Origin of the sequence: Bacillus silvicola, from assembly GCF_050524305.1 — a bacterium.
GTDB classification, from domain to species: Bacteria; Bacillota; Bacilli; order Bacillales; family Bacillaceae_G; genus Bacillus_A; species Bacillus_A cereus_AT.
Genome location: NZ_JBNGVC010000013.1, coordinates 818,014 through 873,022, shown reverse-complemented (window position 1 = coordinate 873,022; position 55,009 = coordinate 818,014). Strand labels below are relative to the sequence as shown.

Genomic DNA, 55,009 nt, shown 5'->3' with positions numbered 1-55,009 from the left:
AGAATACGGTTTAACAGGAGCAGTTGTTACTAACAACCGTGACCATATTGAAAAAGCACGTGAAGATTTCCACGTTGGTAACTTATACTTCAACCGTGGATGTACTGGTGCAATCGTAGGTTATCAACCATTCGGTGGCTTTAATATGTCTGGTACAGACTCTAAAGCTGGTGGCCCTGATTACTTAGCGCTTCACATGCAAGCAAAAACTACTTCTGAAACTTTATAAGAAATAGTAGGAAAGATCTTCACAGACTGTGAAGATCTTTTCTTTTTGAGAAATTCTCTATAATAGAAGCTAGTTAATTTCAATTAAGAAAAGGTTACCGGATATTACCATTTGTTCTTTGGAATTAGTTAAACCCTATTAATAGTGGGATAAACATGTAAATAGAAATAAAATAGCGAGAAAAATTGACTTATTAGTCATATTTTTTAGTATTCATTTTGAGAATTTCCTGTATAATACAATTTGAAAGAAAATCTATGGTTAGACAAGAGAACACTCCTTTCGGTTTTGCTCACTGAAAGGAGTGTTTTTTTTTAGGTCGCTAAAAACTCTGCTGTACTCCTTACATTTGCGTATACTCCATTTAAACTAGCCAAAATTGTATTATGAATATAAACAGCTGGTATAGTAGCATTCTTAAATGAAAGATCTTTTGTAGCACAAGCATCGTGTATTAGGGTACAGTGAAGGCCAAAATCAAAAGCAGCCCTTACCGTAGCATCAATACACATATGGGTCATCATCCCGCATATTACGACGTGCTCAATTCCTGAACGTTGTAATCGTTCTAGAAGATCGGTTTCTCGGAAGCTATTTGGATAATGTTTAAGGATAACGGTTTCCTCTCTAAGTGGACGGACATTTTCGTGAATATGGACACCTTCTGTATTGGGTAGGAAAAAAGTAGCGTTATCTTTTATAGCTACATGCTGGATATGAAAAATAGGTTCGTTTCTTATTCTAAAATGTTGCAGTAGCTGTTCAGCATATTCACTTGCTTCTACTGGATTACGTAATTCCATCTTTCCATTTGGAAAATAATCATTTTGAATATCGACGAGCAAAAGGGCTGTTTTCATATATTCATCTTCCTCCGAGTTTCATATTCAAATAATGTTATTCAATTCATAGAGAGGATTCTCCTTTTAAAAAGTATGAGGGAGGAGAATTTAACATAACATTGTATTGTGATTTTTATTTAAAAATTTTAATAGAGAAATAATTAATGTTTTTCTGAAAAATGTATTGACTCTTATTATTCTGAGTTCTATAATGGGAATTAATTAAATGACAATTAAATCGATACACTCTTATCCAGAGAGGTGGAGGGACTGGCCCTACGATACCTCAGCAACGGGTTTTTAAATACCGTGCTAATTCCAGCAAGCTTAAAATAAGCTTGGAAGATGAGAAGATGTGAACGAGTACATATAAGTGCTCTCCTTCTTATCTTTTATAGGTGATAAGAAGGAGAGCACTTTTTATTTTACCTCGAAATCTCTACTTCAAGTTTTACAGCATATAGGAGGGAAGAAAATGATTTCTTTTAACAATGTAAGTAAAGTCTATGAATCAGGTGGGCAATCTGTTCATGCAGTGGAGGATGTAACGCTATCAGTTGAAAAGGGCGAAATTTTTGGCATTATCGGATTTAGTGGTGCTGGAAAGAGTACGTTATTACGTCTAGTAAACATGCTAGAGAGACCAACTGCGGGAACGATTTCAATAGATGATAAAGATATTACATCATTATCGACGAAAGAATTACGGAAATTAAGACAAAGAATCGGAATGATTTTTCAAAGCTTTAATTTATTTAATTCAAGAACAGTGTTTGGAAATATTGCGTATCCATTAAAGTTAGCGAAATTGCCAAAGAATGAAATAAAAGAAAGAGTAACTGAATTACTAAAATTTGTTGGTCTAGAAGATAAAGCAAACTATTATCCAGAGCAGTTATCAGGTGGACAAAAGCAGCGCGTTGGGATTGCAAGAGCACTGGCGACATCCCCGGATATTCTCATATGTGATGAGGCAACATCAGCTTTAGATCCAGAAACAACGACAGAAATTCTGAACTTATTAAAGAAAGTAAATAGGGAATATAATGTAACAATCCTACTCATTACACATGAAATGCACGTAGTGAAAGAAATTTGTCACCGTGTAGCTGTAATGGAGAAGGGAAAGGTTATTGAAGAAGGGAAACTGTTTGACGTTTTCACACAACCAAAAACAAAGACAACTCAAAACTTTGTACGTTCTGTTATTAATGATCATTTACCGGAAAGTGTTCTAGGGAAAATTCAAAATGGTGGACAGATTTATCGCTTAACATTTACTGGTGAAGAGACAGGGCAGCCAGTACTATCATATATCGCAAAAAACTATAACGTCGATGTAAACGTACTGTACGGAAATATTATTGAACTTCAAAATGTGCTATTTGGAAATCTACTTGTAGAATTGCAAGGTGAGCAGACAGAAATTCAAAAAGCATTACAGCATCTAAGACTGCAAGTGCAGCTGAAGGAGGTAGAAGCTCATGCGAGTTGATTGGAGTATATTTTGGCCCCGCATATTAGATGCGACGGGGGATACCCTCTTAATGGTAATTGTAACCCTTATATTTGCTATAATTCTTGGTATAACTCTAGGTTTACTATTGTATGTAACGAGAAAAGGAAACTTTTTAGAAAATAAATGGGTCTTTTCTATTCTTAATATCATTATTAATACAATTCGTCCGGTTCCATTCATCATCTTCTTAGTAGCTTTAAGCCCACTAACAAGAAGTGTTATCGGAACGACGATTGGAACAGCAGCAGCAATCTTTCCAATGACGTTAGTTGCATCAATCGGTATTGCTAGAATGGTTGAAACAAATCTTGTTTCTGTTCCGAAAGGGATAATTGAAGCAGCGCAAGCAATGGGAGCTTCCCCAATTAGAATTGTTTTTGAAATTCTTGTGCCAGAAGCGTTAGCGCCATTAATCTTAGGTGTTACGTTTATGACAGTTGGTTTAATTGAATTTTCTGCAGTTGCTGGGCTTGTCGGTGGTGGCGGTCTTGGTGACTTAGCAATGACATATGGTTATCAACGTTTTGATACGTCAGTTATGTTCGTAACGGTTGTTTTACTTATTATTCTCGTACAAATAGCTCAAAATTTAGGAAACTACTTTGCAAAAGTCTTTTTACGTAGATCATAAAAAGGAAGAGGGGAAAAGAAAATGAAGAAAATTTTAGCATTTGCATTATCAGCGATCGTAGGAATTACAGCTTTAAGCGGCTGCTCAGGTGGAGATACAGGTGCAGGAGCGAAAGAGAAAGTAGTTCGCGTCGGTGTAACTGGAACAGATGGAGACGCTTGGGAAATTTTGAAGAAAAAAGCTGAAAAAGAAGGGATTAAAATTAAACTAGTTGAGTTCTCTGATTACACAACGCCAAATAAAGCGTTAGCTGATGGAGATATTGAACTAAACTCATTCCAGCATATCGCTTTCTTAGAGCAATTTAAAAAGGAGCATAAGTTAGATATTACAGCTGTTGGTACAACGCAAATTGCACCGATGGGCTTATACTCTGAAAAATATAAGAAAGCAAATGAAATCCCAGATGGTTCAGAAATTGCTATTCCAAATGATCCAACGAACCAGGCGCGTGCATTAAAACTTCTTGATGCAGCCGGATTATTAAAGCTTAAGAAAGATTTCGGCCTATTTGGGGATCCAAGTGGTATCGCTGAAAATCCGAAGAAGTTAAAAATTACACCGGTTATCGCACAGCAAACACCTCGTGTATTAAAAGATGTAGCAGCTTCAGTTATTAATAACGGTGTTGCTGGTCAAGCTGGATTAGATCCAGCGAAGGATCCTATTTTCTTAGAAGATCCAAAGAATGAAAATGCGAAACCTTATATTAATATTTTCGCAGCTCGTACGAAAGACAAAGATGATCCAACGCTGAAAAAAGTAATTGAATTGTATCATTCAAAAGAAGTAACAGATGCAATTAAGAAAGAAACGAATGATGGTTCAATTTCAGTAGATCTTTCACTTGAGGAGCTTGAAAAAATCGTAAAATAATTATTGGGTTTAACGACTAACAGTAGGAACCCCTCCGCTGTTAGCTCGTTCAACATAGAATCTACTTAACAAACAAAACCCTAATTCTGTGCCTTCCAATTTTGTATAACGTAGAATCCAATGTTTGTTAAGTAGAGTGATGGACCAGGAGTTTTCCTGGTCTTTTTTTATTAATGAAAATAGCTAGCAAATAGTAAGGTAATCCAAATTATAACGGGATAAGAAAATAAGCTGAAAAGGAGTGTAATTACGAATTGCTTTTTATGAATGAAGTGTTTTTCGGATAACAAGAAGAAAATAGAAAAGATGACAATGAAAACTGCTGATATTGCGCCAGGATTATAGGAACGATAAATGAAAAACAAAATAAGATGTTGAACAGAGTTGAAGAAGATAGCTCCTTGAATAAAAATAATCCAGTAAATAGAAGATATGATGTTTAACTGATATAGAATAATTATGAGTAAGACAAAGATTGTTAATATAGTAATTGCAATGAAAAATTGTGTGTTAGTTATAAAGTGAATCGAAAATTGATTAGCAAGGTATTGTGGCATTTGAAAGGCCTCTTCAAGGTTGTGAATGAAAAATAAAAAGGGGATTAGCCAAATTGTATTAGCGGTGAAATGTCTTGTTGAAGATGTTTTTATCAATTTACATCAGCTCCAATAAAGATATAGAAAGCCTATAAAAAAACAGGCCTTCTATACGGATATGGTTATTCAATTATGATACTTTTTAAATGCTCCTCGGGATGTGGTTGTGCTTCTGTATAAGAAGATAGCTCTTCCTGTAAAATGTTTAGTGCTTGCTTAGCTGATTGCTGAATCGGATTCGGTAGCTCTTCTAATATACGCATACCAACTTTTATTTTTGTACGAATTACCTTTCTTAGTAGTTCATCATGCATGTACTACACCTCCAAACCGAATGTTTAGTACATCATCTTCAAACTTAGCTCCTTGAATAGAAAGGTGCGTTAATGTTTTTGGTAATGTGATATTTCGCTTCGCAGAACCAGCTCGAATAATAAGTTCATCACCTTTTTGATTTAATGAAAGTTCACTTTTGTTTGAGAAGGGAATGGACAGAACGAAAATATACTCATCGCCATCTTTTTTTACATATTGTGTGCGACCGTTAAATTTCACTTCCGTAGGAGAAGAGTCAGATTTAAATAAAGCGTCTCCTACACGTTCTAACATAGACAAGCCAACAACTTCTTGTTCAAACATCGGAGCTTCGTAAATAGGAAGTGGCTGAAAACTATCTTGAATTAATGTTTTATATTTCTTTTGCGTATCTTTCCATGCCTGAAAATAAGGATCGGTGACAGTGTTAGGGATGACGCGGTTAATCATAATGGCATCTACGTTATAATCGTATAAGTTTAAATAAGTAAAGCTGCGCTGAGCTTCTTTAATGACCATTTTTTCAGGATTTACAACGATGCGGATACTTGTTATTTCTCGGTTTGATAAAATATCTCTCATTTCTCCAAGCTGTTCAAGTGTATTTGTTAATTCGTCCATAATATCATCGGTTGGAAGGGGGACACCAAGAAGTGGTTGAGCTACAGGACGAACGACTTTTAAAACTTTTCTTTTAATAGGAAATAATTTTTCCATCCACCAGCCGAGCATGTCTGGAAAGCTGAGCATTGCTAATGTTTCTCCAGTTGGTGCACAATCAATGATGATAACATCATATGTGTTTTGTTTATAATAATCGAGTACGCGAAGTAAGCTAATTAAATCTTCCATACCAGGAAACATTGTTAATTCTTCTGTTGTAATATCATCGGCTGCTTTGGAAGTGAAGAGTAGTGTAATATATTTCTGCAATTTCCCCCAGCCTTTTTCCATTTCATAAATCGTATTAATTTCTTGTGCCCATAAATTTTCTCGAATTTCTAATGGTTCAGAAGATAGCTTTATGCCAAATGAATCTCCTAAACTATGAGCAGGATCTGTACTCATTACTAATGTTTTTAATCCTTTTTTTGCGCTTTGGAGTGCTGTTGCTGCTGAAATGCTAGTTTTTCCTACGCCGCCTTTACCCGTATACAAAATAATTCTCATCATTCTATCCCCTTTGTTTCGAGTTTCGAATATTACGAGTACCGAAGTATTTAATTGAATAAAAACCCAGCTAGGGTTTTATTCAATCGGAATGTTTTTCATTTTAGGTGTAGAAACCTTTTCTTCTGTTTTTTGCTGTGACGTAGCGATGTGATTCATGATCTTTTGGAATATTTGTAGTAAGAAAGCTGTTTCTTCTTCTGACAAAGCTTCTGTCACTAGGTTAAAGTAATGGGCCGCATTTTGTTTCACTTCTTGAACGAGCATTACGCCGTTTTCTGTTAAACGAATTAATACAATACGTCGATCGTTTTCATCACGGTATCGTTCAATATACCCCTTTTTTACAAGACGATTTACAACGCCTGTCGTTGTACTCATCGGTATATCAAGAAGTTCAGCGATTTTTGTCATTGTAATATCTGTATTTCGCTCCATCCAAAGTAAACAAAATACTTCTGTTTTAGAAAGTGTTAAATCTAGGCTTACCCATTCTTCAGGATAGAAAAGTTTCTTGGCATTATCTAGCAGTAAGTCTAAAAAATGTTCATATTGCAACAATTATTTCCACTCCCGTATATTTCGAGGTTCGTAATATTTATTTTTATTTTATGTAGAATTGAAATAAATGTCAATCATTTTAATTGTTTTTTCAGATTAGACAGAAAACTACCTTTAAAATAATATTTTTTTATGATAGATTTATAAATAGCAAAATAGAATTTACATAAAAATCCATCGTGATAAATATATTTGTCTATAATGGGTGTACAGCCAACGAGGGGGAGAACGATGAGAAGACGAAATACGCAAGCGTTCACGTTTTTAGCATGGACTTCATTTGTTTGCGCGCTTTCAGGTATGCTAATTGGGATTTATACGTTAGATGAAACGCTTAGTGTAAAAGGATACTATTTAATTGGAACATTATTTTTAACAATGTCTTGTTTTGTATTACAAAAAACAATTCGTGATAATGAAGAGGATAACGAGAGATTTCCGAAAAATAAACCGTTAGATAAAGAGTAAATCGTAAAGAAAGGCATTTGCCTTTCTTTTTTTATGTAAAAATACCGTAAGTACCGTGTGTTGACTTGCTTGAAGTACTGAAAATTTGGTATCATCAATAGTATTGTAGATTGAACGATATATTATGGAGGTGGCCTAGCCGTGTCAAGAATTTCCGTTGAGAATGTAAAGCACGTAGCACATTTAGCACGTCTTGCAATTACTAATCAAGAAGCAGAAAAATTTCAAAAACAACTAGATGCAATTGTTACATTTGCAGAACAGTTAAATGAATTAGATACAACTGATGTAAAACCAACAACTCACGTATTAACTATGAAAAATGTTATGCGTGAAGATGTACCAGAAAAAGGTTTACCAGTAGAAGAAGTATTAAAAAATGCACCGGATCACAAAGATAATCAAATCCGTGTTCCAGCAGTATTAGAATAGAGGAGGGAATTTCGATGTCATTATTTGATCATTCGGTATCAGAGTTACATAAGAAGTTAAACAACAAAGAAATTTCCGTTACGGATTTAGTAGAAGAATCTTACAAACGTATTGCGGATGTTGAAGATAACGTAAAAGCTTTTCTTACATTAGATGAAGAAAATGCACGCGCGAAAGCGAAAGAATTAGATGCAAAGATTGGTGCTGAAGATAATGGTTTATTATTCGGTATGCCAATCGGTGTAAAAGATAACATTGTAACTAACGGTCTTCGTACAACTTGTGCGAGCAAAATGTTAGCAAACTTCGATCCAATTTACGATGCGACAGTTGTACAAAAGCTAAAAGCTGCTGACACAGTTACAATCGGTAAATTAAATATGGACGAGTTCGCAATGGGTTCTTCAAATGAAAACTCAGGTTTCTATGCTACGAAAAACCCCTGGAACTTAGATTATGTTCCAGGCGGATCTAGTGGTGGTTCTGCGGCAGCTGTAGCAGCAGGAGAAGTATTATTCTCTCTAGGTTCTGATACGGGTGGCTCTATCCGCCAACCAGCTGCATATTGCGGTGTTGTAGGTTTAAAACCTACTTACGGACGCGTATCTCGTTACGGATTAGTAGCATTCGCATCTTCACTTGACCAAATTGGACCGATTACACGTACAGTAGAAGACAATGCATACTTATTACAAGCTATTTCAGGTATTGACCGTATGGATGCAACTTCTGCAAATGTTGAAGTTGGAAACTATTTAGCTGGCTTAACAGGCGACGTTAAAGGTTTACGCATTGCTGTACCAAAAGAATACTTAGGCGAAGGTGTTGGCGAGGAAGCTCGTGAGTCAGTATTAGCTGCTTTAAAAGTATTAGAAGGTATGGGCGCAACTTGGGAAGAAGTATCTCTTCCGCACTCTAAATACGCTCTAGCAACGTATTACTTACTATCTTCTTCTGAAGCATCTGCTAACCTTTCACGCTTTGATGGCGTGCGTTACGGTGTTCGTTCTGATAATGTAAATAATTTATTAGATCTTTACAAAAACACACGTAGCGAAGGTTTCGGTGATGAAGTAAAACGTCGTATTATGCTTGGTACATTTGCTCTTAGCTCTGGTTACTATGATGCATATTACAAAAAAGCACAACAAGTACGTACATTAATTAAGAACGACTTTGAAAATGTATTTGCTAACTATGATGTTATTATTGGGCCAACAACGCCAACTCCGGCATTTAAAGTGGGCGAAAAAGTGGACAATCCAATGACAATGTATGCAAATGACATTTTAACAATCCCAGTAAACTTAGCGGGTGTTCCAGCGATTTCTGTTCCATGTGGATTCGGTGCTAACAACATGCCACTTGGTTTACAAATCATTGGTAAACACTTCGATGAAGCGACAATTTACCGCGTTGCACATGCGTTTGAGCAAGCAACAGACTATCATACAAAAAAAGCAAGTCTGTAAGGAGGCGAGCATAGATGAATTTAGAAACAATTATTGGTTTAGAGGTTCACGTTGAGTTAAAAACAAATTCGAAAATTTTCTCTGCGAGTCCAACAGAATTCGGAGCAGAGCCAAATACACAAACAAGTGTAATTGACTTAGGATACCCAGGGGTACTTCCTACTTTAAATAAAGAAGCAGTTAACTTTGCAATGAAGGCTGCAATGGCATTAAACTGTGAAATCGCAACGGAAACGAAGTTCGACCGTAAAAACTATTTCTACCCAGATAATCCGAAAGCTTACCAAATTTCTCAATTCGATAAGCCAATTGGTGAAAATGGTTGGATTGAAATTGAAGTAGACGGTAAAAAGAAACGTATCGGTATTACACGTCTTCATTTAGAAGAGGATGCTGGTAAATCAACGCATACAGCTGATGGTTCATTAGTAGACTACAACCGTCAAGGTATGCCTTTAATCGAGATCGTATCTGAGCCAGATATGCGTACGCCAGAAGAAGCATATGCATACTTAGAGAAGTTAAAATCAATCATTCAATACACTGGCGTATCTGATTGTAAGATGGAAGAAGGTTCTCTACGTTGTGATGCGAACATTTCCCTTCGTCCAGTTGGACAAGAGAAGTTCGGTACAAAAGCGGAACTGAAAAACTTAAACTCATTCACTTACGTACAAAAAGGTCTTGAGCACGAGCAAGTGCGCCAAGAGAAAGAATTGTTATCTGGTGGTATCATCCAACAAGAAACACGTCGTTATGATGAAGCAACGAAGAAAACAATCTTAATGCGTGTGAAAGAGGGGTCTGACGATTACCGTTACTTCCCAGAGCCAGACTTAGTTGAACTTTACATCGATGATGAGTGGAAAGAAGAAATCCGTGCTTCGATCCCAGAACTTCCAGATGCACGTAAAGCTCGCTACGTTGCAGAAATTGGCTTACCAGCTTATGATGCACACGTATTAACATTAACGAAAGAGATGTCTGATTTCTTTGAAGCAGCAATTGAAGATGGAGCAGATGCGAAACTAACATCAAACTGGTTAATGGGTGAAGTGCTTGCATACTTAAACAAACAACAAAAAGAATTAAAAGACGTTGCATTAACGCCTGCTGGTTTATCTAAAATGGTTCAATTAATTGAAAAAGGTACAATTTCTTCTAAAATCGCGAAGAAAGTATTTAACGAATTAATTGAAAAAGGTGGAGACCCAGAAGAAATCGTTAAAGCGAAAGGTCTTGTTCAAATTTCTGACGAAGGTACACTTCGTAAGGTTGTAACAGAAATTCTTGATAATAATGAGCAATCTATCGAAGACTTTAAAAACGGTAAAGACCGTGCAATTGGCTTCTTAGTTGGTCAAATTATGAAAGCGACAAAAGGACAAGCCAATCCACCGCTTGTTAACAAAATCTTACTTGAAGAGATTAATAAGCGATAAAAATAAAAGAGGAATTCTTATTTTTGAGCGCTAAAATAGTATAGATTCTTAAAGATTAAACAGAAAAAACACCCGTATTTGGGTGTTTTTTCTGAGTTAATCAAACGTGAAAAAATGTTTGTATAGCAACTATGGTATGATAGTTGCAAAAAGGTGGGAATAATGATAAATCTAGACATAGAGGTTTTTTTCATCTCATGAAATAATAGATAATTATTATTCGTTATATGTAAATTGATGTGAGGAAATAGATGGACATAAATTTTTTTGTAAAACAAAACCATTGAAATGAATATTTACTTTTGATGGGCTACACGAATCGGGTTCTTACTGCCTGTTTGAGCGGGATAAAAGAAGGATAGGAAGATGAGAGGAGGTAGGCATGGGAATACTGAATAGAAGTTCGGTATGTTCTTTTTCGATACATAAAGAAATTTCCTGTGCTAATAAATGATGAAGCGAGCAAGGATTATTTATAACCCTACTTCTGGACGTGAGCTATTTAAGAAGAGCTTACCAGAAGTATTACAAAAATTAGAACAAGCTGGATATGAAGCATCTTGTCATGCGACAACTGGTCCTGGAGATGCGACTGTGGCAGCGAGGCAAGCTGCGGATCGTAAGTTTGATGTTGTTATCGCAGCTGGTGGTGACGGTACGTTAAATGAAGTGGTGAACGGTTTAGTAGGACATGAACATCGTCCAAAGTTTGGAATTATTCCAGTTGGAACGACAAATGATTTTGCGCGTGCGATTGGTGTACCTCGTGCTATTGAAGAGGCTGCGGATATTATTTGTGAAGGGAAAACAGTTCCGTTAGATCTTGGTAGAGCGAATGATACATATTTCATTAATATTGCTGGTGGCGGCCGTATTACAGAATTAACATATGAAGTGCCAAGTAAGCTGAAAACGGTATTAGGTCAACTTGCTTACTATTTAAAAGGAATCGAAATGTTACCATCATTACATCCAACATATGTTGAAATCGAGTATGATGGGAAGTTACTACAAGAAGAAATTACGATGTTTTTAATTACAAATACTCGTTCAGTTGGTGGATTTGAAAAGGTAGCACCATATGCGTCTATTAACGATGGGTTATTTGATTTATTAGTGCTGAAAAAAGGTTCTATCGCTGATTTAATTAAAGCAGCAACACAAGCGCAGCGAGGGGAACATATTAACAATCCAAAAGTGCTATATACACAAGCGAATCGAATTAAAGTGCATTCACCAGATAAACTAATGATTAATTTAGATGGTGAATATGGTGGAGATGCGCCGATGGAATTCGAAAATATATATCATTGTCTAGAACTATTTGTTCCTGAACATCAAGAAGATGCCCTGTAAAGGCATCTTTTTTTGTTTTTACCTCACTATTTGCGAGTAATAAGACGCCCCGGCTGATTAAAGTTTAGATGAATTGTAAATTGGAAGTTAGTTTGATTTTTATGGTATTTTTACAATCCGTTTATTTTATATCCATATTTTATTGATACACTGGAGGAGATAAGAAACGAGAGGTAGGGTGCTATGGAAAAGGTAAAAGCAATACTATTTGATAAAGATGGGACATTAATGGATTTTCATTCAATTTGGATAAAAGTAGCTGAAGAACTTGTGGCGGAATGTATAAATTTATATCAACTTCCAAAGTCAATGCAGCAGGATTTATTAAAAGAGATCGGTGTGGAGGGGGTATTTGTGAACCCTTGTAGCGCAATAGCGGCAGGAACAAGCCTCGATGTTGCAAAGGGGCTTTGTAAGTATATTACGTCATCTAAGGAAGAAGAGATGCATGAGTGGGTAAGTGAAAAGTTATTTTCTCTTATGTACGAGCATCGTTCCTATATGAGAATGACGGCGGATTTACCGAGAATTTTACAAGGCTTAAAGGATAGAGGATTTATTTTAGGTGTTGTTACAGCTGATGATTTCGCACCGACAGAATTATTTTTAAAACAGTATCAATTAGAGTCTTATTTTGATTATGTTGTAGCTTCAGATACGTTTCCGGCACAAAAACCTGATAAAAGAATTGTAGAATCATTTTGTGAGAGATTTAATTTAGAAACATGTGAAGTAGCGGTCGTCGGGGATACACCGACGGATTTACATTTAGCGAAAAACGGTGGTGACTGCTATGCAATTGGCGTACTATCTGGTACGGGTGATCGTCAAACGTTAGAACCACTTGCAGATTTAGTGTTACAATCTGTTGAAGATTTAATTTCTCATTCAGGTGAGTTTATTTGGAAACAAGGAAAGTCTAATGTATAAACAAATAAGTCTATAAAGACTCTTTATGAGTCTTTATAGACTTATTTTTTATGCCGAGATATTAAGAGAATGGGATGAATACTAGAAAGGGGAAGTTGGCATACATCTTGCAATATAAAGAGAAAACATTGTATAGAAAAGGATGGGGTACACAATGATCACAAAAAAATTTGCTAAAGTAAATGAACAAATTCCAGGACCGAAAGCAGCGTCTTTATTAGAACGCCGCCAAAATATAGTACCAAAAGGAGTAAGTAATGGTATTCCAACATTCGTACAGTCTGCAGATGGAGCTCTTGTAACAGATGTTGATGGTAATCAGTACATTGATTTTGCAGGAGCAATAGGGACAATTAACGTAGGACATTGTCATCCAGCTGTTAAAGAAGCACTTCATAAACAAGTAGATCAATATATTCATACGGGATTTAATGTCATGATGTATGAGCCATATATTGAATTAGCGGAAAAGCTTGCTGCATTAGCGCCAGGAAGTTTTGATAAACAAGTCCTGTTTTTAAACAGTGGTGCAGAAGCAGTTGAGAATGCGGTGAAAATCGCTCGTAAATATACGAAGAGACCTGGGATTATCGCATTTTCTAAAGGGTTTCATGGGCGTACATTAATGACAATGACGATGACAAGTAAAGTAAAACCATATAAATTTGGATTTGGCCCATTTGCTCCAGAAGTATATAAAGCGCCATTCCCATATGAATACCGTCGTCCAGAAGGATTAACAGAAGAGCAGTATGATGATTTTATCATTGAAGAGTTTAAGAACTTCTTCATATCAGAAGTAGCACCAGAAACAATTGCAGCCGTTGTAATGGAACCTGTTCAAGGGGAAGGTGGATTTATCGTTCCAAGTAAGAAATTTGTTCAAGAAGTACGCAGCATTTGTTCAGAGCACGGTATTTTATTTGTAGCGGATGAAATTCAAACAGGCTTTAGTCGTACCGGAAAATACTTTGCAATTGATCATTATGATGTCGTTCCAGATTTAATTACGGTATCTAAATCATTAGGTGCTGGTGTACCGATTAGTGGTGTTATTGGGCGTAAAGAAATTATGAATGAGTCTGCACCGGGAGAACTGGGCGGAACGTATGCAGGAAGTCCACTAGGATGTGCGGCTGCATTAGCTGTGCTTGATATAATTGAAAAAGAGAAATTAAATGATAGAGCGATAGAATTAGGAAAAGTCGTAATGAACCGATTTGAAGAGATGAAAAATAAATATAATTGCATTGGTGATGTGCGCGGCTTAGGGGCAATGTGTGCATTTGAGCTCGTTCAAGATCGTAAGACTAAAGCGCCTGACAAAACATTGGCAGCTAATTTATGTGCGGAAGCAAATAAACGCGGATTACTTCTACTATCAGCAGGAACATATGGAAATGTTATTCGCGTGTTAATGCCATTAGTTATTACAGATGAGCAGCTAGAGGAAGGTTTAACAATAATTGAAGAATCATTGCAAGCTTGTTATGAGCAAGCGAACATCGCTCGTGTTTAAAAACTGAATTATAAATCGCAAACATTCTAGCTTACTCTATATAAAATGCAGAAAATTCGCTTTATAATAAAGGTAGTAAAGTGAATCGATGGATATGAAGTAGGGAGTGGCTAGGATGGTTGCAGAAAAGGAACGAGTGTTGATGGATTTACAAGATGTATTTGAATATGCATTTGACGAAATTTTTGTTACAGATGATAAAGGAATCGTTGTGCGTGTAAATAGTACGTGTGAAAGACATTACCAACTCTCTGCTAAGGAATTAGTAGGAAAGCATGTACAAGAACTACAGAAAGAAGGAATTTTTTATCCGTCTGCAACATTAGAAGTAATTGAAAAGAAAAGGCCAGTTGAACTTGTTCAAACAACAAAATCAGGAGAATATTTACACGTTCGCACGCGTCCAGTATTTGATGAACAAGGTAATTTAAGACGAGTTATTAGTTATTCCCGAGATCTTACAGAACTCTACCAATTACGTAAGAAGGTAGAGGAGATGGATAATCAGTTAAAGACATATAAGAAAGAATTAAGAGAAACATATGAGCATGAAGGGCTTATTTTTAAAAGCATTGCTATGCAAAAAATAGTTGAAACAATCAAAAAAGTTTCTGTGGTGGATAGCACTGTTCTCATATTAGGTGAGACAGGAGTAGGGAAAAGCCGACTAGTACGCCATTTACATGAAGTAAGTCACCGGAAAAATGAAAGTTTTTATGAGATTAATTGTGCGGCATTGCCGACGAATTTAATTGAATCTGAGCTTTTTGGATATTCAGGTGGGTCTTTTACAGGGGCAAATCGTGAAGGGAAGAAGGGACTGTTAGAATCAGCGCATAAAGGAACTCTTTTCTTAGATGAAATCGGTGAAATGCCGCTTGAAATTCAGGCGAAACTTTTGCAAGTATTACAGGAGAAAACATTTCGGCCGGTAGGAGGAAGAGACTTAAAAAAAGTAGACGTTCGTATAGTCGCCGCTACGAATAGAGATTTAAGTAAAATGGTAAAAGAGGGGACATTTAGGAAAGATTTGTATTACCGCCTAAATGTAATCCCAATTTCAATTCCTCCGCTTCGTGAAAGAACAGAAGATATATTACCGTTAGTCTATCATTATTTACAGCATTTCAATAAAAAGTATGGACGTGATGTGAAGCTAGCTCCTAGTACGTTACAAATGTTTGTAGGGTATTCATGGGAGGGAAATAATAGAGAGATAGAAAACGTAATCGAGAGGATTGTTATAACTGCTGACGATGTTGTCACGATAGAAGATTTACCAATATCGATGCAGGAGTCTACAGTTGAGCAATCGGGTCAAAGTCTCTATAAAATGTTAGAAGAAGTGGAACGAAACATTATCTTAAAAACATACAAAACACATGGATCCAGCTATAAAGTCGCAGAATTCTTGAAAATAAGCCAATCTGCTGCTACTAGGAAAATTAAGAAGTTTATAGAGGAGGATTATATAGTTGGAGGAGAAGAAGGAACTTAAAAAAGTGTTATCACGTTTTGATGTTCTTTTCCTTGCGATAGGCGCCATGCTTGGATGGGGTTGGGTTGTACTCTCAGGGGATTGGGTTACATCGGCTGGTTCTATAGGGGCAGTTATTGCTTTCATTATAGGAGGATTACTTGTTATTTTTGTGGGACTAACATATGCTGAACTTGCTTCTGCCATGCCGGAAACAGGTGGTGGTTTATTATATGTAAAAAAAGCATTTGGGAAAAAATCAGCATTTATCGCATCGTGGGCAATGGTACTTGGATATGTATCAGTTGTTACTTTTGAAGCTGTTGCTTTACCAACAGTGGTAGATTATATATTGCCAAATTATCAAAGTATTTATTTATGGACGATAGGAGGCTGGGATGTATACTTGACGTGGGCGATGATTGGAATGGGTGGGGCATTACTTATTACAATCATTAACTACTTTGGTGTCAAAACAGCCGCTGTATTTCAAAGTATATTTACAATATTTATTGTAGCGACGGGGATTATGCTCGTTTTTGGATCTAGTTTTAACGGAGATACAAAAAATTTAGAGCCATTTTTTATAAATGGTGCAGGCGGAGTAATGGCTGTCCTTATAATGGTTCCATTTCTGTTTGTCGGATTTGATGTAATCCCGCAAGTAGCGGAAGAAGTGAATCTTCCATTTAAAGAAATCGGAAAACTTTTAATATTCTCTGTTGTTTGTGCGGTCGTATTCTATCTACTTATTACAGTTGGAGTTTCGATGGCATTAGATCAAAACGCACTCTTGAATACGAAATTGGCAACTGCTGATGCGATGGGAGTAGTTTTTGGATCGAAAATATTTGCGAATATTTTAATCTTTGGCGGGCTAGCTGGAATTGTTACAAGTTGGAATGCTTTTATCATTGGAGGTAGTCGTGTGTTATATGCGATGGCTAAAAATGAAATGATTCCAGCTTGGTTTGGAAAAGTGCATCCGAAATATAAAACACCTACTAATGCGATTATGTTCCTAGGGATGCTATCATTTTTTGCTCCGTTACTTGGAAGACCAGCACTTGTATGGATTGTAAATGCAGGTGGACTTGGGATTGTTGTTTCATATTTATTAGTTAGTTTATCATTTTTAAAGTTACGCAAAACAGAACCTAATATGGCTAGACCGTTTCGCGTGAAGAATGGAAAAGTAGTCGGGAGTATAGCAGTAATATTAAGTATTGGTTTTATTTTATTGTATATGCCAGGTATGCCTGCTGCATTAATTTGGCCGTACGAATGGCTAATGGTGTTAGGGTGGACGATTTTAGGTGGTTATTTCTTTATGAGAATGCTGTTTGATAAGTATAAGAACAATTCTAATGAGAATGAAGATATAGAGGAGGAAGAAAACATTGGATAAAAAAGCGACGTTCGTAAACTTAGAGAAAAAGGCGATGTATATAAATGGTGAGTGGATTACACTGCAAGAACAAATCGAAGTGAATAATCCAGCAACAAAGGAAGTATTTGCAACTGTACCAAAGGGCGGGATTATAGAGGCAAAGCAGGCAGTTGATGCTGCACATGAAGCTTTTAAACCATGGTCAAAATTAACTGCAGCAGATCGTGCAGTAAAGTTAAAAAAATGGTTCACACTCATTGATGAAAATAAAGAAGAAATTGCAGCAATCATGACGAGAGAACAAGGAAAGCCGTTCGCAGAAGCACTTGGTGAAGTAAATTATGCAAATAGTTTTGTTGAATGGTACGCAGAAGAAGGAAAGAGAATATACGGTGAAATGATTCCTGCTTCTCATCCGAATAAACGTATTTTAGTTATGAAGCAACCAGTTGGGGTTATGGCAGCTATTACACCATGGAACTTCCCAGCTGCTATGATTACGAGAAAGGTAGCTCCAGCGCTTGCAGCGGGCTGTACAGCGGTTGTGAAACCAGCGAGTCAAACACCATTAACGGCATTGAAGTTAGTTGAATTAGCACATGAAGCAGACATTCCAAAAGGTGTAATAAATATTGTAACAGGTAGTGCAAAAGCAATTGCTGATACGTGGATGGAAGATGAGCGTGTCCGAAAGGTTTCCTTTACAGGATCAACTGAAATTGGGAAAGAATTAATGGCTAGCGCTGCACAAACGATGAAAAAGGTTTCACTTGAGTTAGGTGGTCATGCTCCATTTATTGTTATGAATGATGCTGATTTAGATAAGGCGGTAGAAGCGGTAATCGGTTCGAAATTCCGTAACGCAGGGCAAACGTGTATATGTACAAACCGCGTCTTCGTTCAAGAAGAAGTGTACGAAGAATTTGCAGGAAAGTTCACAAAAGCTGTAGAGCAGCTTAAAGTTGGAGACGGATTCGGCGAAGGAACAACTGTAGGGCCACTTATTGATGCGAATGCAATTTCGAAAGTACAAGAACATATTGAAGATGCAATTCAAAAGGGTGGAGAAGTTTTATACGGTGGCCATAAATTTACAGAGTTAGATGGATATTTCATTCAGCCGACAGTAATTGGATTGGCAAATGACACGATGCTTTGTATGAATGAAGAAACATTTGGACCGGTTGCACCAGTTGCGAAATTTAAAACGGTTGAAGAAGTAATCGAACGTGCAAATAATACACCATATGGCTTGGCTGCTTATATTTTCACAAAAGATATTAGTCAGGCATTCCAAATTAGCGAAGCATTAGAGTACGGAATTATCGGCTTAAATGATGGACTTCCATCAGTTGCACAAGCACCATTTGGTGGCTTTAAAGAAAGTGGTATCGGCCGTGAAGGAGGCCATTTCGGTATCGAGGAATATTTAGAAATTAAATATATTTCGTTAGGGCTATAAGTAGTATACTAGAATCTCTATAAGGTAACAGAGAAGGAGATTCTAGTATGGTATATTGGCTATTATTACTCGTAACAATTATTTTTGAAGTAGCTGGAACGATTGCGATGAAATTATCGAACGGTTTAACAAAGCCCGTTCCAAGTGTACTTATTTTTGTATTCTATGGAATTTGTTTCAGCGTGTTTGCTATCGTTGTTAAAAAGATTCATTTAAGCATTGCCTATGCAATTTGGTCTGGTGTGGGAACACTACTTATTACGATTATTAGTGTGTATTTCTTTAAAGAGCATATTAACTTATTCCAAGCGTGTTGTATTCTTTTTATTGTTTTAGGAGTAATTGGACTTAAAGTTTCATCAGCATCATGAAAGCTATCTTTTGTAGAAGATAGCTTTTTTCTTTGTCACAATTTATATCAGCGATTTTTGAAATATATTGATGTGCCGGAAAAAACGACATAATAAAAGGAGGCTGCCCATTGGGGGAGCCTCCTTTTATATTAAAACGCCCAGTTACCTTTACGGAAAATCGGCTCATGTCTTCCATCGGCTGTAATACCATCGATATCAAGCTCAGCTGATCCGATCATGAAGTCATTGTGTGTAATACTAGCGTTCGCACCATTTTCAGCAAGTTCGTCTTTAGACATTGTTTTTCCACCAACTAAGTTAAATGCATAAGCATTTCCGATTGCAAGGTGGCAAGATGCGTTTTCATCAAATAGCGTATTGTAGAATAAAATATTTGTGTTCGAAATTGGTGAATCATGAGGCACTAAAGCAACCTCGCCTAAGAAGTGAGAGCCTTCATCTGTTTCTACTAAATGTTTTAAAGCTTCTTCTCCATCTTCTGCTTTGTAGTCTACGATACGTCCGTTTTCAAATGTTAACGTGAAGTTATCGATAATGTTGCCTGCAAATGCTAACGGTTTTGTGCTAGACACTTGGCCGTTTACACCTGTTTTAAGTGGCATTGTAAATACTTCTTCAGTTGGAATGTTAGCCATAAATGGTACGTTCTTTTCATTTAGGCTACCAGCACCAGCCCATATATGCTTTTCTGGAAGTTCGATCGTTAAATCTGTTCCAGGCCCTGTATAGTGAAGAGCTTTATAATGCTTTTCGTTTAAGTAATCAACTTTTGTATGTAGCGTTTCGTCATGTTCTTTCCATGCTTCCACAGGATTTTCTAAATCAGCACGAGTAGCTTTGAAGATAGCATCCCATAGTTTTGCTTCCTGCTCTTCTGGTGCTACGTCAGGGAATACTTTTGCAGCCCATTCTTTTGTTGGAACAGAAATTACACACCAGCTTACTTTATCTGCTTGTACATAATCACGGTATACTTTCATTGCTTCTCCGGCTACTTTATGAGCAGTTGCGATACGCGTTGATTCTACGCCTTTTAATAAATCAGGGTTTTCTGCATAAATAGACATAAATGCAGCGCCTTCTTTTGCTAATTCTTCACGAGCATGTGCTTTCCAAGATGGGAACTCAGCGAAAGCTTCTTCAGGAGCTAGATCGAACTTTAAGCGTGTTAACGTCTCATCATTCCAATCAACATATACGTGTTTTGCACCAGATTTATATGCTTTTTCTGTAACGAGGCGTACAAATTGTACAGCTTCAAGAGGTGCACTAATTGATAAAGTTTGTCCAGGTTGAATATTAACACCAACATTGACTGCAAGGGCAGCATACTTCTCTAACGTTTGTTCAAATGACATATGTATAATCTCCTTTAGTTTGAAAGATTTCTTACTATATATAATACAAGAAAATTCTAAAAATATATATAAATATAAAGTAAAAAGAGAGCTCAAAATGTATTGAGCTCTCACAGTTATTTAATGGAAGAAGCAAACTGTTCAACTGTAGTTGTATGGTGTATGCGAACGCGCTTCATTTTTAACAGCTCATCTGGTTCGCCCTTTGTAATGAACTGTCCAGGCTTCGTTGTCGTTGCAAATTGATAGTATTTCTTCGTTTCTGCGACGACTTTATCATCTACATGACCGAATGGATAAGCAATTGCGATAACAGGCTTACCTGTTATTTTTTCTAGCTTTTCTTTTGATCCTTTTAACTCTTCTTCATAGTTTGTAATTTTCGGCAAGTCAGCGTGTGTTGCTGTGTGAGATTGTACAGAGAAAATGCCGGAACCAACCATTTCTTTTATTTCAGATGTAGAAAGAGCTCCTTCTACATCAACATTATCAACAATCATATATTCTGTTGCCGCTGGTTTAAATGTATCGTCTTTTAGTTTTTGTAAAACATGAAATGCATTCATATTATTTTTCATACCGTCATCAAATGTAACGAAAATCGGCTTGTTTACTTTATTTATATCGCCCCAGCGTTCAAACGTTAACAATGTATAACCATTTTCTTTTAAATATTTCATTTGTGCTTCAAAGTTAGCTGGAGATACGAATAAATCTTTAATACCTTGTCCGTGGTAATCATCAATTGCATGATACATAAGAACAGGAATTTTTTGCTCGAAAGTTATAGTAGACTTTGTAAGCGGAATAGTTTTCCCATCCTCTTTTATCCCTAATGCTTCAATTTGATATTCCCCACGTTTTCCTTCAAATTCCTTTATGTCAAAAGGAATAGTGAATTGTTTCTCCTTTTCCTTAGAAGAAAAAGATTTAGTATTTTCTTTTCCATCAGCAGTGCGCCAAATTTTATATTGTACTTCGGTTAAAGAATCCTTTATGTCCGTAATATGAATATTTACGTTTGTAGATTCGTGCGTAATTGGATTATAAGAAATTTTACCTTGTTCTTGCACGGTCTCTTCTTGTTTCTTAACTTCTTGAACCTTTTTCTCTTTTTTAGGTTCTGGACTTACATTGCTAGTACTACATCCTGCTAGAATGGCAGATGTACATAAAGCAATTGCTGCGTATTTTTTCATGAAATCACCTTCTATTGTATATTATGGTGCATGCTTACATTAAAATCCCCACCGCTATAAGAGTGGTGGGGATATACCCTTGTTCATCATATCATTTGAAGAAAATGAGGGGAATATGATTTTTAGGAGGAGCTATTAGAGCGAAAGATTAGTGACTTTGAATAGAGGTATTCTTTCGTTTCTTATTAGAATTGATAATAATATAACCGACTACAAAAATAAGAGGAATAATGAAGACATAGATCGGCATTCCCCATATATAATAACTTTTCATGCTTAAAACTAGTAAATGTAAGAAGTCGAAAAGAGCGTGGGCTTTCATAGTATCCTCCAATGTGTTTTTTTACAAATTATAACATTGCACATTTGTGATTTGTATATTTTGGTAAATGATTTAAGCTAATTTTAAAGTAAGAGGAAGGTTTATTAATATGCAATTTTGCATATTTAGAGTAGTTTCTATTAAAATATCAGGATTTTAAACTATAATAAGAAACGCTATAAATGAAAGTAATACTGATGTACGGAGTGGAGAACAGAAATGAAATATAAAAAAATAGTATATATTCTGCTCATATCGTTATTCATAGTTGGTTGCCAAAGTGAAGTGAGTAAGGCGAATAGTGTGGAAGAGTATATTCCAAAGCATCTGATGAATGCGGAAGTTACGGCGGATATTATGACGATTGAGATGGATCGCGATACCCGTAAAAAAGTAGAGGCTATTACTAAAAAAATGAGAAATTATGTGGAGAATGATCAAGAATGGTATGTAAACTACATATCGGGGCATATAGATAAGCAGGTGAAGCCTTATCATCCGAATTTTGGTGTTACGGAAGAAGAATATAATTTTTTTAGGAACGCTGTTGAGAATAGTAGTTTATCTAATACAAGTGATGGAAAGCTGCAATTTAAACAAAAAAGTAACCATGAGATAGAAATTGTTTCAAGTGAAAATCTAGAGCTATTTCAAAATATAGTAATTGATACGGAGAAAAATATAGTAAAAACTTCGTTTGGAGAATGTCAGTATGTTGGAGAAGAGAAAACACCTTTGGAACAAAAGATAACGGGGCCCTGGCATGGCAAGCAATGGATGCTAAAAGAACAAAATTTAATTTACTTATTTTCTTTGGGTAAGCTTGAAGGAGAGAATAAATCCATTATTGATATTTCAGTAAAAGGCATACACGAAGGAAAACTTATTAGTAAAGAGGAAGTAGTTGAATTTCGTTCGGTTTCATAAAGAATCAAAAAATCACCTTACTTAAACAAGTAAGGTGATTTTTTATTAAATAAACAATCCAGCAATTGTTGCAGATAAAATAGAAGCAAGTGTTGATGCAAATAGCATTTTCCAACCGAATTTTGATACGATGCTTCCTTGCTTTTCAGAAAGGGCACGGATTGTACCAACGATTGCACCAATTTGGCTAATACTTGCAAAGCTAATTAAGAATACAGTAACGATTCCAACTGTACGTGGATCTAATGTTGCAGCAGCGCCTTTTAAATCAAGGATTGCTACGAATTCATTTAAGACAATCTTTGTACCCATAATACCACCAGCTGGGATAATATCATGAACTGGGATACCCATTAAGAATGCGAATGGAGCAAGTATATAACCGAAGATTTGTTGTAAAGTAACAGCATATCCCATTGCACCTGAAGCTGCGCTGATTACGTAGTTTACAACTTCCATAACACCGATAAAGGCGATCATTAATGCGGCAACGATACCAGCTACTTTTAAACCATCAAGCGCACCGTTAATCATTGCACCGATAAAGCTGTCTCCGAATAGAGTTCTATCAAATTTTTGAATCACTTCATCTTCCTTTTTCGTATCAACTGGTGTTAATAACGAACAAACGATTAAGCTTGAGAATAAGTTTAGTGGAAGAGCTGCTAGTACATATTTCGCATCTAACATCATTACGTACGATGCTGTAACAGAAGCAGAAACTGAGCTCATCGCAGAACAACAAATGATAAACATACGGTTTTTATTGAAATGTTGTAAATCATTTTTAATAACGATTAACGCTTCACTTGAACCGAAGAATACAGAGTTTACTGCGTGGAATGATTCAACGCGTGGTAAACCAGTAATTTTTGAAATTACGCCGCCGACAACGCGAACGATGAATGGTAAAACACCTAAATAACTAAAGATAGAAAGTAGTGCTGAGAAAAATACGATAATTAATAATACATTTAAGAAAAAGACAAAATCTCTTTGAATTCCATTAAAGAGAAAATCGACACCTGTCGTACCAAGTTTAATTAGTTTGTTGAAAACTTTACCAATGAAAACAATGATTTGTTGACCAATCTTTGTGCCAAACATAAACCAACCGATTAAAATTTGAAAACCAATCATAATAGCAATTGCACGGAAGTTGATTTTACTTTTGTTGTTTGACAAAGCAAAGCATAAACCTAAAACGACAAGAATGCCGATAATGCTCATTACGTATTGCATGTAGTTGCCCCTTTCAGAAGTTCGTATAAAGTTTGTACATAAAACGCTCGTTATATTACTAAAAATAAAATGAAGAGGTTTTATGTCATACGTAAGATGTCTGACCTTTTAGAAAAATGAAAATAAAAAAAGACCCATATGGATTCACTTTCATCTATGAGAGAAAGCTAATCAATATGAGTCCTTTTTTGCGCATAGGCTAATATTCATTAGTTTTCCCCATAGTCCAGCAATTTAAGGTTGCCGGGTAGAAACTCTCGATCCATATTATCAAGTATATATGAGGTAACATCGTCCGTATTAAATTAGTAGTAGCGTAACATTACTAGAGAACTATCGTCAATAGCTTTTTTTCTTCCAATAGAAAAAGACCATATAAGTATGATAAAATGTAACGCAGTGTTATGAAAAAGAGAGGTCGGAAAATGAGTACAAAAATGACGCCACCAGTTGAAAAAAACGAGTTTATAGATGTAGTATTTGAAGATTTAACGCATGATGGTGCCGGTGTTGCGAAAGTAAAGGGCTATCCTATTTTCGTTAAAAACGGATTACCAGGTGAAGAAGCGCAAATTAAAATTATTAAAGTGAAGAAAAACTTCGCGTTTGGTCGTTTAATGAAGCTTCATCAAGAAAGTCCATATCGTAAAGATGCAGAATGCCCTGTGTATAACGAGTGCGGCGGTTGCCAGCTTCAGCACTTAACATATGAAGGACAATTACAAGCGAAAGAAAAACAAGTACGCGACGTTATGCAGCGCATCGGCGGACTAAGCGATGTTCCTGTTCATCCTGTACTTGGCATGAAAAACCCGTGGGTATACCGCAATAAAGCACAAGTACCAATTGGAGAACGTGAAGGCGGACTTGTAGCTGGCTTCTATCGTCAAGGAACGCATGACATCATTAATATGGAATCATGCTTAATTCAGGCGGAAGAAAACGATGCTTTAATTCAAGAAGTAAAACGTATTTGTGAAAAACACGGTATTTCGGCGTATAACGAAGAGCGTAACAAAGGAACACTTCGCCACGTAATGGCTCGATACGGACAAGTAACAGGGGAAATTATGCTTGTCTTCATTACACGTACAGCAGAATTGCCAAACGAAAAAGCAATCATTGAAGAGATTGCTGCGAAATTCCCAGAAGTAAAATCAATTGTTCAAAACGTAAATACGAAGCGTACAAACGTTATTTTCGGAGACACAACGACAGTACTGTACGGATCAGAATATATTTATGACTTTATCGGTGACATTAAATTTGCGATTTCGGCACGTTCATTCTATCAAGTAAATCCAGAACAAACGAAAGTACTATACGATAAAACGTTAGAATACGCAAAGCTAGACGGTAACGAAACAGTAATAGATGCCTATTGCGGAATCGGATCAATCTCCTTATTCCTAGCGCAAAAAGCGAAAAAAGTGTACGGCGTTGAAATCGTCCCAGAAGCAATTGAAGACGCAAACCGTAACGCAGCACTAAACAACATGACAAACGCTGAATTTGGCGTAGGAGAAGCAGAAGTAGTCATTCCAAAATGGTACAAAGAAGGCGTAATTGCTGACACAATGGTCGTAGATCCACCGCGTAAAGGCTGTGACGAGGCACTACTAAACACAATCATCGACATGAAACCAAAACGCGTCGTATATGTATCATGCAACCCAGCAACATTAGCACGTGACTTAAAAGTACTAGAAGAAGGCGGATATAAAACGCAGGAGGTACAACCTGTTGATATGTTCCCGCATACTACTCATGTGGAGTGTGTGGCTTGGTTAAGCCTTGATATATAGGGGTTTGATATTAATTGTTGATGGGGTTGACCACATTTTGACCACATCAACAATTATTTTATAATTTTAACGCCTCACTTAGTGCTATAGTAGCACTTTCTTGCATATCTAATGTAACATGACTATAAGTGTCTAATGTGGTCTTAATAGAACTATGTCCTAATCTCTCACTTACGATTTTGGGATTGATTCCTAATTTAAGTAGAAGAGTTGCATGTGTATGACGTAAATCATGGAAGCGAATTTTAGGAACTTTAGATGTTTTTATAACTCTTTCAAAGATAGTGGTCAATGTTCTTGGATATATCGGTTGACCATCTTCTCTACAAAAAACTAAATCATGATCTTCATAAGCTGTACCGATAGCTAATTTAAATTCATTTTGTTTCGCTTTATAACCTTTAAATTCTTTACATAAGGTCTGATCGATGGAAATTAAACGTTTGGAACCGGATGTTTTCGGTTCTGTAAACCGAAAACCACGTTCATCATAAATGAGAGTTTCTGTCACACTGATTTTTCCTTCAACTAAATCTACATTATTCCACTTTAAACCTAATAGCTCACCTCTACGTATGCCAGTGTTGAGCGCAAGTAAAAATAAATGATAGTAGATAGGGTTATCGAATTTCGCATAAGTTAAGAACGTTTTTGTTTCCTCGATTGACCACGTATTATTGACCACTTTTCGTGGGCGAGGGATTTCTACATGTTCAAATGGATTTTTATATAGAAGTTCCCACTTAACAGCATCTTCTAACGCTCCTTTTAAAACAACAAAAATATATTCAATGTATTTAGGTGATAGTTCTTCATCAATTAATGATTTAACAAATCGTTGTCCATGCAAGGGTTTTAAATCCTTTAGTTTGTGTGAACCAAGCACAGGTATAATGCGGTTATTTACAGCTCTTTTATAATTGGTGAATGTAGTTTCTCTTACCCTTTGTTTAGCTGTATTTTCTAGCCATTCTTGTAAATATTCACTAAGAATAAGATTCTTATCATCAACTAGACTTCCAGTATTAAATTGATGGATAAGCTCATTACACGCTCGTTCGGCTTCTTTCTTTGTTTTAAAGCCTGATGCTGTTTTTTGTTTTCTTTTTCCAGTGAGGGGTTCTCTTCCAATATCAATTGTAAATGACCACTTTTCACCACGTTTTCTAAAATATCCTTTCATTATCCATACCTCCTTGAACTAATAGTATTCGAATGGCACAAATAATTCCAGTATTATAAGAAGGAAATAGACACCCATTCGAGTGTCTATGTGGTAAAATATATGTATCCATACTTCTGAGTCCACAAAATTTGTGGGCTTTTTTTATTTCAATAAAATCAGTATTTTGGATATATATTACTATTCAGAAAGCCAAAGTATGGGAATTGAGTTATAATATTAATGAAATAATATATATTTTTATAGGGGATGAAAGTATGAATAAAACGTTCGAATTTAAAGGTTCTGGGAAATCTGTTATTACTATTGAGGGTAACTTTATCCGTATAAAGAGAAAAGGTTTCGTTAACTTTATGAATCATGGTTTGGATGGCGAGAAAACTATTGATATTAATAACCTAACAGGGATTCAAGTCAAAAAGGCTGGGTTTACAAGTGGTTATATACAATTCATTTTCATGGGAAGTCAAGAAAGTAAAAAAGGTGTGTTTGCCGCGACTCAAGATGAAAATACAGTTATGTTTATAAAAAAAGAACAGAAAATGGCTGATGAGATTAAAGATTACATAGAAAGTTTTCTATCGAATAAGAATAGTTCGCAGGTAGCAGCAACAACAAGTGGGGCTGATGAAATTCTAAAATACAAAGAATTATTAGATCAAGGCATTATTACAGAGGAAGAGTTTCAAGCTAAGAAAAAACAATTATTGGGTATTTAAAAAAGCACTCATAAGAGTGCTTTTTTTATTTTGAAATTCTAGTAATACGTTCACTCTTTATTAACTAAATTATAACAAAAAAAGAGAGCTAAAAAGCTCTCTTGCTCAAATTGTAAAAAAATGAATATTTTACAATTTGAAATTGGAAAACATTTCTTCTACAATCAAATCATAACAACTCATCAGTCTCGGCCAAGACTTTTGAATAAAATATGAGTTGTTTGCAAAAACGCTCTCTTTGAGGTTCATCTAACGCTGCATAAGTTTGTTGAACTTCTTCGAGAGTGTTGCGTAACATCTTGTCTTTTGTATTGTTATACCCATTGCAAAGTAGGTCTAACGATACATCAAAAAAGGAGCTGATTTGGAGAAGTGTTTCCATGCTCGGTTCAAACATTGCATTCTCATAATTATTTATCTGATTTCGACTGAGGTTTAGTTGTTCACCGAGCTGTTCTTGTGTTAAATCCCTAGACTTTCTAAGCTTCTTTAAATTTTGACCAAATACTTCTAACGCTTTCATAATTCGAGTATAGTCTTTAAGTATTCAACATACTATATATGATTGTAAAACAATCATATTCATGCACAATGATTGCTGAGTAGTTTGAAAATAAATAAATATAAGAACTTATGTTCTCTTTTTAACTAGTTAGTGGTAAAATATGCATATGGGTTCTTAAAACGAAAAATGCACAATTGTATATTTTATTCCGTATAACATGAGAAACGTTGATACACAGCGTTTCTCGAACTTTCTCAATAATTATCAGATAACTCGATGACCGAATTTTGGGAAATTTGTGTTATTATTATAATAAAATAATAGGAACGAAAAAAAGACTCACAGCGTGTGTAAGTAGTGGTGACGCACTCTTACACCGTTCGCCCGACTCACAAGGGGAACATCTGCCATAAGTCTCTTTTCGGTCACTTCATGAGTAACACTTACATTATAACATGCCGATATTACTAAATCATTACTATGGTATGATTTTCCTATTTAGAAATTGTGGGAAAAGCGAAGCGTCTTTGTTCCAAATAGGAGGAGCAAAAATGAAGAAGTTGATGAATCGTATTAAAAAACAAGCTGATAGAAGAGAATTAACATTTCCGGATATTGAACGAAAAACTGGAGTAGATCGAGTTGTTATAACGGATGCAGTAAGTGGTAAAACATCAGAAATGAAATTTGATAAATATTTACCAGTAGTTTCGATTCTTTTTGAGGATACGGAAGAAAGAAAAAGTATTTTAAACGAGTTCATCATGTTGTGTAGGGGAGATTTAAATATCCGTAAAGCGCTATGCTATTGCCAAGGAATTGGTGAATACGAGGTTATAGACAAATTGATAGAGAAGCATCAAAAAAATAAAAAGTTAATAAAATACTTTAAAATTTATGAATTATATAACCTTAGAAATCAAAATAAAAAACGTGGACAGTTAATGATCGATGAAATGGATGAAATATCTTTTTCTAGTGATTCAGAAATTCAAGTTTTAGTTAATATGCTTTACAGTTTTTCAATGTATGATATTTTTAATTATAGAGCAATGCTTCCTTATACTGATAAGGTAGAAAAAAACCTTAACGAGATAAACAAAGGATTCATAAAATCTTGTCTAGAGATGCATTACAATGATCGAATTGCTTATATTAATCTTTTTAATGAAGATGTGGCGGTTTGCCGAAAGAAGTGTGAAGAAATATTGAATTCTGATATCGAAGTGCCAGTTATAAAAGCAACAGCATTATGTTGCCTTGGTGAGAGTTTTTTATTTACAGACGTTCTTAAGGCTGAAAAGTACTTGTTAGAAAGTCTAAAGTATTTAGAAGACAATGGCATTTCTAAAAATGGTAGAAAGTATAAATCGTTTCAATCCACACTAGCCTTTCTTTATATTGATAACGGGTTCAATCTCGACAAAATAGACTTTACATCTATTGATACATCTGAAATAGCTTATTATGAAGGTTTATATGGTGATAAAGAAAAAGCTTTAAAAATGTTTGAAGAACTAGCTAAAGAAAGAAAATTTGTATCTCCGTTCATAATGTACTATATTTCCAGAATTAACAATGATATACTGGGATTAAGAGAAGCTTTGAAGCGTTTTGAACGTGTTGGAAATTATCATTATGCTAATGCTGTAAAGCGTATATTAGCTAGAACAGAAGAGAGAGTGGGATGAGGATGAAAAAATTAAGTATGGCAATTTTATGTATTATGAGTGCATTCACTCTATCATTAAATGTCGGAGCAACAACTAAGGAAATTAAAGAACAACCAGTTGAAAATCAAGTACAATATATGATGGTTGAACCGGGTGGACATTAATATTAAAAATATAAATAGTAAAAAAGGGACGTTGCGTACATCGCAGCGTCCTTTCGTACTTTTTGGGGAATGTTGGTTTTTAGTTAAGCGATTAAAAATCGACACCTATTTTTTACCAAGTGTTATTTTTATGAAGAATTTAATGGTTATTATAATCTGCTATAAAGTGAAACTTTAAAAAATTATTAAATTACAAACAAAATATACAGAGGGTGTAGGGGGAAATTACAATGGTAAAAGAGCAAGTAGCAAAAGAAGCAGCAGTTAAGTTGTTATTAGAGGGAAATACTCCTAGTACTGAGGAACAATTAAAACACTTACTAGACGATGTGTTTAAAAATAAAAAAGACTAACCATAGAGGTTAGCTTTTTTATTTTTGTTCTTTGTTTTGTTGATACTGTACATACATTTCTAACTGTTCCCAAGCTTTTTTCTGTTCTTCTTCTGATAGTTTAGAAATTAGTTGTTCAATCTTTTTCCCCATTGCTGTTGCTTGTTTATCTTGTTCTGCAGTTAATCTTTCATCAGTGGATCTTCCTAGTAGAAAATCTACAGATACTTTATAAATATCAGCTAGTTTAGATAAAGTATCATAGTCTGGTTTTCGTCTCCCGGATTCGTAACTAGATAGAGTCCCACGGTGTATTTCTAGTTTTTCAGTTATATACGTTTGTGTGTAGCCGCTTTTTTCACGGCAGGCTCTCAATCTTTCTCCTAGAGTCATAAATTTATTCCCCTTTATAAATAAATTTCTATGTGTGTTTTACATTACATTCGAATTGTTGTTAATTATAGTATATATACTTTATGACGACTTTACACTGTTTTTTATCAAATTGATAAAAAAAATATAACAAAATGACAAAAAACATGTTTACTTCTTCAAAATGACGACATATAATAAAAATAACAAATCGTCAAAATGACGACTTGGAGGTGAAACATTTGTCTATAGGCATGAGAATACGTGATATACGTAAAAAAAAGAAAATAACTCAGGGAGAATTAGCAAGGATGCTTGGTTTTAGCGGTTCTTCGGCTATCTCTTATATTGAAAATGGTCAGCGCAAACTAAACGCCGATAAAATTCCAAAATTAGCGGAAAGCCTAGGGGTAACTATTGAAGAAATTTTTTTGAATAACGTTCGTCAAATTGACGACAATAAAAGAGAGGATGAAGAATCATGAAAAATTCAACAGTTCAAATAGCGTTAGCAGTCACAAAGTTTTCAGCTCAAAAAGGATGGAGCGATGAAGAATTTTGGGAGGCGATTGAGTTACTTCGTTTCAATAAAGAAGATGCACGACAAACAGCAATAGAAAAATTAGATGTTATCCCAGTTACTTACGATAGTACAAATGATTATCCAATTATGTTGAAAGTAGATCATGTAGCAGAAGTATTAGGAATTTCACAAAGAAAAGCATACGACATTATGGATCAAAAAGGATTCCCGTTAGTGAAAATTGGGCGTAAGAAGGTGGTTCCAAGGGATGCATTCTTTAATTGGCTAGAAAGGGGGGTGTCAGCATGATGGAAGATACAACAACATTAGCTATATTAGCAATGTTAATCGCATGTGGTTCATGGTTATTTTACATCACTTACGAACCAATAAAAACATGGGCATGGAGTGATGTTGAAGAAAATAAAAAGACCCATAGCAGTGGGTCCTTTAAGAAAAAACAATTGTTATAAGTATACCACGGAAAGTAGGGAAATAGTACATGGATTTAATTGAATATCAAGTGCTATTACCTGATAAGTTCTGGAAACTAGCAACAAGCAAAGAAGAATTAAAACAGATGATTGAGCAATATTTTAGTGTTGGCTATCCACACTATGAAATTCAACAAATCATTGAAAGTGGACAAGCTCATTTAGCAATTTGTATTAGGAGGTAAAAACTATGTCTGAAGTAAATGTAAAGTGGATTAAACTTTCGACTACCATGTTTGAAGATGAAAAAATCCGCATTATTGAGAGTATGCCGGAAGCAGACACTTTATTAATTATTTGGGTGAAATTATTAGCTCAGGCTGGAAAGATAAACGCAAGTGGGTACATCTTTTTAAATGAAAATATTCCTTATACGGAAGATATGCTGGCTACTATTTTTAATAGACCATTGAACACGGTCCGGATGGCATTAACTACATTTCAAAAGTTCGGAATGATTCATATTGATGAAAATCATTACATCAACGTTGTTAATTGGGGAAAACATCAGAGTTTAGATCGATTAGAACAAATCAAAGAACAAGATAGATTACGTAAACAAAAGCAAAGAGCTAAACAAAAACAAATGCAATTGGGCATGTCACAGGACAGTCACGGGACAAGTCACAATGCTGTCACGGACATAGATAAAGATTTAGATAAAGATATAGATAAAGAAATAATAATAGAACATAGTCCTGAAAAATCACAGGACGACACTCATTCTATTCCATTTCAAGAAATTGTTGATTATCTAAATATGAAAGCGAAAACCAATTATAAACATACATCTAAAAAAACACAGGACTTAATCAAAGCAAGATGGAAAGAAGGGTTCGGATTAACTCATTTCCAACAGGTAATTGACATCAAGACTTCACAATGGATTGATAATACGGAAATGAGTGGCTATTTGAGACCTATCACATTATTTGGAACTAAATTCGAAAGTTATTTAAATGAAAAACCTGTGCATCGAAAAGGAACATTTAAAGGAGGGACAACTAATGCAAGCAATCAAAAAGATAGTAGCTTCATCGAAAAATACGACTTCAAGAAACGCTAGTCAAAGATATGTATTGTCTCCTAATAGATGCACGAATGTCTTTTTAGTAGGGAAAGAAAAATTTAAAGATGTTTGCAGTAAACGCATGTTGATAGATATAGAAACAAATGAGGAATTTTGTCCTCAATGTAGATCGGTAGAAAAAGAAGATCAGAAATTAGCTATAGAGACACTAGCTATAAAAAAGAAAAATGAAATCATTCATTTATATGATTCATTTGCTGATAACAGCTTAATAAATGACAAACTCAAAAAAGCCACATTTGAAAATTATGTACCACCTAAAAAAGAATTGGCTGATGCGAAAGAAATGATTATGAATTTTGTTACTTCATTCAATAAAGAAGAACCGACAAGCATCATTATTACGGGTGATTATGGAGTAGGAAAAAGTCATTTGTGTGTGGCAGCCATCAAAGAACTTATGAAAAAAGGTCACAGTGCAATGTTTATTCAAATGAATAAGCTATTTACAAAAATTAAATCAACTTGGAATAAAAACAGTGAAATGACAGAGGACAAGCTTATGTCCATTCTAGCAAAAGTTGATGTCTTGATTATCGATGACTTTGGAGCGGAATTCACAGAGAAAGATAAAGAAGGCGTTACATGGAAGCAAACGAAGACAAATGAAATTGTAGATAGCCGTATAGGTAAAAGTACTTTATTTACTACTAATTTTACAATCGGTGAATTAGCAGGAATGTATGGAGAACGTGATTTTAGTCGGATGATGGAAAACGCCGAAATGTTAGAAATGCATGGAGATAATTATAGATTACGAAATTTTAAAAAGGGGGAATAACAATGTGTGCATTATGTCATGATACAGGAATTATTCGTAAAGAAACTTATCCAGGTGTAACTCTAACGGAAGGGTGTAACTGTGAAGTAGCAAAGCAACAGCAAGAAGAAAATGATAAGCGTTGGGAAGCATGGTTAATAAAATTCGAGTCAATGAAACAAGAGTTAGAACGAAAAAAACAGCGAAAAGCTAGTTAACAAGGGGGAGTAAGGTATGAAAAACACAGGTGTTGCAAGAAAAGTGGATGAGCTAGGGCGTGTAGTAATTCCGGTAGAGTTACGCAGAACTTTGGGGATTGCTGAAGGAACGGCGCTAGACTTTCATGTTGATGGGGAAAACATCGTTTTAAGAAAACATGAAAAGTCATGCTTTGTAACTGGTGAAGTTTCTGAATCAAACATGGAATTGCTTGGTGGTCGAATGTTTTTGAGCAAGGAAGGGGCAAGTGAATTACTGGGCCTTCTTGAAAAGAGCGTGAAGGTACATGCCTAAGCAATTAAATATTTTCGATGTAGAGCCAGCGATTTGCGAATTCGATGTAATGAAAGCAAATGTAAAAAGGGGAACTGGACGCACTACATATGCAGATGTACGCGTTCATGTTCCTAAGAATGCAAAATGTACAGATGAGTTACCACGTAAAACGAATCCAGATGATCGCTATGAATTATTTGAACAGTATGCAATAGCAATTTGGCGATATGAACGGTCAATTGATAGCTCTTGTAATTGGGAAACAGCGGAGGAATTGTGTAAGGCGGCTAGAGATAAAAAGGAAGCTATTCCGGTAAGGATTTATTTAGGAAGTGGTTTCAAGCCTGATGTTGTTAAGTACTTGAAGTGAGAAAAAGGGAGAGGGACATATGAAAAAAGTAGAAATTGATGTTAGCAGTAACAAGCTTTTAATAGTAAAGGACGGAAACGTTACAGTAGTTAAACCACCAGAAAGTGGATTTGGTGAACAAGTGGCTGTTTGGGTCAATGGAAAAGTTAAGCGTGTGGATACTAAGTTTACTGAAATAATAGAATAATTATTTTCTAAGAAGGTAGGTTCGATTATGAGTGTAGCGATAAATCATGAAGCGATGAAGGAATCACGGTTGAAGATATACATCGCTTTAGAAGAAGCTAACTTCATTTGGGATGAAAGAGATGTAATTCGTTTTCGTGAAATGTGGAGTCAAGGTATGAGTTTACCGAAGATGGCAAAAGCGTTAAGGAGACACCAAGCGGAGGTTGCGCTCCTTGTAATAGATCAGGCTGATAAGTATTTGATTGAAAATCGTCCGATAGGATTAGGAATTTGTTAAAGAGAGGGGAAATCAAAATGAAAGCAATGGAAAACGGTGTATATGCAACAACTAAATTAGTTAGTGAATCAAAGGGAGGACAAGCTGTAATGAATATCAATCAAATTTGTGAATTAGATCAATATCAGGAAGCAACATTACGTACATGGAATGCAAATAATGATTTCGGTGGACGTGTTTTAAATGCAGCATTAGGGCTTACGGGAGAAGCTGGTGAGGTTGCTGATATCGTAAAAAAAGCTATCTTTCATGGTCATGGATTTGATCCGGCTCATTGTCCAGGAGAAGAAAACGGGAATACTCATAAGTTGGCATTAGAGTTAGGAGACATCTTATATTACATTTCAATCATGTCTCACGAAATGGGATATACCTTAGAAGATATTGCACAAATGAACATTTCTAAACTAGCAAAAAGATATCCAGATGGGTTTAGCAGGGAAGCAAGTCAAAAACGTGTTGATGTGAAGTAAGACCAAATTTGAATTTTGTATAAAAAGGAGATGGTTCGTTTGGGTAATAATCACAAATTTAAAATGTGGGATTGGGACGAAGGTTGTTTCTACGTCATTCCAAAAGAAAATATTGTAGAAGCGATACACTATGCTTGGAATTACGAATTTGACGTTTATGAGATAGAGTCAGGAGAGTTAATTTTCTCAGGACAAGAAGATGATGATTTCAACTCTGAGATGCTAGAGCCTTATGGGGTCCGACTTATTGAAGCTGAAACTTGTCGATGCTTACAGAATGTAAAAACAGGCGAAATTTATAAAGCAGACTGGCAGAAATAAAGATATTAAATTGCAACCAAAGCGTTATTTGAATAGAAAATGGCAGGTAATTGACTAAGTTACCTGCCGAGTGCCAAAAGATACGGAGGAACAAACTCCGATTTGAAAGAGTACCGCCGTGGGAAGTCGGCTTACGGGTAGTATGTACTATATAAAAAAGATTATACGAAAAGGGGAATGAGAGATGGACAAGCAAAAACGTATTGAAATCGTAAATTCACTTATTAAATATATTGCAAATAATGATAAAAATACATTCAATGGAAAAGGATTACTTCATTACAAAGATAAACCTGCTTATTTTATTCATGATGGTAAATCATTGCGGTTTGTTGATCACTATACGAATGTTGCTATGAATATGACAAGAAGTGACCATAAAACAAAAATACAAAAGATGCACTTTTCAAGCGGTGGCACAATGTGGGGATTGGTAAAAGATTTTACACACTTTATTTATGGAAATGATGATTCGAACGGATTAAACGGTTACGGCGGATTGTACTGTACTCATTGGGGATGGTCAGAAGAAGGAATGAAAAAGATGCGTGAATATGCAAGGGAAATCGGATATTTAAAATCTTAATAAAATAGTTATTTGGTGAAAGGGAGAATTAATATGTCATTAGTGGGGAATTTGAAAGAACTTCAGGAAAAGGCCATCGATGAAAAGGTATTGGAATTTGCGGAAGAAATGGAAATCGTAATAACTAAAAGTGCCGCAAGCGGATATTCAGGTCATAGATATAAAATCCATAATGATAATCCAAATCGGCATATGATGTGTTCGAAAATATTTATAGAAAAGTTACAAGAATTACTGGACGGTGTGAAGGTTGAATTTAAAGAAGAAGAAAAGAAGGGATTCTTTACAAACTCATCTTATTATGAACATTACATCCATTTTAGTTGGAAAGACTAATTTACTTATAAAATCCTTATTGTAAAGAAAAAGAGATAGGGTTCACACCCCCATCTCTTCCAACAAAGATAAGTGCAGTTTTGCTTCTTCACAATTTGGATTAATACAGTAATGAATAAACGAATGTTCATCGTGTTGTATGAGAGGTTGATCACAAGATACACATGTATATGGTGAGAGCATTTTAAATACCTCCTTACAAATTATGGATTAATTTTAACACAGTTTTAGTTGGTTGAGGAGTAAGACAAAATCGTTATTTGAATCGAAAAGGGGGATGAGAAATGGCTAAAATGATTTTATTTGAAATGAAATGTATAGATAGTGAATGTGGAAGAGTTAGTCTACAAGAATTGGATGGCGAAAGTGATAATGTATGTCCATATTGTGGTACGGATACAGACTACGCTCCTGGCAGAATTGAAGCTGTTGCGAAATACACACCACGTTCGGAAAGAAATTAAAACAAAAACGCTATTTTATTAGAAAAGGAGAATGAACAGTGAACCTAAAGGAGTACGTCGTTTATAAAGGTGAATCATTCGTATGTATTGGGACGATACAGGAATGCGCTCAACATATGGGCGTACTTCCTAAAACGGTACTATACTATGCAACTCCATCGTATAAGAAAAGAGCGGCTAAAAGGAAAAAGGCAAGAAACTACTTAACTGTTACGAGGCTTGAGGAGGATGAGGAATGACATATTTACAACAAATAAATATGATTGCAAATAAATTACCATTAGTAGTATTGCAAGATATTAATCAGCGTGTAGGCGATTGGCTTGCAACCGGTGGGAATGAAAACGATCCATATATAGAGCAACAGTTACGATTCGCAAAACATTTTTTTGAAAAATAATCCTTTGAATAGAAAGTGAGGTTAAGAGAAATGTCTAAATTAAAGAAAAAGAAAACTAGAAAAGCTATTGCTCGACGTGCGAAATCCTTTGAAAAAAATAGAGTTAAAAATGCCTGGAGAAACATTTTTGTACAAGCTGGTATTTTAAAGTGAAAAGAAACTGAATATAGTCCGGCTAGAAAACTAGAGGACACCAATTTTTAGAACAGTAATAGAGCTGTTTTAAGAAATGGTGTCCTCTTTATTTTTGAAAGGGGATGTGGGGAATGAAGGAATTAAAAGATCAATTACGTGAATGGAAAAAGCAATCAAAGCAAGCGAAAAAGAAAAACAAGAAAAACCGAAAAGAGAAATTAAGTACTCGTGATATTGAAGATTTAATGGGGATTCGTGGACCGCGTTATGAACGTAGACGTGGAGCACTAAGACAAAAGTAATTTGAAAATAAAAAGGAGTGGTCTTACATGACTAAACAATTATCTTTCTTACCAGAAATTAATAGAGCAGCGACACAAGAGGAATTAGAAGGCCTGTTGGAAAGTGTACGTATTTATAGACAATTTGGGATGATGCGTAAAGAAATGAAGGTCACTCCTTCTTATGAAATGAGAGAACATGGACCTACACATGCAGTTGGTAAGCCACTAGAAGATGTTGCTATGGCAAATATTCAACAAAGCAAAAGAGAAGAGTGGCTCGAAAGAATGTCAGTACGTATTGATCAATTTCTAAATCGATTAGGAAACACACGTGCAGGAAATATCCAAAGAGATATTATTTGTAAACGTTATTTAGAAGAAGAGGATGTATGTGATTACATGGTTTATAACGAAATTGGAATGTCAGAGCGTACTTATCGACGTTGGAAGTCTAAAGCGTTTTATAAACTTGCGTTTGCTCTTAATCTAGAAGTTTTCGAGAAGGAAGAAACGGGAGGTAATGCATAATGAACTTTGTTCAGCCGATACGTGATCCAGAACAAATACAGCAGTTAAAAGAGTATTTTAAGGAAAAGAGCTTACGTAATTACATTCTCTTCATTATGGGCATTAATACAGGTCTCAGAATCTCTGATATTTTGAAATTGAAAGTAGGGGATGTCAAAGGCAGTCATATCTCTATGAGGGAAAAGAAAACAGGGAAACAGAAACGAATACAAATTACTGCAGCACTGAAAAGAGAACTTAAATGGTTTATTGAAGAAAGAGAAGACAATGAGTATTTATTACAAAGTAGACAAGGAAAGAATCGTCCAATTGGTCGTAGCATGGCATATAAGATATTAAGTATAGCCGCATCAGAGTTTGGATTAGATGAAATAGGAACACATACTTTAAGAAAAACGTACGGGTATCATATGTACATGCAAACGAAAAACATAGCATTACTCATGGAGATATTCAATCACTCGTCAGAGAAGGTCACGTTACGTTATATAGGTGTAAACCAAGATGCAATGGATAAAGCAATGACTAGGTTTAAAATCTAATCATTGCTTTTTTCTTTTTTTATTTATACAGTTACTCATATTTTTTGTACTGTGTAACTCAAAAGAGAAAGTATTATGAATTCAATGATAGCAAGGGATTTCGCGACAGGGTCAGTTACACACAATATAAGATATGGGTAAGTCATACTATTAATCTAATAGAGCGATTTGTTAGAATTAAATAATAAGGAGGTGATGATATGAAGACGTATATTGTGAATAACTTGTTGGTAAAAGGATTAGATGAAGATATTCAATTTAATAGTGCTTATTTATATGTACATAAGGTAGGTTCGGTTAGTTGGAGTTTAGAGATTAAGGAAACTGAACAAAGCGAGTTTTTTGAAGATGCAGCATTAGCTAATGAACATTTAAGTATTACTTTCTCCGCTGAATATATGAAATCACTAAAAGGAAATGTAATGGTCAAAAGAGTAATCAATAATTTTGTTGAATTAAAAGGATCGGGGGAACTACTTGGTTTTAACGATTGATAAAAAGGTGGCAGAGTCGTGACCGTTTTTTGGCAGTATATGTGCCGGTTGTTTTGGAATTAACATGATATATTTGTATTGTGAGAAGTGGCGGAAAACACAACTCACTATGTCGTTTCTAAAATTCTAAACGGTTCGTAATGACGGCACATAAAATCCGAAACCAGCAGATGGTAATGATTGAATGATACCGTTATTAAGGAGAGCTTTTGCTCTTCTTTGAGCTAACAACATCCTAGGTAGACGGAATGAGAGGGACCTGATAAGTCCGGCAAAAGTTTCTGTCGTGGTTGTTAGCTGAGAGAAGAATAAAACTTCATTTACCGTATTTGAATTACAAAATAATAAGTATGATATAGCACCCATTCGGGTGCTTTTTATTTTGGATAAAGATAAGAGGTGAGGGGATGAAGATTGATATTGAAGTTTTGATAGAAGCTTTCTATAAGTTACATGAAGCGTGCGAATTAATAAAGCAGTGGATATCAGAATTCTGGGAGCAGTTGAAAGAAATAGCAGAAGGATATACACAGTGGATTAATTTAGAATATAAAGAAATAGAAATGCCACAGCAAATATATGAAACCTCAATTAAACATAGAATCATGAAATCGCAGGTATTGAACCGTAAACCTAGATTAATAAGAGCAAGGACAAATTGTTAATCTCTATTATATAAAAATTACATAGGTGGTGAATGACATGCGCCGATACAAAAAACGTATTGAATCATTAGAAGAACTTCATAAGGTTATGGAGGCATTGGATGTATTAGAGAAGACATATGTAATTACAAAGGAAATGGAACAGAAGACAACGGCAATTACTAAAGAAGAATATTCAGTAGTTAGTTGGCGTGTTGAAGAAGTAGATACATTTAAAGATTTTTGTGATGGTGAGGAAATAGTTAAACTTGTTTGTAACGATTGCGGAACATCGTTTACAGGGAAAAGAATTTTGGTAGAAGGAAAGGGTTGTATTCATTCTGTTACTCATAATACAACAATAGTTCCATTAGATAAGGAGAGTGAATGTAAATGATTACTGAAATCAGAAAAACAATATCAGGTACAGAGTATTGGGATAATGAAAAGAAGAAGAGTCTATTTGTTCCTACAGGTGAAGAACCAGGATTCGAAGTAACTATTAATCCTGAGAGTATGCTCATTGGTGTAGATATGGCAAATGGTTCCGACACAACAGTGGCTAGTGAAGTACCAGTACTAAGTAACAAGACTGTGAAAGAGTTACGTGAGTATGCTGATGAGTTAGGTATTGAGATTCCAGCTGATGTTAAAAAGAAAGAAGACATCATTGAATTACTATCATGAAATACTGTGACTTCAATGGATGCCGTAACAAGATAAGCAAGGGACGTTATTGTGAAGAACATAAGCGAGCTAAACCACCAAGGAAGAAGAAGGATAAGAAGAACATCTATCATCATGAGAACAAACCATTCTATCGTACTGATGCATGGAAGTATGTAAGGTCTCAAGTATACGAACGAGAGAAAGGATATTGTCAACGATGTAAGAAGTTCGTCTTTGGTCGAAGTGCTCATGTTCACCACATCATACCAATTAAACAAGATGAGACACTTAAATTAGAAATAAACAACTTAATGCTACTTTGTCCAAAATGTCATATCAAAGAAGAAAATGAAGATAAACCGAAAACAGTTTTTCCAAGTTATTTTGGATAAGCCCCCCTATCAAAAAATAAAATTTGTCCTCTGGGGAGGATAGGTAGCGTAGGGGGCACATCAATAGTTGCACCATTTTTTTAAAATGAAGGGGGGTGTGAAAATGGCTCGAATGTCAAAGAAGAAAAAGTTGGAAATGCTAGATGTAGCAAGGGATGAAGAACGAAATAGAATCATAAAATTATTGACTGATGAGGAGAATTTTACACCTTCACTGGAACCATTAATTGAAAATTATTTAGATGCTTTTATCATTTATAAAACTATGTTTGATGAATGGAAAGATGATGGTTTTGCAGCTACAAAAACGCATAAGAATAAGGCTGGAGCGACAAATGAAATGAAACATCCACTTGCTCAACAAGTTGAAACATGGAATGATAAAAAGAATAAAATGCTAGATGCTCTAGGAATGACGAATAAAGGTAAAAGTGTACAAAAAACGCCTAAAAGTGTAGAGAATAATCAATCTAGTGAACCAAAAGATGAATTAGCAGCTCATCGGAATAAATGGCGGAAATCTAAATGATTATTACATCAGGCGTTAACTATGCTGATAAGTATGCGAACAACGTCATGCGTAATAAAAAGAAATACCCGAAGTCGATCATTCTTGCAGTAGAGCGTTATAAGAAGTGGAAAAAACGTAAAGATGTTTGGTTTGATGTAGATAGGGCAAATGAAATGTTGGATTTTGTTCAGTCGTTCATCCGTCATGTTAAAGGCCCACTTGCAGGTCAATTGATGGAATTAGAGCTTTGGGAAATGTTTGTTTTTGCAAATATGTATGGTTGGTATCGTAAAAACGAAAAAGGAAAAACAGTCCGTGTTATTCGTGAATCATATGTTCAAGTACCAAAGAAGAACGGAAAAACAATTATCGCAGCAGGTGCATTGCTCTATGCTATGTATGGAGAGCTTGAACTTGGAGCAGATTGTTATTGTGCAGCATCAGATTATGAACAAGCACAAAATGCAGCCGAACCAATTGCACAAGCGATAGAAAACTCTGAGCCTTTGGCAAGTCCCACGCAAATTTATAAAGGTGTTAATGGTACAGTCAGTGGTGCAATGTATCGTTATAGTATTGATGGGATTGCGTATCAAAATAAATTCAAAGTGTTAACTAAAAATACTAAGGGTCTTGAAGGAAAGAACCCTTATTTTGTTTTGAATGACGAGCTCCATGCACAAGAAAATATGGACATGTATGACAACTTGAAGTCAGCGCAGATTTCTCGTGAACAACCAATGATGCTTAATATTTCAACGGCTGGTAAAGGCGCTTCATCTGTAGGTATGCGTGTTTATAAATATGCGAAACTTGTTCTTGAAAATGATGATGATGATTCTTTGTTTGTTGCAATTTGGGAACCAAATAAAAATTATGATTGGGAAGATCGTAAAGTTTGGGAAATGGTTAACCCGAATATTGGTGTTTCCGTTACAATGGAACAACTTGAGATTGAGTTCAAAAAGGCGAAACAGTCCGCACATTCAAAAGCTGAGTTCCTTTCCAAACACTTAAATGTTTTCGTAAATGGTGCGGATAATTATTTTGAGCACGATCAAGTACAGCATATTCTTGTGGAATATTTGGGTGATCTTACAGGTGAAACTTGTTATTTAGGATTAGACTTATCTAAAACAACAGATTTAACATGTGTAAGTTTAAACTTTCCTTCACATGATGACGAAGGAAAGTCAATTATAAAAGTGAAACAGATGTATTTCCTTCCTAATGAAAACATTGATTTTAAAGAAAAAGAGGATAATGTTCCATATACTGATATGGTTGAACGTGGTTTTGCTACGTTTTGTGATGGGAAGATGATTGACCAAGATCAAGTTATGGAATATATCGTTGAATGCATGGATTTATACGATGTGCAACAAATAAACTATGATCCAGCGATGTCTCAAAAGTTAATAGAGAAGCTTGAAAATCTCGGTTTAGAATGTATTGCAGTAAATCAGTATCCAAACGTTATGAACGCAATGCTTGATGATTCAGAGATACTAATTTATGAAAAACGTTTAATTACCGACAATCCTTTATTTGTTTATTGCGCTCTTAATGTTGTAGTAGTAACAAATATTAACGGAATGAAAGCCCCAAGTAAGCGACAGTCCAAAAAGAAGATTGATGGATTTGTTGCTTTTTTAGTTGCTCATAAAGAAACCATGATGATAATGGATGATGTGAGTGAAGAGGGCATGGATGAATTGATTGGTGAAATTTATAGATAGAAAGGCGGTGAGAAATTGGGTTTACGAGATCGGTTTTCAAATTATTTGTATCGAAAGTTAGAGAAGCGTGGTTTGTTTGATGACATTTTGGGTAATAGTATTCGTTATGGTGGTAGATATGTAAGCAGTGATAATATTTTAGAATCTAGCGATGTCTATGAGTTGCTACAAGATATAAGTAATCAAATGATGTTAGCTGAGATAGTTGTGGAAGATAAAGAAGGTAAAGAAATTAAAGATGATTTTGCTCTTAAAGTATTGAAGAATCCAAATAACTATCTTACACAATCGGAATTCATCAAGTTAATGACTAATATCTATTTGCTCCAGGGTGAAACTTTCCCGGTCTTGGATGGTGATCAATTACATTTAGCATCAAATGTTTATACGGAATTAGATGATAGATTGATAGAGCATTTTAAAGTTGGTGGAGAAGAAATTTCATCATTTATGATTCGTCATGTGAAAAACATTGGTGCAGATCACTTAAAAGGAAAAGGTATTCTTGATTTAGGAAAGGATACGCTTGAAGGTGTTATGTCAGCTGAGAAAACTTTAACGGATAAATATAAAAAAGGTGGGTTGTTAGCTTTTATGTTGAAGATGGATGCACATATTAATCCTAAGAATGGTGCACAATCTATGTTAATTAAAGCTATTTTAGATCAACTGGAATCAATTGATGAATCAAGGTCCGTGAAAATGATTCCTCTTGGTAAAGGGTATGAGATAGAAACGCTCAAAAGCCCACTAGACGATGAAAAGACCCTGGCATATCTAAATGTATATAAAAAGGATTTAGGTAAGTTCCTCGGAATCAATGTGGACACATACACAGCCTTAATCAAAGAAGACCTTGAAAAAGCGATGATGTATTTGCATAACAAAGCAGTTAGACCAATAATGAAAAATTTTGAAGACCATTTGAGTCTTCTTTTTTTTGACAAAAATTCGGGCAAGCGTATTAAATTCAAAATTAATATTCTTGATTTTGTTACTTATAGTACAAAAACAAATATCGGTTACAACATTGTTCGTACTGGTATTACTTCACCGGATAATGTTGCGGATATGCTTGGCTTCCCTAAACAAAATACACCTGAATCAAAAGCTATTTACATTTCAAATGATTTGACTGAAATAGGCAAGAAAAACGCAACAGATGATTCATTGAAGGGAGGTGATGGAAATGGCAAAGACAAAGGAAACACGGACATTTGACATTACCAAACTCAATACTAGGGATTCTACAGAAGAAAAGCCTTCTATGATAACCGGTTATGCAGCTGTGTTTAATTCAAAAACATCTATTGGTGGATGGTTTGATGAAGTTATTGAACCAGGGGCATTTGCTCGTTCGCTATCTGAAAATGCCGATATTAGAGCGTTATTTAATCATAATTGGGACAACGTTCTTGGTAGAACAAAAAGTGGTACTTTGCGATTAGAAGAGGATGAAAGAGGTTTAAAGTTCGAAATTGAATTACCTAATACCTCTACCGGTCGTGATCTAGTCGAGAGTATGGACAGAGGTGACATTAACCAATGTTCTTTTGGTTTTTGGATAACCGAAGAAACATGGGATTACAATGTTGAACCAGCATTAAGAACGATTAATGAAGTTGAACTTTATGAAATATCAGTAGTTTCTATACCAGCTTATGATGATACAGAAGTATCTTTAGTTCGTAGCAAAGAGATTGGTAAAGAAGTAGAACAACGAATGAAAATTATGAAACAAATAAATCAACTATTGGGGGAAAAATAAATGAACAAGCAATTATTATTAGCTTTACAGAAACGAAATAAAGAAAAACTTACAGAATTACGTACACAAGTTGAAAATCCTGAATTACGTGCTGAAGATTTAACAGCTATTCAAGAACAAATTGATGAGATTAATAAAGAATTACAAGATGTTGCTGATTCTTTAGCAAACCTTGATGATGAAGGAGCTGGCGACGAAGGCGATGGTGAAGGAACTGGTGAGGGTGACGAAGCTGAAACTGGTGATGAAGGTTCAGGCGAAGGTCGTTCTGGTAACCGAGGAGAAGGTGAACAACGTACTGGTCTAACTCCAGAGCAACGAAATGCAGCAATGACAGCTATTGCAACAGGTCTTTCTACTCGAGGCCATAAAACTACTAAAAACAAAGGGAAAGAAATTCGTTCGGCATTTGCTAACTTTGTAGTTGGTCGAATTAGTGAAGCTGAAGCCCGTTCACTTGGTATTGAAGCAGGTAATGGTTCAGTAACAATTCCAGAAGTTATTGCAAGTGAAATTATTACGTATGCTCAAGAAGAGAACTTATTACGTAAATATGGTACTCGTGTAAAGACCGCTGGTGATGTGAAGTATCCAGTACTTGTTAAGAAAGCAAATGCGAATGTACGTAAAAAAGAACGTGGAGATAGTGATGAAATCGTAGCAACAGATATTGAATTTGATGAAGTTTTACTTGATCCAGCTGAATTTGATGCACTTGCTACTGTAACTAAAAAGTTATTAAAAATGACAGGTGCTCCAATTGAGCAAATTGTGGTTGATGAACTTAAAAAAGCATATGTACGTAAAGAAATTAATTTCATGTTTAATGGTGATGATGTTGGAAACGAAAACCCTGGTGCATTAGCGAAGAAAGCAGTAGCATTTACACCTTCTGTACCTGTAGATTTAAAGGCAACTGATGCAGGTCAAAAAATGTATGATGCTTTAATTGAATTTAAAAACACACCAGTTACAGAAGTAATGAAAAAAGGGCGATTTATTATTAACCGCTCAGCATTAACAGCAATTGAAAAAATGAAAACTGCTGATGGATTCCCATTACTACGTCCAATGACACAAGCAGAGGGCGGTATTGGTAATACGCTTGTTGGCTATCCTGTGGAATTTACTGATGCAGCTGATGTAAAAGGAAAACCAGATGTTCCAGTTTTATATTTTGGTGATTTTTCAGCGTTCCATATTCAAGATGTTATTGGTGCAATGGAATTACAAAAACTAATTGAAAAATTTGCTGGTACAAACAAAGTTGGATTCCAAATCTATAACTTATTAGATGGTCAATTAATTTATTCACCATTTGAGCCAGCTGTTTATCGTTTTGAAGTAAAAGCTTCTACTGGAGCTTAATATGGATGAATTAATTGAGAAATTAAAATCTCATATTCATTGGGAAGAGGGTATGGATGAAACCATGCTCTCTTTTTACATTGAACAAGGTCAAAGATATGTAAAGAAATCATGTGGAAGAGAAGTAGAATACCTGGTTATTATGTGTGCAGGTATTTTTTATGAATATCGTGTAGCAGAAAAAGAATTAGGTCAGGCACTTGATGCAATGACACCTTTCTTTATCCAGGAGGTATACGATGCCGAAGAGACAGACAAATAAACTTAAATGGCTGGGAGATCTACTCAAATTAGGCGAGTCCATTGATCCAGAAACAGACCGTGTTGTTATGGGGTATCCATTTGAACGTAAAATTCGTTATAACAACATTGGAGTTACGGCTACTGACAGATTTACAACGAAAGATACGAATGAAATTGTAAAAAAAATTGAAGTTCGTATTGATCGGGATATTGAAAATAACCAAAAGGATTATCGTGTAAAAGTTGGTGGTCGTATTTACGATATTGAGCGTATTTATGTACGTGAAGATGACCGGATGATGGAGGTGTCACTGTCCTATGCAAATTAGCTTTGATCAGTTACGAACTCTTATGAAGAAATCTGGTATTCCAGTTTCTCGTGATAGTGCTCCTACTAATACAGATTATCCTTATATTGTGTATGAGTTTGTGAACGAACAACATAAACGAGCTTCTAATAGGGTCTTAAAAAGTATGCCTCTTTATCAGATTTCTGTTATTACAGATGGTACGGAAAAAGATTATGAACCATTAAAGACTGTTTTTAACGATGCAGGTATTTCTTATTCTCAATTTGATGGAATGGGTTATGACGAGAACGATGACACCATAACGCAGTTTATAACGTATGTGAGGTGTATCCAGTAATGGCATCAAATAATAATGGTTTTGCTGATGCTTTGGAAGATATTAATACGTTATTACGAGTAAATAAAAAGGTCGAACTAGATGTATTGGACGAAGCAGCAAAGTATTTTGCCGCAGAATTAAAAAAGCGTATCAAAATGTCGAATAAGAATAAACAAACACATTTGAAAAATAGCTTAAAAGTTGTTGTAAAGAATGATCGTGTATCTGTGGAATTTGAGGATGCAGCATGGTATTGGTACCTAGCTGAACATGGCCATAAAAAAGCAAATGGAAAAGGTCGTGTAAAAGGTCTTCATTTTTCTCAAAACACTTTTGATGCAGAAGGCGACAAAATCGCCGATATTATGGCACAAAAAATATTAGATAGAATGTGAGGAAGATAAATATGCCAACTGTAAATAAGGAGATTCAATATAGTGTAGGTGTGGAAGATTTATATCTATGCATGATGGAAGGAGATGAATCCACTGATTCACTTCCTACTTATGAAGAGGACATTTATAAACAAACAAATATTTCAGATTTAACGATTTCAACTACATCTACAAACTTTACAAAATGGGCGTCTAATAAAAAGATTATTAATATCGTAAAAAATACAGCGTTTGGATTAGCGTTTAACCTTGCTGGTCTAAACCGTGAAGTAAAAGATAAAATCTTTGCCAAAGAACGTAAAAAAGGTGTTTCTTTTGAAACAGCAAAAGCAAAAGAATATCCGAAGTTTGCAGTAGGGGTTGTATTCCCTTTAAATGATGGAACCAAGCTTGTTCGTTGGTACCCGAAATGTACAGTAGCACCTGTAGAAGAATCTTGGAAAACACAGAATGAAGAAATGACTGTGGATGACATTGCATACACAATTACAGCTGATCCATTACTATACAACGATGTTACACAAACTGAATTAGATACTGGTTCCGCAGATGCTAAAGGTATTAAAGTAGAGGACTTCTTAAAACAAGTTATTTGTGATGAGTCTCAATTGACGTCACTCGGAACAGTTACACCTTAATAATTAAGAACTAGGAGTGATAATATGGCACGTTTAAGTGATTTAGTTAACGTTGAAATAAATTTAAATAAAATTAAAATACAGGGAGTTGAGCTTCCTGTTATTTTTACATTTGAATCATTCCCTCATGTGGAAGAATCTTATGGGAAGCCGTATCATGAGTTTGAAAAAGACATGAATGCTATGTTGGCAAAAGGAGAATTCAGTTTAGGGGAAAACGAAGCAAAACTGATGCGCTCGTTGATTTATGCAATGGTACGCAGCGGTGGAACAGAGTGTACACCGACTGAAATTAAAAATGCCATTCCACTTTATGATGTACCTGCTATTTTCGAAGTGGTATTCGAAATTTTCCAAGGGCAAAACTTCCAACACTCTGATATGGAGAAGTTAAAACAAGAAAAAAAGTAAAGAACATACTGAATAAAAATGAAGAATCTCAGTCCGAATTGGATTGGGATTTTTATTTTTATGTCAGTAATACGTTGCTTGGTTATAGCATGGAAGACTTTTGGAAAATCACGCCTAATCATTTTTTAAAACAATACATTATGCATCTTAGGTACAACAATCCAGAGGCATTAAACGAAAAGAAACCAAAACAAATCTACACGCTAGATCAAACACCATTCTTTTAAGAAATGAGGTGAGAAAATGGCAGGGAATAATAAAGAAAGAAACGTCGTTCTTAATTTTAAAATGGATGGACAAGTTCAGTATGCGCAGACATTAAAGCAAATCAATATGGTTATGAACAACGCAGCGAAGGAATACAAGAATCATATTGCCGCTATGGGACAAGATGCGACTGCGACCGATAAATTAGCAGCTGAAAAGAAAAAGTTAGAAATTCAAATGGAAGCTGCAAAGAAGCGTACAGCTATGTTGCGTTCCGAATATCAAGCGATGTCTAAAGATACAAATACGACAGCGGAACAGCTTAATAAAATGTACGGTAAGTTACTAGATGCGGAACGTGCTGAAACTACTCTTAATGCTGCAATGAAAAGAGTGAATGAAGGTCTTTCAGAGCAAGCAACTGAAGCGAGAGAAGCACGTGGAACTTTACTTGATTTGCAGGAGAATTCTAAGAAATTAGAAGCTGAACAAAAACGTTTAACAAGTTCTTTTAAACTTCAAAATGCTGAATTAGGTCAAAATGCTAGTGAAGCAGATAAGTTGGAATTAGCGCAAAAACAGTTACGTCAGCAAATGGAAATGACGGATAGAGTCGTCCATAATTTAGAACAACAATTAAGTGCAGCAAAGCGTGTGTATGGTGAGAATTCTACAGAAGTGCAACAGCTTGAAACGAAATTAAACCAAGCTAAAACTACCTTGAAACAATTTGAGAATTCATTGCATAGTGTTGGCCAAAGTGGAGATCAAGCCGCAGCAGGTATGGAACAGTTAGGTAAGAAGTTAGATTTACACAATATGATGGAAGCTACCCAAATGCTAGAAGGAATGTCTCAACAATTAATTGAACTTGGTAAAGCAACTGTGGGTATAGCAATAGACTTTGATGCTTCTCAACGAAAGATTCAAGCTTCTTTAGGTTTAACCGGAAAAGGTGCAGAAAATCTTCAAAAGATAGCTGTAGATACTTGGAAAAAGGGTTTTGGTGAAAATCTTGAAGAGGTAGATAATGCACTGATAAAAGTCTATCAAAATATGCGTGATGTTCCACATGAAGAATTACAAGGTGCTTCTGAGAATGTTTTAACTCTTGCAAAGCTCTATGATGTGGACTTAAACGAAGCTACACGTGGTGCAGGACAATTAATGTCACAGTTCGGCTTATCTACACAGGAAACATTTGACTTACTTGCTGCAGGTGCTCAAGAAGGCCTAAATTATTCTGATGAGTTGTTTGATAACCTTTCTGAATATGCGCCTTTATTCAAGCAAGGTGGTTTTAGTGCTCAAGAGATGTTTACAATCTTAGCAAATGGGACTAAAAATGGATCGTAAATAATAATTGCGCCACATATCAGCGATGGTATGTTGGAAACCCTGAATATGCTGGAAACTCCTTAGAGCCTTTAGTACGAGCGAATGCCGTGACAATCTAAAGGATTGGACAATCAGCAGGGATAGCCGAAAGGAAGCCCTCAACGACTACCAAGGGGCAACTCATTGAGTTGGTGGTATAGTCTACTCCCTATTAAATACTGCGAAAGCAGGGGTATAAAGGATAATTTAGATTACATAAATGACCTTGTGAAAGAATTTGGTATTCGTGTACAGGACGGATCAAAGGGTGTTTCTGATGGATTTGGTGATTTATCAGAAGAGACACAAAAGGTATGGGAATCATTCAATGAAGGAAAGGGAACCGCAGCTGATGTATTTAACGCTGTATTAGGTGACCTTCAAAAGATGGATGACAAAGTAAAGGCAAACCAGATTGGTGTTGCTCTTTTTGGCGTGAAATGGGAAGACATGGGCGCTGATGCGGTTCTAAGCTTAAATGATGTGAATGGTGGTCTGGGCGATGTAAACGGCCGTATGGATGAAATGAAAAAGCTCCAAGAAGAATCACTTGGCCAACAGTTTCAAAAGGCATTAAGAGAAACACAAGCAGCTTTAGAACCAGTTGGAAAGAAACTCGCTGAGTTAGCACAAACTATTTTACCTCCGTTAGTTGAAGGAATTAAATCAGTAATTGATTGGTTTACAAAATTACCTGATCCGGTTCAAAATTTTGTTTATATTTTCGCTGGATTAGTTGCTGTGGTCGGTACTTTGGCCCCAATCATTGCCGTTGTTGTAGCATCGGTTGGTGTATTAGGTACAACACTTGGAGTAGTTATTGGTTTTATTGCTGGTCTTGCCGCGGTGATAGCAGGCGCTATTTGGGCGATACAGAATTGGGGTGCCATAACCGACTGGCTTTCTGAAAAGTGGACCCAATTTAAAGATTGGTTCGGTGAATTATGGTCTAGTTTAGTTCAGGTATGTAGTGATGGGTGGTCCTCCACAGTTGATTATTTTTCAAATGCCTGGTCTTCATTCTTGGATATGGCACATAGTTATCTAGATCCATTGATTCAATTTTTTTCAGATTTATGGTCAAATATTGTTGAAACATCATCAAGTTGGTTATCTTCGCTTGTTGAAACAGTAACAGGATGGTGGTCTTCACTTGTAGATAGTACATCAGAGTGGTTATCTTCCTTAGTAGAAACTGCAGCTTCATGGTGGTCTTCACTTGTTGATACTGCATCGCAATTCTTTACTCAGCTGATACAAAAATGGGAAGAAACCTGGAATTCCATACTTACATTTTTAGATCCAATTATTTCATTAATTTCTGCGGTTCTTGAAGCAGGGTGGCTATTAATACAGGCAGGTGCACAAATTGCTTGGGCTGCTATATCTCAATATATTATCCAACCGATACAACAAGCATATGAGTGGGTAAGTAAACAGATTGGCGAGTTAGTTACCTGGCTTAGTACACAGTGGGAAATAGCGAAGGCTGCAGCACAAATTGGATGGGGTTTATTGAAACAATATATTATTCAGCCAGTCCAGGAAACTTGGAATTTAGTCAAAGAAAAATTTGGAGATTTAGTTTCATGGTTAAATTCACAATGGGAATTAGCGAAATCTTATACGTTAGCGGGTTGGAATTTAATAAAACAGTATGTTATCCAACCAGTTCAAGAATTGTGGAATACAACGAAGCAAAAACTAGCAGATTTAGCAAATTGGATAAATACAAACTGGGAAAAAATCAAATCATATACACTTTCAGCGTGGAATGCGGTGAAAAAATATGTGATTGACCCAGTTACAGAAGCTTATAATTCTGCAAAACAAAAATTTACTGATTTATATAACTCAGCTAAAGAAAAATTTGATTCCGTGAAAAACGCAGCACAAGAAAAATTTGAAGCAGCGAAGCGATTTATTATTGATCCAATAAAAGATGCAGTTGATAAGGTGAAGGGATTAATTGATAAAATCAAAGGATTCTTTGATGGTTTGAAATTAAAAATCCCAACGCCTGAAATGCCTAAGCTTCCACACTTTAGTCTGCAGACTAGTCACAAAAATATTTTGGGAAAAGATATTGAATATCCATCTGGATTTGGAGTAGAATGGCGTGCTAAAGGTGGTATTTTTACACGTCCCACTATTTTTGGAATGAATAATGGGAGTTATCAAGGTGCTGGAGAAGCTGGACCAGAAGGTGTTTTACCTCTGAATGATAAAACACTTGGTGCAATTGGAAAAGGAATAGCATCTACGATGCCACAGCAAAGTAATGACCGCCCAATTATCTTGCAAGTTGATGGAAGAACATTTGCTCAAATCACCGGTGATTATACAGGTCACGAAGGTGGAGTAAGAATTAGAAAGATTGAAAGGGGGCTGGCATAATGTATGGCATTAAATTTAATGGAAAACATTCATATATTGATATGGGATACACTATGCCAGCTGATGGCAGAGAGATTGGTTTTCCAAGTAAAGAAAAGATTGTAGTTAAAGTGCCTTTTAGCAATGTGGAATATGATTTTAGTGAAGTATACGGTTCACAAACATACACTTCAAGACCTTTAAAATATGACTTTAATGTTTTAAAGCGAGGTAATTGGACACCACATGCATTACATATGGAAAAGACTAAGTTAATTAATTGGCTTATGAACAGTAAAGGTAGACAAAAGCTATACGATGATGATATCCCTGGATATTATTTTTTAGCTGAGATAGAGAGCGAATCAAGTTTTGAAGATGATTTTGAAACTGGAACCCTCAGTGTAACTTTTAGAGCATATCCTTTTATGATTGCCGAATTGTATGAAGGTAATGATATATGGGATACGTTTAATTTTGATTTAGATGTGGCTCAAACAACAAAATTCACTGTGAACGGCTCATTAAAAGTTATTCTATTGAATGTAGGGGCTTCTGATGTGGTACCTGAGATTATAACATCTAATCAAATGAGAATTAGTAAGACTGGAGTTAGTTATACAGTACCAGCTGGTATTACAAAAGATAAAGGTTTTGTACTTAAATCAGGAGAAAATCCAATTGAAATTACTGGTAGTGGTACAATCTCATTCCGTTTCTATAAGGAGTTGATTTAAGTGTATGAAGTAATAATTATTAATGATGGTGTTAAAACAATTGTTCATAGTCCGAGTGTGAATGAGCTTAAATTACCATCAGGAGTAATAAAAAAAGGTATTAATTTGATAGATTCATTTAATTTTAGCTTCTATATGAATAACCCGGGATTCCATAAGATAAAGCCGTTAAAAACACTGATAAATGTGTTAAATACAAAGACAGGTAAGTATGAATTTGAAGGTCGAGTATTAGGACCGAGTAAAGATATGGACAATTCAGGGCTTCATAGTGACTCGTATGAGTGTGAAGGGGAGCTTGGATACTTACATGACTCTGTCCAACGACATTTAGAGTTTAGGGGTACACCAAAGGAGCTTTTCATAAAGATTCTTGATCACCATAACAAACAAGTAGAAGAGTATAAAAGGTTTAAAGTTGGTAATGTAACGGTCACTAATTCTACAAATAACCTTTATCTTTATTTATCAGCTGAGAAAGATACGTTTGAAACAATTAAAGAAAAATTAATAGATAAACTAGGTGGCGAACTCCAAATACGAAAAGTGAACGGTGTTCGTTTTTTAGATTACTTAGAACGTATTGGTGAAGATAAAAAGACTGAAATTAAGATTGCGAAAAATTTAATTAGTATGTCTTGCGACATAGATCCTACTGAGATTATTACCCGTTTAACACCTTTAGGGGCAAGAATTGAGTCGAAAGAAGAAGGGGTAACAGATGCATCAGAAGCACGATTAACCATTGAATCAATAAATCAGGGTATACCTTACATTGATGATGTGGAGGGTATAAAAGAATTTGGAATCCAAGGAGCTTCTATTACATGGGATGATGTAACACTTGTTGATAATTTACTTTCTAAAGGAAAGGATTGGCTTAGAAATCAAAAAACAATTTTGATTCAATATAAGATAAGTGCGGTCGATTTATACTTGATTGGATTAGATATTGATTCTTTTGAGGTAGGGAATTATCACCCAGTAATAAATCCAGTAATGGGGATAAGTGAATCTCTTAGAATTGTTGGTAAATCTTTAGATATTAATAGTCCACAAGGTGCTAGTTTGACAATTGGAGATGAATTGAAAACACTGTATCAATATCAAAGTGATTTGAAAAAATCCTCTCAAGAAATTATAAATCTACAGTACACCGTCTCTGGACAAGTAACAAAAATCAATTCATTATCAACGAATCTTACTGAAGCGAAAAATGAGCTTGAAATTCTAAAAGAAGCTATTGGGAATGCCGATTTAAAAGAGATTTTTAATTTGATA

72 protein-coding genes, 2 pseudogenes and 2 riboswitches (2 of these 76 running past the window's edge) are annotated in these 55,009 nt (G+C 35.4%); of the genes and pseudogenes, 63 read left to right on the top strand and 11 right to left on the bottom strand.

Annotation, left to right across the window (positions count from 1 at the left end; all coding sequences use genetic code 11):
• Positions 1–229 carry the final stretch of an L-glutamate gamma-semialdehyde dehydrogenase gene (gene pruA, locus ACP6L7_RS26615; protein WP_071747202.1) on the top strand. The gene continues 1,319 nt to the left of window position 1, outside the view, so 229 of the gene's 1,548 nt are visible here — the last part of the coding sequence; the start codon falls outside the window, past its left edge; its stop codon occupies positions 227–229.
• Positions 230–543: 314 nt separating this feature from the next.
• Here pruA and ACP6L7_RS26610 read toward each other — a convergent pair whose 3' ends face one another.
• Positions 544–1,089: a cysteine hydrolase family protein gene (locus tag ACP6L7_RS26610; protein WP_097829021.1), complete on the bottom strand. Its 546-nt coding sequence runs from the start codon at positions 1,087–1,089 to the stop codon at positions 544–546.
• Between the two features lie 228 nt (positions 1,090–1,317).
• A riboswitch (SAM riboswitch) is annotated at positions 1,318–1,423 on the top strand.
• Between the two features lie 123 nt (positions 1,424–1,546).
• Between ACP6L7_RS26610 and ACP6L7_RS26605 the strand changes: the two genes are divergently transcribed.
• Genes ACP6L7_RS26605 through ACP6L7_RS26595 form a run of 3 tightly spaced genes read left to right on the top strand, consistent with a single transcriptional unit; the run spans position 1,547 to position 4,097 of the window.
• Positions 1,547–2,566 (top strand): methionine ABC transporter ATP-binding protein, encoded by a 1,020-nt coding sequence (locus ACP6L7_RS26605; RefSeq protein WP_097829000.1) that lies wholly within the window; start codon positions 1,547–1,549, stop codon positions 2,564–2,566.
• Positions 2,556–3,221, top strand: coding sequence for a methionine ABC transporter permease (locus tag ACP6L7_RS26600; RefSeq protein WP_097828999.1), 666 nt, complete (start codon positions 2,556–2,558; stop codon positions 3,219–3,221). Before ACP6L7_RS26605 ends, ACP6L7_RS26600 begins: the two co-directional genes overlap by 11 nt.
• A 21-nt stretch (positions 3,222–3,242) precedes the next feature.
• Positions 3,243–4,097, top strand: a complete 855-nt coding sequence (locus tag ACP6L7_RS26595) for a MetQ/NlpA family ABC transporter substrate-binding protein (protein ID WP_000721589.1) — start codon at positions 3,243–3,245, stop codon at positions 4,095–4,097.
• Between the two features lie 170 nt (positions 4,098–4,267).
• Here ACP6L7_RS26595 and ACP6L7_RS26590 read toward each other — a convergent pair whose 3' ends face one another.
• The 4 genes from ACP6L7_RS26590 to ACP6L7_RS26575 all read right to left on the bottom strand — a co-directional run bounded on the left by ACP6L7_RS26590 (position 4,268) and on the right by ACP6L7_RS26575 (position 6,739).
• Complete coding sequence (locus ACP6L7_RS26590; protein ID WP_141533372.1) at positions 4,268–4,750, bottom strand: HXXEE domain-containing protein; 483 nt, start codon at positions 4,748–4,750, stop codon at positions 4,268–4,270.
• Positions 4,751–4,815: 65 nt separating this feature from the next.
• Positions 4,816–5,007, bottom strand: a complete 192-nt coding sequence (locus ACP6L7_RS26585) for a DUF3926 domain-containing protein (RefSeq protein WP_097828998.1) — start codon at positions 5,005–5,007, stop codon at positions 4,816–4,818.
• Complete coding sequence (locus ACP6L7_RS26580; protein ID WP_097828997.1) at positions 5,000–6,181, bottom strand: ArsA family ATPase; 1,182 nt, start codon at positions 6,179–6,181, stop codon at positions 5,000–5,002. The genes ACP6L7_RS26585 and ACP6L7_RS26580 overlap by 8 nt, the downstream gene beginning before the upstream one ends.
• A gap of 75 nt (positions 6,182–6,256) precedes the next feature.
• Entirely contained in the window at positions 6,257–6,739 is a 483-nt protein-coding gene (locus ACP6L7_RS26575; RefSeq protein ID WP_097828996.1) for a MarR family winged helix-turn-helix transcriptional regulator, read from the bottom strand.
• A gap of 231 nt (positions 6,740–6,970) precedes the next feature.
• Between ACP6L7_RS26575 and ACP6L7_RS26570 the strand changes: the two genes are divergently transcribed.
• From ACP6L7_RS26570 to ACP6L7_RS26520, 11 genes are all read left to right on the top strand, one after another.
• On the top strand, positions 6,971–7,207 hold the full coding sequence (locus ACP6L7_RS26570; RefSeq protein ID WP_001254393.1) for a YiaA/YiaB family inner membrane protein: 237 nt from the start codon (positions 6,971–6,973) through the stop codon (positions 7,205–7,207).
• Between the two features lie 141 nt (positions 7,208–7,348).
• On the top strand, positions 7,349–7,639 hold the full coding sequence (gene gatC / locus ACP6L7_RS26565; RefSeq protein WP_097828995.1) for an Asp-tRNA(Asn)/Glu-tRNA(Gln) amidotransferase subunit GatC: 291 nt from the start codon (positions 7,349–7,351) through the stop codon (positions 7,637–7,639).
• 14 nt (positions 7,640–7,653) lie between these two features.
• Positions 7,654–9,111 (top strand): Asp-tRNA(Asn)/Glu-tRNA(Gln) amidotransferase subunit GatA, encoded by a 1,458-nt coding sequence (gene gatA / locus ACP6L7_RS26560; RefSeq protein WP_097828994.1) that lies wholly within the window; start codon positions 7,654–7,656, stop codon positions 9,109–9,111.
• 14 nt (positions 9,112–9,125) lie between these two features.
• Positions 9,126–10,553: an Asp-tRNA(Asn)/Glu-tRNA(Gln) amidotransferase subunit GatB gene (gene gatB, locus ACP6L7_RS26555; RefSeq protein WP_001047688.1), complete on the top strand. Its 1,428-nt coding sequence runs from the start codon at positions 9,126–9,128 to the stop codon at positions 10,551–10,553.
• 450 nt (positions 10,554–11,003) lie between these two features.
• The gene (locus ACP6L7_RS26550; protein ID WP_000977668.1) at positions 11,004–11,909 is read left to right on the top strand and encodes a diacylglycerol kinase; all 906 of its coding nucleotides are present in this window, start codon (positions 11,004–11,006) and stop codon (positions 11,907–11,909) included.
• A 183-nt stretch (positions 11,910–12,092) separates the two neighbouring features.
• Positions 12,093–12,839 (top strand): HAD family hydrolase, encoded by a 747-nt coding sequence (locus tag ACP6L7_RS26545; protein WP_097828993.1) that lies wholly within the window; start codon positions 12,093–12,095, stop codon positions 12,837–12,839.
• A 154-nt stretch (positions 12,840–12,993) separates the two neighbouring features.
• Positions 12,994–14,358 carry a 4-aminobutyrate--2-oxoglutarate transaminase gene (gene gabT, locus ACP6L7_RS26540; RefSeq protein ID WP_097828992.1) on the top strand — a complete coding sequence of 455 codons (1,365 nt, stop codon included), beginning with the start codon at positions 12,994–12,996 and terminating at the stop codon, positions 14,356–14,358.
• A gap of 115 nt (positions 14,359–14,473) precedes the next feature.
• Positions 14,474–15,856 carry a sigma-54 interaction domain-containing protein gene (locus ACP6L7_RS26535; protein WP_097828991.1) on the top strand — a complete coding sequence of 461 codons (1,383 nt, stop codon included), beginning with the start codon at positions 14,474–14,476 and terminating at the stop codon, positions 15,854–15,856.
• On the top strand, positions 15,834–17,243 hold the full coding sequence (locus ACP6L7_RS26530) for an APC family permease (protein WP_097828990.1): 1,410 nt from the start codon (positions 15,834–15,836) through the stop codon (positions 17,241–17,243). Before ACP6L7_RS26535 ends, ACP6L7_RS26530 begins: the two co-directional genes overlap by 23 nt.
• Positions 17,236–18,687, top strand: coding sequence for an NADP-dependent succinate-semialdehyde dehydrogenase (gene gabD, locus ACP6L7_RS26525; RefSeq protein WP_430529537.1), 1,452 nt, complete (start codon positions 17,236–17,238; stop codon positions 18,685–18,687). Before ACP6L7_RS26530 ends, gabD begins: the two co-directional genes overlap by 8 nt.
• Before the next feature lie 47 nt (positions 18,688–18,734).
• On the top strand, positions 18,735–19,058 hold the full coding sequence (locus tag ACP6L7_RS26520; RefSeq protein WP_097828988.1) for a DMT family transporter: 324 nt from the start codon (positions 18,735–18,737) through the stop codon (positions 19,056–19,058).
• A gap of 131 nt (positions 19,059–19,189) precedes the next feature.
• On the opposite strand, the gene ACP6L7_RS26515 is transcribed toward ACP6L7_RS26520, so the two are convergent.
• Both ACP6L7_RS26515 and ACP6L7_RS26510 read right to left on the bottom strand, forming a co-directional pair.
• Positions 19,190–20,419, bottom strand: coding sequence for an aminopeptidase (locus tag ACP6L7_RS26515; RefSeq protein ID WP_097828987.1), 1,230 nt, complete (start codon positions 20,417–20,419; stop codon positions 19,190–19,192).
• A 116-nt stretch (positions 20,420–20,535) separates the two neighbouring features.
• Positions 20,536–21,618 carry a polysaccharide deacetylase family protein gene (locus ACP6L7_RS26510; RefSeq protein ID WP_071747217.1) on the bottom strand — a complete coding sequence of 361 codons (1,083 nt, stop codon included), beginning with the start codon at positions 21,616–21,618 and terminating at the stop codon, positions 20,536–20,538.
• A gap of 541 nt (positions 21,619–22,159) precedes the next feature.
• On the opposite strand from ACP6L7_RS26510, the gene ACP6L7_RS26505 reads away from it, so the two are divergent.
• On the top strand, positions 22,160–22,867 hold the full coding sequence (locus tag ACP6L7_RS26505; protein ID WP_097828986.1) for a hypothetical protein: 708 nt from the start codon (positions 22,160–22,162) through the stop codon (positions 22,865–22,867).
• Positions 22,868–22,912: 45 nt separating this feature from the next.
• Here the strand turns inward: ACP6L7_RS26505 and ACP6L7_RS26500 are convergent, their stop codons facing one another.
• Positions 22,913–24,109 carry a NupC/NupG family nucleoside CNT transporter gene (locus ACP6L7_RS26500; protein ID WP_097828985.1) on the bottom strand — a complete coding sequence of 399 codons (1,197 nt, stop codon included), beginning with the start codon at positions 24,107–24,109 and terminating at the stop codon, positions 22,913–22,915.
• A gap of 202 nt (positions 24,110–24,311) precedes the next feature.
• Positions 24,312–24,413, bottom strand: a riboswitch (purine riboswitch).
• A 121-nt stretch (positions 24,414–24,534) separates the two neighbouring features.
• Here ACP6L7_RS26500 and rlmD point away from each other — a divergent pair.
• Positions 24,535–25,914, top strand: coding sequence for a 23S rRNA (uracil(1939)-C(5))-methyltransferase RlmD (gene rlmD, locus ACP6L7_RS26495; RefSeq protein ID WP_430529536.1), 1,380 nt, complete (start codon positions 24,535–24,537; stop codon positions 25,912–25,914).
• 58 nt (positions 25,915–25,972) lie between these two features.
• Here the strand turns inward: rlmD and ACP6L7_RS26490 are convergent, their stop codons facing one another.
• Positions 25,973–27,097 (bottom strand): tyrosine-type recombinase/integrase, encoded by a 1,125-nt coding sequence (locus ACP6L7_RS26490; protein WP_430529535.1) that lies wholly within the window; start codon positions 27,095–27,097, stop codon positions 25,973–25,975.
• Positions 27,098–27,354: 257 nt separating this feature from the next.
• Between ACP6L7_RS26490 and ACP6L7_RS26485 the strand changes: the two genes are divergently transcribed.
• Entirely contained in the window at positions 27,355–27,816 is a 462-nt protein-coding gene (locus tag ACP6L7_RS26485; protein WP_430529534.1) for a DUF4429 domain-containing protein, read from the top strand.
• A gap of 169 nt (positions 27,817–27,985) precedes the next feature.
• On the opposite strand, the gene ACP6L7_RS26480 is transcribed toward ACP6L7_RS26485, so the two are convergent.
• Positions 27,986–28,339 carry a helix-turn-helix domain-containing protein gene (locus ACP6L7_RS26480; protein ID WP_430529533.1) on the bottom strand — a complete coding sequence of 118 codons (354 nt, stop codon included), beginning with the start codon at positions 28,337–28,339 and terminating at the stop codon, positions 27,986–27,988.
• Positions 28,340–28,872: 533 nt separating this feature from the next.
• Here ACP6L7_RS26480 and ACP6L7_RS26475 point away from each other — a divergent pair.
• The 3 genes from ACP6L7_RS26475 (at position 28,873) to ACP6L7_RS26465 (ending at position 30,511) form a co-directional block, all read left to right on the top strand.
• The gene (locus ACP6L7_RS26475; RefSeq protein ID WP_430529532.1) at positions 28,873–30,012 is read left to right on the top strand and encodes an AimR family lysis-lysogeny pheromone receptor; all 1,140 of its coding nucleotides are present in this window, start codon (positions 28,873–28,875) and stop codon (positions 30,010–30,012) included.
• 2 nt (positions 30,013–30,014) lie between these two features.
• Positions 30,015–30,158 (top strand): hypothetical protein, encoded by a 144-nt coding sequence (locus ACP6L7_RS26470; protein ID WP_210625340.1) that lies wholly within the window; start codon positions 30,015–30,017, stop codon positions 30,156–30,158.
• Between the two features lie 230 nt (positions 30,159–30,388).
• Positions 30,389–30,511 (top strand): hypothetical protein, encoded by a 123-nt coding sequence (locus ACP6L7_RS26465; protein WP_430529531.1) that lies wholly within the window; start codon positions 30,389–30,391, stop codon positions 30,509–30,511.
• A gap of 18 nt (positions 30,512–30,529) precedes the next feature.
• Here ACP6L7_RS26465 and ACP6L7_RS26460 read toward each other — a convergent pair whose 3' ends face one another.
• Positions 30,530–30,883, bottom strand: a complete 354-nt coding sequence (locus tag ACP6L7_RS26460) for a helix-turn-helix domain-containing protein (RefSeq protein WP_000172107.1) — start codon at positions 30,881–30,883, stop codon at positions 30,530–30,532.
• A 221-nt stretch (positions 30,884–31,104) separates the two neighbouring features.
• Here ACP6L7_RS26460 and ACP6L7_RS26455 point away from each other — a divergent pair, with 221 nt between their 5' ends.
• The 42 genes and pseudogenes from ACP6L7_RS26455 to ACP6L7_RS26250 form a co-directional block, all read left to right on the top strand.
• Positions 31,105–31,347, top strand: coding sequence for a helix-turn-helix domain-containing protein (locus ACP6L7_RS26455; protein ID WP_430529530.1), 243 nt, complete (start codon positions 31,105–31,107; stop codon positions 31,345–31,347).
• Positions 31,344–31,694 (top strand): helix-turn-helix domain-containing protein, encoded by a 351-nt coding sequence (locus tag ACP6L7_RS26450; RefSeq protein ID WP_430529529.1) that lies wholly within the window; start codon positions 31,344–31,346, stop codon positions 31,692–31,694. The genes ACP6L7_RS26455 and ACP6L7_RS26450 overlap by 4 nt, the downstream gene beginning before the upstream one ends.
• A complete protein-coding gene (locus ACP6L7_RS26445) occupies positions 31,691–31,858 on the top strand; it encodes a hypothetical protein (protein ID WP_430529651.1) in 168 nt (55 codons plus the stop codon). The genes ACP6L7_RS26450 and ACP6L7_RS26445 overlap by 4 nt, the downstream gene beginning before the upstream one ends.
• A gap of 29 nt (positions 31,859–31,887) precedes the next feature.
• The gene (locus tag ACP6L7_RS26440; RefSeq protein WP_430529528.1) at positions 31,888–32,064 is read left to right on the top strand and encodes a hypothetical protein; all 177 of its coding nucleotides are present in this window, start codon (positions 31,888–31,890) and stop codon (positions 32,062–32,064) included.
• A 5-nt stretch (positions 32,065–32,069) separates the two neighbouring features.
• Positions 32,070–32,945 (top strand): phage replisome organizer N-terminal domain-containing protein, encoded by an 876-nt coding sequence (locus ACP6L7_RS26435; protein ID WP_430529527.1) that lies wholly within the window; start codon positions 32,070–32,072, stop codon positions 32,943–32,945.
• Positions 32,887–33,750 (top strand): ATP-binding protein, encoded by an 864-nt coding sequence (locus ACP6L7_RS26430; RefSeq protein WP_430529526.1) that lies wholly within the window; start codon positions 32,887–32,889, stop codon positions 33,748–33,750. Before ACP6L7_RS26435 ends, ACP6L7_RS26430 begins: the two co-directional genes overlap by 59 nt.
• A gap of 2 nt (positions 33,751–33,752) precedes the next feature.
• Positions 33,753–33,947 carry a hypothetical protein gene (locus ACP6L7_RS26425; RefSeq protein ID WP_430529525.1) on the top strand — a complete coding sequence of 65 codons (195 nt, stop codon included), beginning with the start codon at positions 33,753–33,755 and terminating at the stop codon, positions 33,945–33,947.
• Between the two features lie 16 nt (positions 33,948–33,963).
• Complete coding sequence (locus ACP6L7_RS26420; protein WP_430529524.1) at positions 33,964–34,242, top strand: AbrB/MazE/SpoVT family DNA-binding domain-containing protein; 279 nt, start codon at positions 33,964–33,966, stop codon at positions 34,240–34,242.
• Positions 34,235–34,594: a cell division protein SepF gene (locus ACP6L7_RS26415; protein ID WP_098774645.1), complete on the top strand. Its 360-nt coding sequence runs from the start codon at positions 34,235–34,237 to the stop codon at positions 34,592–34,594. The genes ACP6L7_RS26420 and ACP6L7_RS26415 overlap by 8 nt, the downstream gene beginning before the upstream one ends.
• 19 nt (positions 34,595–34,613) lie before the next feature.
• Positions 34,614–34,781 (top strand): DUF3954 domain-containing protein, encoded by a 168-nt coding sequence (locus ACP6L7_RS26410; protein ID WP_430529523.1) that lies wholly within the window; start codon positions 34,614–34,616, stop codon positions 34,779–34,781.
• A gap of 27 nt (positions 34,782–34,808) precedes the next feature.
• On the top strand, positions 34,809–35,060 hold the full coding sequence (locus ACP6L7_RS26405) for a helix-turn-helix domain containing protein (RefSeq protein ID WP_098318351.1): 252 nt from the start codon (positions 34,809–34,811) through the stop codon (positions 35,058–35,060).
• 17 nt (positions 35,061–35,077) lie between these two features.
• Complete coding sequence (locus tag ACP6L7_RS26400) at positions 35,078–35,533, top strand: nucleoside triphosphate pyrophosphohydrolase family protein (protein ID WP_002010089.1); 456 nt, start codon at positions 35,078–35,080, stop codon at positions 35,531–35,533.
• Between the two features lie 30 nt (positions 35,534–35,563).
• On the top strand, positions 35,564–35,854 hold the full coding sequence (locus ACP6L7_RS26395) for a hypothetical protein (RefSeq protein WP_430529522.1): 291 nt from the start codon (positions 35,564–35,566) through the stop codon (positions 35,852–35,854).
• Between the two features lie 184 nt (positions 35,855–36,038).
• Positions 36,039–36,440, top strand: coding sequence for a hypothetical protein (locus tag ACP6L7_RS26390; RefSeq protein WP_430529521.1), 402 nt, complete (start codon positions 36,039–36,041; stop codon positions 36,438–36,440).
• Between the two features lie 33 nt (positions 36,441–36,473).
• Complete coding sequence (locus ACP6L7_RS26385) at positions 36,474–36,776, top strand: hypothetical protein (RefSeq protein WP_430529520.1); 303 nt, start codon at positions 36,474–36,476, stop codon at positions 36,774–36,776.
• Between the two features lie 284 nt (positions 36,777–37,060).
• Entirely contained in the window at positions 37,061–37,240 is a 180-nt protein-coding gene (locus ACP6L7_RS26380; protein WP_430529519.1) for a hypothetical protein, read from the top strand.
• A 38-nt stretch (positions 37,241–37,278) separates the two neighbouring features.
• Positions 37,279–37,479 carry a hypothetical protein gene (locus tag ACP6L7_RS26375; protein ID WP_430529518.1) on the top strand — a complete coding sequence of 67 codons (201 nt, stop codon included), beginning with the start codon at positions 37,279–37,281 and terminating at the stop codon, positions 37,477–37,479.
• On the top strand, positions 37,476–37,640 hold the full coding sequence (locus ACP6L7_RS26370) for a DUF6877 family protein (RefSeq protein ID WP_430529517.1): 165 nt from the start codon (positions 37,476–37,478) through the stop codon (positions 37,638–37,640). Before ACP6L7_RS26375 ends, ACP6L7_RS26370 begins: the two co-directional genes overlap by 4 nt.
• A gap of 30 nt (positions 37,641–37,670) precedes the next feature.
• Positions 37,671–37,793 carry a DUF3983 domain-containing protein gene (locus tag ACP6L7_RS26365; RefSeq protein WP_430529516.1) on the top strand — a complete coding sequence of 41 codons (123 nt, stop codon included), beginning with the start codon at positions 37,671–37,673 and terminating at the stop codon, positions 37,791–37,793.
• 113 nt (positions 37,794–37,906) lie between these two features.
• Positions 37,907–38,077, top strand: coding sequence for a hypothetical protein (locus tag ACP6L7_RS26360; protein ID WP_430529515.1), 171 nt, complete (start codon positions 37,907–37,909; stop codon positions 38,075–38,077).
• A 27-nt stretch (positions 38,078–38,104) separates the two neighbouring features.
• Positions 38,105–38,587, top strand: a complete 483-nt coding sequence (locus ACP6L7_RS26355) for an ArpU family phage packaging/lysis transcriptional regulator (RefSeq protein WP_430529514.1) — start codon at positions 38,105–38,107, stop codon at positions 38,585–38,587.
• Positions 38,587–39,129: a site-specific integrase gene (locus tag ACP6L7_RS26350; RefSeq protein ID WP_430529513.1), complete on the top strand. Its 543-nt coding sequence runs from the start codon at positions 38,587–38,589 to the stop codon at positions 39,127–39,129. Before ACP6L7_RS26355 ends, ACP6L7_RS26350 begins: the two co-directional genes overlap by 1 nt.
• A 200-nt stretch (positions 39,130–39,329) precedes the next feature.
• Positions 39,330–39,623: a hypothetical protein gene (locus ACP6L7_RS26345; RefSeq protein ID WP_430529512.1), complete on the top strand. Its 294-nt coding sequence runs from the start codon at positions 39,330–39,332 to the stop codon at positions 39,621–39,623.
• A 407-nt stretch (positions 39,624–40,030) separates the two neighbouring features.
• On the top strand, positions 40,031–40,288 hold the full coding sequence (locus tag ACP6L7_RS26340; protein WP_430529511.1) for a hypothetical protein: 258 nt from the start codon (positions 40,031–40,033) through the stop codon (positions 40,286–40,288).
• A 37-nt stretch (positions 40,289–40,325) separates the two neighbouring features.
• Positions 40,326–40,664: a hypothetical protein gene (locus tag ACP6L7_RS26335; RefSeq protein ID WP_430529510.1), complete on the top strand. Its 339-nt coding sequence runs from the start codon at positions 40,326–40,328 to the stop codon at positions 40,662–40,664.
• On the top strand, positions 40,661–40,954 hold the full coding sequence (locus ACP6L7_RS26330; RefSeq protein WP_430529509.1) for a Rho termination factor N-terminal domain-containing protein: 294 nt from the start codon (positions 40,661–40,663) through the stop codon (positions 40,952–40,954). The genes ACP6L7_RS26335 and ACP6L7_RS26330 overlap by 4 nt, the downstream gene beginning before the upstream one ends.
• Positions 40,951–41,328 carry an HNH endonuclease gene (locus tag ACP6L7_RS26325; RefSeq protein ID WP_430529508.1) on the top strand — a complete coding sequence of 126 codons (378 nt, stop codon included), beginning with the start codon at positions 40,951–40,953 and terminating at the stop codon, positions 41,326–41,328. The genes ACP6L7_RS26330 and ACP6L7_RS26325 overlap by 4 nt, the downstream gene beginning before the upstream one ends.
• A gap of 103 nt (positions 41,329–41,431) precedes the next feature.
• Complete coding sequence (locus ACP6L7_RS26320; RefSeq protein ID WP_430529507.1) at positions 41,432–41,857, top strand: P27 family phage terminase small subunit; 426 nt, start codon at positions 41,432–41,434, stop codon at positions 41,855–41,857.
• Positions 41,854–43,578: a terminase large subunit gene (locus ACP6L7_RS26315; RefSeq protein ID WP_430529506.1), complete on the top strand. Its 1,725-nt coding sequence runs from the start codon at positions 41,854–41,856 to the stop codon at positions 43,576–43,578. The genes ACP6L7_RS26320 and ACP6L7_RS26315 overlap by 4 nt, the downstream gene beginning before the upstream one ends.
• Before the next feature lie 15 nt (positions 43,579–43,593).
• Positions 43,594–44,799 carry a phage portal protein gene (locus tag ACP6L7_RS26310; RefSeq protein WP_430529505.1) on the top strand — a complete coding sequence of 402 codons (1,206 nt, stop codon included), beginning with the start codon at positions 43,594–43,596 and terminating at the stop codon, positions 44,797–44,799.
• Complete coding sequence (locus tag ACP6L7_RS26305) at positions 44,768–45,346, top strand: HK97 family phage prohead protease (RefSeq protein WP_430529504.1); 579 nt, start codon at positions 44,768–44,770, stop codon at positions 45,344–45,346. The genes ACP6L7_RS26310 and ACP6L7_RS26305 overlap by 32 nt, the downstream gene beginning before the upstream one ends.
• On the top strand, positions 45,347–46,714 hold the full coding sequence (locus ACP6L7_RS26300) for a phage major capsid protein (protein WP_430529503.1): 1,368 nt from the start codon (positions 45,347–45,349) through the stop codon (positions 46,712–46,714). It abuts the gene before it with no gap.
• Between the two features lies 1 nt (position 46,715).
• Positions 46,716–46,976, top strand: a complete 261-nt coding sequence (locus ACP6L7_RS26295; protein ID WP_430529502.1) for a head-tail connector protein — start codon at positions 46,716–46,718, stop codon at positions 46,974–46,976.
• The gene (locus tag ACP6L7_RS26290) at positions 46,954–47,286 is read left to right on the top strand and encodes a hypothetical protein (RefSeq protein WP_430529501.1); all 333 of its coding nucleotides are present in this window, start codon (positions 46,954–46,956) and stop codon (positions 47,284–47,286) included. The genes ACP6L7_RS26295 and ACP6L7_RS26290 overlap by 23 nt, the downstream gene beginning before the upstream one ends.
• Positions 47,276–47,605 (top strand): hypothetical protein, encoded by a 330-nt coding sequence (locus ACP6L7_RS26285; protein WP_430529500.1) that lies wholly within the window; start codon positions 47,276–47,278, stop codon positions 47,603–47,605. The genes ACP6L7_RS26290 and ACP6L7_RS26285 overlap by 11 nt, the downstream gene beginning before the upstream one ends.
• The gene (locus ACP6L7_RS26280; protein ID WP_430529499.1) at positions 47,605–47,982 is read left to right on the top strand and encodes an HK97 gp10 family phage protein; all 378 of its coding nucleotides are present in this window, start codon (positions 47,605–47,607) and stop codon (positions 47,980–47,982) included. Before ACP6L7_RS26285 ends, ACP6L7_RS26280 begins: the two co-directional genes overlap by 1 nt.
• An 11-nt stretch (positions 47,983–47,993) precedes the next feature.
• Positions 47,994–48,620 (top strand): major tail protein, encoded by a 627-nt coding sequence (locus ACP6L7_RS26275; protein WP_430529498.1) that lies wholly within the window; start codon positions 47,994–47,996, stop codon positions 48,618–48,620.
• A gap of 24 nt (positions 48,621–48,644) precedes the next feature.
• The gene (locus ACP6L7_RS26270; protein ID WP_430529497.1) at positions 48,645–49,031 is read left to right on the top strand and encodes a hypothetical protein; all 387 of its coding nucleotides are present in this window, start codon (positions 48,645–48,647) and stop codon (positions 49,029–49,031) included.
• A 243-nt stretch (positions 49,032–49,274) separates the two neighbouring features.
• Positions 49,275–50,591 (top strand): annotated as a pseudogene (locus ACP6L7_RS26265) (phage tail tape measure protein); the annotation flags it as partial.
• Between the two features lie 228 nt (positions 50,592–50,819).
• A pseudogene (locus ACP6L7_RS26260) lies at positions 50,820–53,012 on the top strand (phage tail tape measure protein); the annotation flags it as partial.
• Entirely contained in the window at positions 53,012–53,728 is a 717-nt protein-coding gene (locus ACP6L7_RS26255) for a phage tail protein (protein ID WP_430529496.1), read from the top strand. The pseudogene ACP6L7_RS26260 and the gene ACP6L7_RS26255, both read left to right, overlap by 1 nt.
• A protein-coding gene (locus tag ACP6L7_RS26250; protein WP_430529495.1) for a phage tail spike protein crosses the window boundary here: on the top strand, positions 53,729–55,009 show its 5' portion. The gene runs 246 nt beyond the window's last position; only the first 1,281 of its 1,527 coding nucleotides appear in the window; it begins with the start codon at positions 53,729–53,731; its stop codon lies off the right edge, out of view.

Coding starts and splice junctions, on each gene's coding strand:
- ACP6L7_RS26610 (WP_097829021.1), bottom strand. CDS start 1,089: ATGAAAACAGCCCTTTTGCTCGTCGATATTCAAAATGATTATTTTCCA.
- ACP6L7_RS26605 (WP_097829000.1), top strand. CDS start 1,547: ATGATTTCTTTTAACAATGTAAGTAAAGTCTATGAATCAGGTGGGCAA.
- ACP6L7_RS26600 (WP_097828999.1), top strand. CDS start 2,556: ATGCGAGTTGATTGGAGTATATTTTGGCCCCGCATATTAGATGCGACG.
- ACP6L7_RS26595 (WP_000721589.1), top strand. CDS start 3,243: ATGAAGAAAATTTTAGCATTTGCATTATCAGCGATCGTAGGAATTACA.
- ACP6L7_RS26585 (WP_097828998.1), bottom strand. CDS start 5,007: ATGCATGATGAACTACTAAGAAAGGTAATTCGTACAAAAATAAAAGTT.
- ACP6L7_RS26580 (WP_097828997.1), bottom strand. CDS start 6,181: ATGATGAGAATTATTTTGTATACGGGTAAAGGCGGCGTAGGAAAAACT.
- ACP6L7_RS26570 (WP_001254393.1), top strand. CDS start 6,971: ATGAGAAGACGAAATACGCAAGCGTTCACGTTTTTAGCATGGACTTCA.
- gatA (WP_097828994.1), top strand. CDS start 7,654: ATGTCATTATTTGATCATTCGGTATCAGAGTTACATAAGAAGTTAAAC.
- gatB (WP_001047688.1), top strand. CDS start 9,126: ATGAATTTAGAAACAATTATTGGTTTAGAGGTTCACGTTGAGTTAAAA.
- ACP6L7_RS26550 (WP_000977668.1), top strand. CDS start 11,004: ATGATGAAGCGAGCAAGGATTATTTATAACCCTACTTCTGGACGTGAG.
- ACP6L7_RS26545 (WP_097828993.1), top strand. CDS start 12,093: ATGGAAAAGGTAAAAGCAATACTATTTGATAAAGATGGGACATTAATG.
- gabT (WP_097828992.1), top strand. CDS start 12,994: ATGATCACAAAAAAATTTGCTAAAGTAAATGAACAAATTCCAGGACCG.
- ACP6L7_RS26535 (WP_097828991.1), top strand. CDS start 14,474: ATGGTTGCAGAAAAGGAACGAGTGTTGATGGATTTACAAGATGTATTT.
- ACP6L7_RS26520 (WP_097828988.1), top strand. CDS start 18,735: ATGGTATATTGGCTATTATTACTCGTAACAATTATTTTTGAAGTAGCT.
- ACP6L7_RS26515 (WP_097828987.1), bottom strand. CDS start 20,419: ATGTCATTTGAACAAACGTTAGAGAAGTATGCTGCCCTTGCAGTCAAT.
- ACP6L7_RS26510 (WP_071747217.1), bottom strand. CDS start 21,618: ATGAAAAAATACGCAGCAATTGCTTTATGTACATCTGCCATTCTAGCA.
- ACP6L7_RS26505 (WP_097828986.1), top strand. CDS start 22,160: ATGAAATATAAAAAAATAGTATATATTCTGCTCATATCGTTATTCATA.
- ACP6L7_RS26500 (WP_097828985.1), bottom strand. CDS start 24,109: ATGCAATACGTAATGAGCATTATCGGCATTCTTGTCGTTTTAGGTTTA.
- rlmD (WP_430529536.1), top strand. CDS start 24,535: ATGAGTACAAAAATGACGCCACCAGTTGAAAAAAACGAGTTTATAGAT.
- ACP6L7_RS26490 (WP_430529535.1), bottom strand. CDS start 27,097: ATGAAAGGATATTTTAGAAAACGTGGTGAAAAGTGGTCATTTACAATT.
- ACP6L7_RS26485 (WP_430529534.1), top strand. CDS start 27,355: ATGAATAAAACGTTCGAATTTAAAGGTTCTGGGAAATCTGTTATTACT.
- ACP6L7_RS26480 (WP_430529533.1), bottom strand. CDS start 28,339: ATGAAAGCGTTAGAAGTATTTGGTCAAAATTTAAAGAAGCTTAGAAAG.
- ACP6L7_RS26475 (WP_430529532.1), top strand. CDS start 28,873: ATGAAGAAGTTGATGAATCGTATTAAAAAACAAGCTGATAGAAGAGAA.
- ACP6L7_RS26470 (WP_210625340.1), top strand. CDS start 30,015: ATGAAAAAATTAAGTATGGCAATTTTATGTATTATGAGTGCATTCACT.
- ACP6L7_RS26465 (WP_430529531.1), top strand. CDS start 30,389: ATGGTAAAAGAGCAAGTAGCAAAAGAAGCAGCAGTTAAGTTGTTATTA.
- ACP6L7_RS26460 (WP_000172107.1), bottom strand. CDS start 30,883: ATGACTCTAGGAGAAAGATTGAGAGCCTGCCGTGAAAAAAGCGGCTAC.
- ACP6L7_RS26450 (WP_430529529.1), top strand. CDS start 31,344: ATGAAAAATTCAACAGTTCAAATAGCGTTAGCAGTCACAAAGTTTTCA.
- ACP6L7_RS26445 (WP_430529651.1), top strand. CDS start 31,691: ATGATGGAAGATACAACAACATTAGCTATATTAGCAATGTTAATCGCA.
- ACP6L7_RS26440 (WP_430529528.1), top strand. CDS start 31,888: ATGGATTTAATTGAATATCAAGTGCTATTACCTGATAAGTTCTGGAAA.
- ACP6L7_RS26435 (WP_430529527.1), top strand. CDS start 32,070: ATGTCTGAAGTAAATGTAAAGTGGATTAAACTTTCGACTACCATGTTT.
- ACP6L7_RS26430 (WP_430529526.1), top strand. CDS start 32,887: ATGCAAGCAATCAAAAAGATAGTAGCTTCATCGAAAAATACGACTTCA.
- ACP6L7_RS26425 (WP_430529525.1), top strand. CDS start 33,753: ATGTGTGCATTATGTCATGATACAGGAATTATTCGTAAAGAAACTTAT.
- ACP6L7_RS26420 (WP_430529524.1), top strand. CDS start 33,964: ATGAAAAACACAGGTGTTGCAAGAAAAGTGGATGAGCTAGGGCGTGTA.
- ACP6L7_RS26415 (WP_098774645.1), top strand. CDS start 34,235: ATGCCTAAGCAATTAAATATTTTCGATGTAGAGCCAGCGATTTGCGAA.
- ACP6L7_RS26410 (WP_430529523.1), top strand. CDS start 34,614: ATGAAAAAAGTAGAAATTGATGTTAGCAGTAACAAGCTTTTAATAGTA.
- ACP6L7_RS26405 (WP_098318351.1), top strand. CDS start 34,809: ATGAGTGTAGCGATAAATCATGAAGCGATGAAGGAATCACGGTTGAAG.
- ACP6L7_RS26400 (WP_002010089.1), top strand. CDS start 35,078: ATGAAAGCAATGGAAAACGGTGTATATGCAACAACTAAATTAGTTAGT.
- ACP6L7_RS26395 (WP_430529522.1), top strand. CDS start 35,564: ATGGTTCGTTTGGGTAATAATCACAAATTTAAAATGTGGGATTGGGAC.
- ACP6L7_RS26390 (WP_430529521.1), top strand. CDS start 36,039: ATGGACAAGCAAAAACGTATTGAAATCGTAAATTCACTTATTAAATAT.
- ACP6L7_RS26385 (WP_430529520.1), top strand. CDS start 36,474: ATGTCATTAGTGGGGAATTTGAAAGAACTTCAGGAAAAGGCCATCGAT.
- ACP6L7_RS26380 (WP_430529519.1), top strand. CDS start 37,061: ATGGCTAAAATGATTTTATTTGAAATGAAATGTATAGATAGTGAATGT.
- ACP6L7_RS26370 (WP_430529517.1), top strand. CDS start 37,476: ATGACATATTTACAACAAATAAATATGATTGCAAATAAATTACCATTA.
- ACP6L7_RS26365 (WP_430529516.1), top strand. CDS start 37,671: ATGTCTAAATTAAAGAAAAAGAAAACTAGAAAAGCTATTGCTCGACGT.
- ACP6L7_RS26360 (WP_430529515.1), top strand. CDS start 37,907: ATGAAGGAATTAAAAGATCAATTACGTGAATGGAAAAAGCAATCAAAG.
- ACP6L7_RS26355 (WP_430529514.1), top strand. CDS start 38,105: ATGACTAAACAATTATCTTTCTTACCAGAAATTAATAGAGCAGCGACA.
- ACP6L7_RS26350 (WP_430529513.1), top strand. CDS start 38,587: ATGAACTTTGTTCAGCCGATACGTGATCCAGAACAAATACAGCAGTTA.
- ACP6L7_RS26345 (WP_430529512.1), top strand. CDS start 39,330: ATGAAGACGTATATTGTGAATAACTTGTTGGTAAAAGGATTAGATGAA.
- ACP6L7_RS26340 (WP_430529511.1), top strand. CDS start 40,031: ATGAAGATTGATATTGAAGTTTTGATAGAAGCTTTCTATAAGTTACAT.
- ACP6L7_RS26335 (WP_430529510.1), top strand. CDS start 40,326: ATGCGCCGATACAAAAAACGTATTGAATCATTAGAAGAACTTCATAAG.
- ACP6L7_RS26330 (WP_430529509.1), top strand. CDS start 40,661: ATGATTACTGAAATCAGAAAAACAATATCAGGTACAGAGTATTGGGAT.
- ACP6L7_RS26325 (WP_430529508.1), top strand. CDS start 40,951: ATGAAATACTGTGACTTCAATGGATGCCGTAACAAGATAAGCAAGGGA.
- ACP6L7_RS26320 (WP_430529507.1), top strand. CDS start 41,432: ATGGCTCGAATGTCAAAGAAGAAAAAGTTGGAAATGCTAGATGTAGCA.
- ACP6L7_RS26315 (WP_430529506.1), top strand. CDS start 41,854: ATGATTATTACATCAGGCGTTAACTATGCTGATAAGTATGCGAACAAC.
- ACP6L7_RS26305 (WP_430529504.1), top strand. CDS start 44,768: ATGGCAAAGACAAAGGAAACACGGACATTTGACATTACCAAACTCAAT.
- ACP6L7_RS26300 (WP_430529503.1), top strand. CDS start 45,347: ATGAACAAGCAATTATTATTAGCTTTACAGAAACGAAATAAAGAAAAA.
- ACP6L7_RS26295 (WP_430529502.1), top strand. CDS start 46,716: ATGGATGAATTAATTGAGAAATTAAAATCTCATATTCATTGGGAAGAG.
- ACP6L7_RS26290 (WP_430529501.1), top strand. CDS start 46,954: ATGCCGAAGAGACAGACAAATAAACTTAAATGGCTGGGAGATCTACTC.
- ACP6L7_RS26285 (WP_430529500.1), top strand. CDS start 47,276: ATGCAAATTAGCTTTGATCAGTTACGAACTCTTATGAAGAAATCTGGT.
- ACP6L7_RS26280 (WP_430529499.1), top strand. CDS start 47,605: ATGGCATCAAATAATAATGGTTTTGCTGATGCTTTGGAAGATATTAAT.
- ACP6L7_RS26275 (WP_430529498.1), top strand. CDS start 47,994: ATGCCAACTGTAAATAAGGAGATTCAATATAGTGTAGGTGTGGAAGAT.
- ACP6L7_RS26270 (WP_430529497.1), top strand. CDS start 48,645: ATGGCACGTTTAAGTGATTTAGTTAACGTTGAAATAAATTTAAATAAA.
- ACP6L7_RS26255 (WP_430529496.1), top strand. CDS start 53,012: ATGTATGGCATTAAATTTAATGGAAAACATTCATATATTGATATGGGA.